This is a genomic window from Acetilactobacillus jinshanensis, from assembly GCF_004359375.1.
In the GTDB taxonomy this organism is placed as follows: Bacteria; Bacillota; Bacilli; order Lactobacillales; family Lactobacillaceae; genus Acetilactobacillus; species Acetilactobacillus jinshanensis.
The window spans coordinates 1557131-1614801 of record NZ_CP034726.1 but is presented as its reverse complement, the minus strand read 5'-3'; the positions used below and the strand labels follow the sequence as shown (position 1 = coordinate 1614801).

The 57671-nt window shown below is 40.9% G+C and carries 49 protein-coding genes, 2 tRNA genes, 3 rRNA genes and 1 other annotated feature (1 of these 55 cut by a window edge); of the genes, 37 read left to right on the top strand and 17 right to left on the bottom strand.

Going from position 1 to position 57671, the window contains the following annotated elements; all coding sequences use genetic code 11:
• The 11 genes from ELX58_RS07775 to ELX58_RS07725 form a co-directional block, all read left to right on the top strand.
• On the top strand, positions 1 to 443 hold the 3' portion of the coding sequence (locus tag ELX58_RS07775) for a YidC/Oxa1 family membrane protein insertase (RefSeq protein ID WP_133442529.1). Its footprint begins 409 nt before the window's first position; the window shows 443 of its 852 coding nt (coding positions 410-852); its start codon lies beyond the left edge, outside the window; the stop codon is at positions 441 to 443.
• A gap of 136 nt (positions 444 to 579) precedes the next feature.
• Positions 580 to 1401, top strand: a complete 822-nt coding sequence (gene jag / locus ELX58_RS07770) for an RNA-binding cell elongation regulator Jag/EloR (protein WP_133442528.1) — start codon at positions 580 to 582, stop codon at positions 1399 to 1401.
• 182 nt (positions 1402 to 1583) lie between these two features.
• The gene (gene mnmE, locus ELX58_RS07765; protein ID WP_133442612.1) at positions 1584 to 2984 is read left to right on the top strand and encodes a tRNA uridine-5-carboxymethylaminomethyl(34) synthesis GTPase MnmE; all 1401 of its coding nucleotides are present in this window, start codon (positions 1584 to 1586) and stop codon (positions 2982 to 2984) included.
• A gap of 45 nt (positions 2985 to 3029) precedes the next feature.
• Positions 3030 to 4994 carry a tRNA uridine-5-carboxymethylaminomethyl(34) synthesis enzyme MnmG gene (gene mnmG, locus ELX58_RS07760; RefSeq protein ID WP_133442527.1) on the top strand — a complete coding sequence of 655 codons (1965 nt, stop codon included), beginning with the start codon at positions 3030 to 3032 and terminating at the stop codon, positions 4992 to 4994.
• A 127-nt stretch (positions 4995 to 5121) separates the two neighbouring features.
• Complete coding sequence (lepB, locus tag ELX58_RS07755) at positions 5122 to 5724, top strand: signal peptidase I (RefSeq protein WP_133442526.1); 603 nt, start codon at positions 5122 to 5124, stop codon at positions 5722 to 5724.
• A 309-nt stretch (positions 5725 to 6033) separates the two neighbouring features.
• Positions 6034 to 6402, top strand: coding sequence for a hypothetical protein (locus ELX58_RS07750; protein ID WP_133442525.1), 369 nt, complete (start codon positions 6034 to 6036; stop codon positions 6400 to 6402).
• A gap of 15 nt (positions 6403 to 6417) precedes the next feature.
• Positions 6418 to 7968 (top strand): glutamate/gamma-aminobutyrate family transporter YjeM, encoded by a 1551-nt coding sequence (yjeM, locus tag ELX58_RS07745; RefSeq protein ID WP_133442524.1) that lies wholly within the window; start codon positions 6418 to 6420, stop codon positions 7966 to 7968.
• Between the two features lie 208 nt (positions 7969 to 8176).
• A complete protein-coding gene (locus ELX58_RS07740; protein WP_236747679.1) occupies positions 8177 to 9508 on the top strand; it encodes a C1 family peptidase in 1332 nt (443 codons plus the stop codon).
• A 17-nt stretch (positions 9509 to 9525) separates the two neighbouring features.
• Entirely contained in the window at positions 9526 to 10839 is a 1314-nt protein-coding gene (locus ELX58_RS07735; protein ID WP_133442522.1) for a C1 family peptidase, read from the top strand.
• Positions 10840 to 10985: 146 nt separating this feature from the next.
• The gene (locus ELX58_RS07730) at positions 10986 to 11324 is read left to right on the top strand and encodes a hypothetical protein (RefSeq protein WP_133442521.1); all 339 of its coding nucleotides are present in this window, start codon (positions 10986 to 10988) and stop codon (positions 11322 to 11324) included.
• A gap of 90 nt (positions 11325 to 11414) precedes the next feature.
• Positions 11415 to 11768, top strand: a complete 354-nt coding sequence (locus ELX58_RS07725; RefSeq protein WP_133442520.1) for a DUF1516 family protein — start codon at positions 11415 to 11417, stop codon at positions 11766 to 11768.
• A gap of 242 nt (positions 11769 to 12010) precedes the next feature.
• Here the strand turns inward: ELX58_RS07725 and ELX58_RS07720 are convergent, their stop codons facing one another.
• Complete coding sequence (locus ELX58_RS07720) at positions 12011 to 12658, bottom strand: hypothetical protein (RefSeq protein WP_133442519.1); 648 nt, start codon at positions 12656 to 12658, stop codon at positions 12011 to 12013.
• Between the two features lie 118 nt (positions 12659 to 12776).
• Between ELX58_RS07720 and cls the strand changes: the two genes are divergently transcribed.
• From cls to ELX58_RS07690, 6 genes are all read left to right on the top strand, one after another.
• Complete coding sequence (gene cls, locus ELX58_RS07715) at positions 12777 to 14231, top strand: cardiolipin synthase (RefSeq protein ID WP_133442518.1); 1455 nt, start codon at positions 12777 to 12779, stop codon at positions 14229 to 14231.
• 47 nt (positions 14232 to 14278) lie between these two features.
• The gene (locus tag ELX58_RS07710) at positions 14279 to 15184 is read left to right on the top strand and encodes a metal ABC transporter solute-binding protein, Zn/Mn family (RefSeq protein WP_236747678.1); all 906 of its coding nucleotides are present in this window, start codon (positions 14279 to 14281) and stop codon (positions 15182 to 15184) included.
• Complete coding sequence (locus ELX58_RS07705; protein WP_133442517.1) at positions 15184 to 15840, top strand: metal ABC transporter ATP-binding protein; 657 nt, start codon at positions 15184 to 15186, stop codon at positions 15838 to 15840. Before ELX58_RS07710 ends, ELX58_RS07705 begins: the two co-directional genes overlap by 1 nt.
• Complete coding sequence (locus ELX58_RS07700) at positions 15840 to 16631, top strand: metal ABC transporter permease (RefSeq protein ID WP_133442516.1); 792 nt, start codon at positions 15840 to 15842, stop codon at positions 16629 to 16631. The genes ELX58_RS07705 and ELX58_RS07700 overlap by 1 nt, the downstream gene beginning before the upstream one ends.
• Positions 16632 to 16685: 54 nt before the next feature.
• Entirely contained in the window at positions 16686 to 17321 is a 636-nt protein-coding gene (locus tag ELX58_RS07695; protein ID WP_133442515.1) for a hypothetical protein, read from the top strand.
• 116 nt (positions 17322 to 17437) lie between these two features.
• Complete coding sequence (locus ELX58_RS07690; protein ID WP_133442514.1) at positions 17438 to 18763, top strand: GH25 family lysozyme; 1326 nt, start codon at positions 17438 to 17440, stop codon at positions 18761 to 18763.
• Between the two features lie 69 nt (positions 18764 to 18832).
• Here ELX58_RS07690 and ELX58_RS07685 read toward each other — a convergent pair whose 3' ends face one another.
• The 5 genes from ELX58_RS07685 to scrK form a co-directional block, all read right to left on the bottom strand.
• Entirely contained in the window at positions 18833 to 19015 is a 183-nt protein-coding gene (locus ELX58_RS07685; protein WP_133442513.1) for a toxin-antitoxin system, toxin component, HicA family protein, read from the bottom strand.
• Positions 19016 to 19108: 93 nt separating this feature from the next.
• Positions 19109 to 20173, bottom strand: coding sequence for a hypothetical protein (locus tag ELX58_RS07680; RefSeq protein ID WP_133442512.1), 1065 nt, complete (start codon positions 20171 to 20173; stop codon positions 19109 to 19111).
• A 509-nt stretch (positions 20174 to 20682) separates the two neighbouring features.
• On the bottom strand, positions 20683 to 21069 hold the full coding sequence (locus ELX58_RS07675) for a VOC family protein (protein WP_418620909.1): 387 nt from the start codon (positions 21067 to 21069) through the stop codon (positions 20683 to 20685).
• A gap of 22 nt (positions 21070 to 21091) precedes the next feature.
• Complete coding sequence (locus tag ELX58_RS07670) at positions 21092 to 22087, bottom strand: zinc-dependent alcohol dehydrogenase family protein (RefSeq protein ID WP_133442510.1); 996 nt, start codon at positions 22085 to 22087, stop codon at positions 21092 to 21094.
• 95 nt (positions 22088 to 22182) lie between these two features.
• On the bottom strand, positions 22183 to 23058 hold the full coding sequence (gene scrK, locus ELX58_RS07665) for a fructokinase ScrK (RefSeq protein ID WP_133442509.1): 876 nt from the start codon (positions 23056 to 23058) through the stop codon (positions 22183 to 22185).
• 315 nt (positions 23059 to 23373) lie between these two features.
• Between scrK and ELX58_RS07660 the strand changes: the two genes are divergently transcribed.
• The 3 genes from ELX58_RS07660 to ELX58_RS07650 all read left to right on the top strand — a co-directional run bounded on the left by ELX58_RS07660 (position 23374) and on the right by ELX58_RS07650 (position 25921).
• Positions 23374 to 23940, top strand: a complete 567-nt coding sequence (locus tag ELX58_RS07660) for an NAD(P)H-binding protein (protein WP_162614683.1) — start codon at positions 23374 to 23376, stop codon at positions 23938 to 23940.
• Between the two features lie 9 nt (positions 23941 to 23949).
• A complete protein-coding gene (locus ELX58_RS07655; protein WP_133442507.1) occupies positions 23950 to 24303 on the top strand; it encodes a hypothetical protein in 354 nt (117 codons plus the stop codon).
• 172 nt (positions 24304 to 24475) lie between these two features.
• A complete protein-coding gene (locus tag ELX58_RS07650; RefSeq protein WP_133442506.1) occupies positions 24476 to 25921 on the top strand; it encodes a sucrose-6-phosphate hydrolase in 1446 nt (481 codons plus the stop codon).
• Positions 25922 to 25994: 73 nt separating this feature from the next.
• Here the strand turns inward: ELX58_RS07650 and ELX58_RS07645 are convergent, their stop codons facing one another.
• Together ELX58_RS07645 and ELX58_RS07640 are read right to left on the bottom strand one after the other, a co-directional pair.
• A complete protein-coding gene (locus tag ELX58_RS07645) occupies positions 25995 to 26186 on the bottom strand; it encodes a hypothetical protein (RefSeq protein WP_133442505.1) in 192 nt (63 codons plus the stop codon).
• Positions 26186 to 26731 (bottom strand): GNAT family N-acetyltransferase, encoded by a 546-nt coding sequence (locus tag ELX58_RS07640; protein WP_133442504.1) that lies wholly within the window; start codon positions 26729 to 26731, stop codon positions 26186 to 26188. Before ELX58_RS07640 ends, ELX58_RS07645 begins: the two co-directional genes overlap by 1 nt.
• 438 nt (positions 26732 to 27169) lie before the next feature.
• Here ELX58_RS07640 and ELX58_RS07635 point away from each other — a divergent pair.
• The 6 genes from ELX58_RS07635 to ELX58_RS07610 all read left to right on the top strand — a co-directional run bounded on the left by ELX58_RS07635 (position 27170) and on the right by ELX58_RS07610 (position 32658).
• Positions 27170 to 28745, top strand: a 16S ribosomal RNA gene (locus ELX58_RS07635).
• An 83-nt stretch (positions 28746 to 28828) separates the two neighbouring features.
• Positions 28829 to 28902, top strand: a tRNA-Ile gene (locus ELX58_RS07630).
• 10 nt (positions 28903 to 28912) lie between these two features.
• Positions 28913 to 28985 (top strand) — tRNA-Ala (locus ELX58_RS07625).
• Between the two features lie 183 nt (positions 28986 to 29168).
• A 23S ribosomal RNA gene (locus ELX58_RS07620) occupies positions 29169 to 32093 on the top strand.
• Positions 32094 to 32162: 69 nt separating this feature from the next.
• A 5S ribosomal RNA gene (gene rrf, locus ELX58_RS07615) occupies positions 32163 to 32279 on the top strand.
• Together the 16S, 23S and 5S rRNA genes with 2 tRNA genes alongside form the textbook arrangement of a ribosomal RNA operon.
• A gap of 88 nt (positions 32280 to 32367) precedes the next feature.
• The gene (locus tag ELX58_RS07610; protein WP_133442503.1) at positions 32368 to 32658 is read left to right on the top strand and encodes a hypothetical protein; all 291 of its coding nucleotides are present in this window, start codon (positions 32368 to 32370) and stop codon (positions 32656 to 32658) included.
• 98 nt (positions 32659 to 32756) lie between these two features.
• Here the strand turns inward: ELX58_RS07610 and ELX58_RS07605 are convergent, their stop codons facing one another.
• From ELX58_RS07605 to ELX58_RS07595, 3 genes are all read right to left on the bottom strand, one after another.
• Positions 32757 to 34289, bottom strand: coding sequence for a multicopper oxidase family protein (locus ELX58_RS07605; RefSeq protein ID WP_133442502.1), 1533 nt, complete (start codon positions 34287 to 34289; stop codon positions 32757 to 32759).
• 269 nt (positions 34290 to 34558) lie between these two features.
• Positions 34559 to 36091 (bottom strand): multicopper oxidase family protein, encoded by a 1533-nt coding sequence (locus ELX58_RS07600; RefSeq protein WP_133442501.1) that lies wholly within the window; start codon positions 36089 to 36091, stop codon positions 34559 to 34561.
• A 142-nt stretch (positions 36092 to 36233) separates the two neighbouring features.
• Positions 36234 to 37571, bottom strand: a complete 1338-nt coding sequence (locus ELX58_RS07595) for an APC family permease (protein WP_133442500.1) — start codon at positions 37569 to 37571, stop codon at positions 36234 to 36236.
• A 591-nt stretch (positions 37572 to 38162) separates the two neighbouring features.
• Here ELX58_RS07595 and ELX58_RS07590 point away from each other — a divergent pair.
• Positions 38163 to 39020 (top strand): SIR2 family protein, encoded by an 858-nt coding sequence (locus ELX58_RS07590; protein WP_133442499.1) that lies wholly within the window; start codon positions 38163 to 38165, stop codon positions 39018 to 39020.
• An 87-nt stretch (positions 39021 to 39107) separates the two neighbouring features.
• Here the strand turns inward: ELX58_RS07590 and gndA (ELX58_RS07585) are convergent, their stop codons facing one another.
• Positions 39108 to 40544, bottom strand: a complete 1437-nt coding sequence (gene gndA, locus ELX58_RS07585) for an NADP-dependent phosphogluconate dehydrogenase (RefSeq protein ID WP_133442498.1) — start codon at positions 40542 to 40544, stop codon at positions 39108 to 39110.
• Between the two features lie 510 nt (positions 40545 to 41054).
• On the opposite strand from gndA (ELX58_RS07585), the gene ELX58_RS07580 reads away from it, so the two are divergent.
• The 4 genes from ELX58_RS07580 to ELX58_RS07565 all read left to right on the top strand — a co-directional run bounded on the left by ELX58_RS07580 (position 41055) and on the right by ELX58_RS07565 (position 45673).
• Positions 41055 to 41342, top strand: coding sequence for a hypothetical protein (locus ELX58_RS07580; RefSeq protein ID WP_133442497.1), 288 nt, complete (start codon positions 41055 to 41057; stop codon positions 41340 to 41342).
• Positions 41343 to 41384: 42 nt separating this feature from the next.
• Positions 41385 to 42689: an aminotransferase class III-fold pyridoxal phosphate-dependent enzyme gene (locus ELX58_RS07575; protein ID WP_133442496.1), complete on the top strand. Its 1305-nt coding sequence runs from the start codon at positions 41385 to 41387 to the stop codon at positions 42687 to 42689.
• A gap of 407 nt (positions 42690 to 43096) precedes the next feature.
• Positions 43097 to 43323: a binding site (T-box leader), on the top strand.
• A gap of 59 nt (positions 43324 to 43382) precedes the next feature.
• A complete protein-coding gene (locus tag ELX58_RS07570) occupies positions 43383 to 44903 on the top strand; it encodes an ABC transporter substrate-binding protein/permease (protein ID WP_133442495.1) in 1521 nt (506 codons plus the stop codon).
• 17 nt (positions 44904 to 44920) lie between these two features.
• On the top strand, positions 44921 to 45673 hold the full coding sequence (locus ELX58_RS07565) for an amino acid ABC transporter ATP-binding protein (RefSeq protein ID WP_162614682.1): 753 nt from the start codon (positions 44921 to 44923) through the stop codon (positions 45671 to 45673).
• Between the two features lie 182 nt (positions 45674 to 45855).
• On the opposite strand, the gene ELX58_RS07560 is transcribed toward ELX58_RS07565, so the two are convergent.
• The 3 genes from ELX58_RS07560 to zwf form a co-directional block, all read right to left on the bottom strand.
• The gene (locus ELX58_RS07560; protein WP_162614681.1) at positions 45856 to 46800 is read right to left on the bottom strand and encodes an SPFH domain-containing protein; all 945 of its coding nucleotides are present in this window, start codon (positions 46798 to 46800) and stop codon (positions 45856 to 45858) included.
• 111 nt (positions 46801 to 46911) lie between these two features.
• Positions 46912 to 48345 (bottom strand): NADP-dependent phosphogluconate dehydrogenase, encoded by a 1434-nt coding sequence (gene gndA, locus ELX58_RS07555; RefSeq protein WP_133442493.1) that lies wholly within the window; start codon positions 48343 to 48345, stop codon positions 46912 to 46914.
• Between the two features lie 99 nt (positions 48346 to 48444).
• A complete protein-coding gene (zwf, locus tag ELX58_RS07550) occupies positions 48445 to 49902 on the bottom strand; it encodes a glucose-6-phosphate dehydrogenase (protein WP_133442492.1) in 1458 nt (485 codons plus the stop codon).
• 273 nt (positions 49903 to 50175) lie between these two features.
• On the opposite strand from zwf, the gene ELX58_RS07545 reads away from it, so the two are divergent.
• Both ELX58_RS07545 and ELX58_RS07540 read left to right on the top strand, forming a co-directional pair.
• Positions 50176 to 51336: an MFS transporter gene (locus ELX58_RS07545; RefSeq protein ID WP_133442491.1), complete on the top strand. Its 1161-nt coding sequence runs from the start codon at positions 50176 to 50178 to the stop codon at positions 51334 to 51336.
• Between the two features lie 5 nt (positions 51337 to 51341).
• A complete protein-coding gene (locus ELX58_RS07540) occupies positions 51342 to 51689 on the top strand; it encodes a hypothetical protein (protein WP_133442490.1) in 348 nt (115 codons plus the stop codon).
• A gap of 71 nt (positions 51690 to 51760) precedes the next feature.
• On the opposite strand, the gene ELX58_RS07535 is transcribed toward ELX58_RS07540, so the two are convergent.
• Complete coding sequence (locus ELX58_RS07535; RefSeq protein ID WP_133442609.1) at positions 51761 to 53146, bottom strand: hemolysin family protein; 1386 nt, start codon at positions 53144 to 53146, stop codon at positions 51761 to 51763.
• A 197-nt stretch (positions 53147 to 53343) separates the two neighbouring features.
• On the opposite strand from ELX58_RS07535, the gene ELX58_RS07530 reads away from it, so the two are divergent.
• The 4 genes from ELX58_RS07530 to ELX58_RS07515 all read left to right on the top strand — a co-directional run bounded on the left by ELX58_RS07530 (position 53344) and on the right by ELX58_RS07515 (position 56665).
• Positions 53344 to 53736: a hypothetical protein gene (locus tag ELX58_RS07530; RefSeq protein ID WP_236747677.1), complete on the top strand. Its 393-nt coding sequence runs from the start codon at positions 53344 to 53346 to the stop codon at positions 53734 to 53736.
• A gap of 412 nt (positions 53737 to 54148) precedes the next feature.
• Entirely contained in the window at positions 54149 to 54577 is a 429-nt protein-coding gene (locus ELX58_RS07525) for an Hsp20/alpha crystallin family protein (RefSeq protein ID WP_133442489.1), read from the top strand.
• Between the two features lie 123 nt (positions 54578 to 54700).
• Complete coding sequence (locus tag ELX58_RS07520) at positions 54701 to 55162, top strand: Hsp20/alpha crystallin family protein (RefSeq protein ID WP_236747676.1); 462 nt, start codon at positions 54701 to 54703, stop codon at positions 55160 to 55162.
• A 195-nt stretch (positions 55163 to 55357) separates the two neighbouring features.
• Positions 55358 to 56665 (top strand): ammonium transporter, encoded by a 1308-nt coding sequence (locus ELX58_RS07515; protein ID WP_133442488.1) that lies wholly within the window; start codon positions 55358 to 55360, stop codon positions 56663 to 56665.
• 98 nt (positions 56666 to 56763) lie between these two features.
• On the opposite strand, the gene ELX58_RS07510 is transcribed toward ELX58_RS07515, so the two are convergent.
• Positions 56764 to 57444, bottom strand: a complete 681-nt coding sequence (locus ELX58_RS07510) for a DUF975 family protein (RefSeq protein WP_162614680.1) — start codon at positions 57442 to 57444, stop codon at positions 56764 to 56766.
• Between the last annotated feature and the right edge of the window lie 227 nt (positions 57445 to 57671).

Sequence of the window (57671 nt, the reverse complement as noted above, 5' to 3'; positions counted from 1 at the left end):
TGGTCCAGTTGCCAATTTTGTGGGCTCTATATCAGTCGATCTGGAGAACTCATATTCTGCGAACCGGTCAATTCCTGTGGCTAAGATTAGGTAGTCGAGATCCATATCTGCTGTTACCAATTCTGGCTGCGGTATTTACGTTCTTTAGTGTCTGGTTATCCACCAAGTCCCAGATGCAGATGAACGGGATGAGCAAGATGATGATGATTGGGATGCCAATCTTCATTTTCTTCGCTGCATTAAACATCCCGTCAGCATTGTCACTATACTGGGTGGTAACCAACGCATTCAGTGCCGTTCAGATCTTAATCTTCCAGAACCCATGGAAGATCAGAAAAGAACGTTCTGTTCGTCAGCGAAAGCACAAGGCTCACGAACGTAAGATTAGAAAAGCAATTCGTCGAGCTACCCGCAGTAAGCATAATCACAAAAACAGACATTAAATTTAATTAATAATTACTTTAAAGCACCAGTTAAAATTAATTGGTGCTTTTTTGTTTGCCAGGGAAACTTATTTTCGCGATAAAGTGTGATATTATAGGACTCGTTAGCTTCATTTGAAAAGGAGTATTGAATTTAATGTCAGTATTTACCGGAAAGACCGTTGAAAATGCCGTTCAGGCCGGTTTAAAACAGCTCAATCTAAAGCGTTCAGCTGCGAAGATCAATGTAATTCAAAAGGGCCGTCATGGTTTCCTTGGCATTGGTCGTCGGGACGCTAAGGTTGACGTTAGCCGGAAACCTGAACCGAAATCTAAACCTCGTCGAACTCCAAAATCGTTTGGCAGTTCGCAAGCTAGTTCGAGTTATCGTCGTCCGTCAAGTCATCGTGCTTCAAATTCTGAATCTCAACCACAAACTAGTTTCACGATTAAACAGCGGAAACCCGCTGCCGTAAGTAACGTTCATGATCACAACAATGATAATGAAATGAGCCGAAGTCAGCGTAATCGTGAAGCCATTAAGAAATTAGAAGGCTATCTAGGCCGAGTAATTCGTTTGTTAGGCATCAACGCCACGATGAAAGCCGAATACAAGACCCGTAAACGAGTTAAGATCGACTTCAAGACCGATAAGGAAGGCTTATTGATTGGTAAGCACGGCTTGACCATCAATGCTTTGCAAGCATTGAGTGAAGTCTACTTAAACCGCTTGGGTATCTACCACGTTTACGTTGAATTGGATACCGCTAATTATCGTCAGCGCCGAATGGACATCTTGGGTCGGTTAGCTGAAAAGACCGCTCGAGAAGCCGTTGCTACTGGTAAACCAGTTTACTTAGATCCGATGCCGAGCTTTGAACGGAAAAAGATCCATAAGACTTTAGAAGACAGTGATCACGTTATGACGTACTCTGCCGGTCGTGAACCTTACCGTGCCGTTGTGGTGGCCCCTAAGTAATCTTAATTTGTCAAATTGACAAACCAATTTAATCAATCTACAGTATAAATAGTTAAATTGAATTGAAATTTATTTAAATATAGATGAAGTAGTGAAAGTGCTTTATCCGCGTTCCGTAATTAGTCCGTGGTAAAGTGCTTTTTCTTTTTAAAGGAGTGATTTATGTGGCTAAACAGAAAAAGATGCAGCCTTTAACCACCCAGGATTTTGACACCATTGCCGCAATTTCGACCCCGCCTGGTGAAGGTGGTATCTCGATCGTTCGAATCAGTGGTAAGGATGCCTTCAAGATCATTGATAAGATTTACCGTGGCAAGAATTTGGACAAAGTTCCAACCGATACCATTAATTATGGACACATCGTTGACCCTCAGCAGCATAACGAAGAAGTCGACGAAGTCATGGTGTCTATTATGCGTTCACCTAAGACCTACACCCGTGAAGACATCGTGGAAATTAATTGTCATGGTGGCTTACTGGTTACAAACCGTATCTTACAGATCGTATTAAGTAACGGTGCTCGAATGGCTAAGCCCGGTGAATTCACCGAACGGGCTTTCCTAAACGGCCGAATTGATTTATCGCAGTCCGAAGCCGTCATGGATATCATTGAAGCTAAGACTAACCAATCCAATAAAGCCGCCCAGAACCAGTTGAACGGTAAGCTGTCCAGAATGGTCAAGAACCTTCGTCACCAGATCTTAAAGACGTTAGCCAACGTCGAAGTTAACATTGACTATCCGGAATATGACGAAGCCGAAGTCATGACCACCAAGATCATTAAGAAACGGGCACTAGCGGTTCGCAAATCCATTCGATACTTATTGGACACCGCTAAGACCGGAACGATCCTACGTAATGGCTTGGCAACCGCGATTGTTGGTCGACCGAACGTTGGTAAATCCAGTATTTTGAACCGATTGTTACACCAGAAGAAAGCGATTGTTACTAACATCCCAGGGACGACCCGTGATTCGTTAGAAGAATACGTTAATGTGCGCGGAGTTCCGCTAAAGTTAATCGATACTGCCGGAATTCGTAACGCTAAAAACCAGATCGAACGAATCGGGGTTAAGCGTTCTGAAAAGGCTATTAAGCAGGCTGATTTAGTCCTGTTAGTATTAAACGCTAGTGAAGCTTTGACGGCTGAAGATAAAAAGTTACTTAAGATGACTTCTAAATCAAAACGAATCGTGATTTTGAACAAGACTGATTTACCAACCAAGATTGAAGTCGATTCCATCAAGAAAGTTGTTGGCAAAGACAATGTGATCTCGACGGCCGCCATTAAGCTGAACGGAACCGACGCTTTGGAAAAGAAGATCGCTAACCTGTTCTTTAAGCAGGGAATCCAAAGTACCCAAAACGACGTCATGGTAACTAATGCCCGTCAAGTTAGCTTACTCCGTAAAGCTAACGGTGCTTTGAATGATGTCTTAAAGGGTGTCAAAGCCGGGATGCCCGTTGATTTAGTTCAGATTGATTTGAAACGATGCTGGACGTTCCTCGGTGAAATCACCGGTGATACCTATAATGGTGAATTATTAGATCAATTGTTCAGCCAATTCTGTGTTGGTAAATAATTTTGTTTCACATGAAACAATCGAGTAAATGGAGGCAAAACGTTAATGGATGAAAAAGATAATCGAGCCATAATTCGGCCCATTAAGAAGTTATATGACGCCGGGAACTACGACGTTATCGTTGTCGGTGCTGGTCATGCCGGCTGTGAAGCCGCATTAGCTGCTGCCCGAATGGGTAACAAAACTATTTTATTGACCATTAATTTAGACATGGTCGCATTCATGCCTTGTAATCCGTCAGTCGGTGGTCCTGCCAAAGGGGTTGTCGTTCGTGAAGTCGATGCCCTTGGTGGTGAAATGGGTCGTAATATTGATAAGACCTACGTTCAGATGCGGATGTTAAACACCGGTAAAGGACCTGCCGTTCGTGCATTACGAGCTCAAGCCGATAAGCATGCTTATCACATGCAGATGAAGAAGACCATTGAACGAACCAAGAACCTAACGTTACGTCAGGCAATCGTTGATGACATCATCGTTAAAGACGGTGTATGTAGAGGTGTTATTACTAACACCGGTGCTAAATACGGTGCCAAAGCCGTGGTTATCTGTGCCGGAACCGCCGCCCGTGGCCAAATTATCATTGGTGAATTACAGTACTCTTCAGGTCCCAACAATTCGTTACCTTCAATTAAGTTATTTGAAAACTTAAAGCACAAGTACCACTTCAAGCTGAAGCGCTTTAAGACCGGTACCCCACCGCGAGTTGTTAAAAACAGTATCGACTTCGATCAGATGAAGGAACAGCCTGGTGATCCAGTCCCGCATCACTTCAGCTTTATGACACCTGACAGTGATTACATTCCGGTCAAGGATCAGTTATCTTGCTGGTTGACTTACACTAATCCAAAGACTCACGCCATCATCCGAAAGAACTTGGATCGTGCCCCAATGTACAATGGGATTATTCAGGGTGTCGGTCCTCGTTACTGTCCGTCAATTGAAGATAAAGTGGTTCGTTTTGCTGACAAGACCCATCACCAGATCTTCTTGGAACCTGAAGGCCGTGACACCGACGAATACTACGTTGATGAATTATCGACTTCGATGCCAGAAGAAATCCAGCAGCAGATGCTTCACTCGATTAAAGGTTTACACCACGCTCAGATGATGCGTCCTGGTTACGCCATTGAATACGATGTCGTTGATCCATACCAGTTGAAACTGAATTTTGAAACCAAGAAGATTTCTGGATTATTTACTGCCGGTCAGACCAACGGAACGTCAGGTTACGAAGAAGCCGCTGGTCAAGGAATCTATGCTGGAATCAACGCTGGTTTGCATGCTGAAGGTCGTCCGCCGATGATCTTAAAGCGTGATCAGGCTTACATTGGTGTCCTAGTTGATGATTTGGTCACTAAGGGTACCAACGAACCTTACCGATTATTGACCAGCCGTGCCGAATATCGTCTATTACTCCGTCACGATAATGCTGACTTACGTTTAACTGGCATTGGCCATAAGGTTGGCTTAATTTCTGATGCCCGTTACCAGAAGATGCTTGATAAGAAACACGCTATTGAAGGCGAAATTAAACGTCTGAACAACACCCGTGTTAAACCAGGTCCGGAAGTCAACAAGTTCGTTGAAGAACATGGAGACAACGCTTTGAAGGATGGTGTTAAGGCATCGATCTTCTTACGTCGCCCATATGTAACGTATAACGCATTGTTGCACTTCATTCCGGATCCACCGAAACCACTTGGTCGTCACGTCATCGAAGAAGTCGAAATTGAGACCAAGTACGCCGGTTACATTGCTAAAGAAAAACAGAGTGTTGAACGTTTACACCGCTTAGAAGCTAAAAAGATTCCTAAGGACATTGATTACGATGCCATTAGTGAAATTGCGACTGAAGCTCGTCAGAAATTAGAAAAGATCCAGCCGGAAAGTATCGCTCAGGCTACCCGAATCAGTGGTGTTAACCCGTCCGATATTGCTGTCTTAACGGTCTACGTAGAAGAATATAAGAAACGTCAGGCTGCTAAGAAGCAGAAGAAACAAAAGTAAACTAAAATTTAACTAATTGATTGAAGAGGATCCCATCAGTTCGGGATCCTCTTTTATTTTTACGTGAATTATATCTAAAAGGTGTAAAATGTAGTTAATCATGCTGAAATACAAGGAGATTCAATAGATGAAATTCATTAAAGAATATATCGTACCCATTTTGATTGCCATCGTTCTGTACTTAGTAATCGAAATGTTTGTCTTTACGATGGTTCGAGTCGATGGTGATTCGATGCAACCGAACCTGGAAAATAATGAACGAGTAATGGTCTGGCGCATGGCCCACGTTCATCATTTGAGTGTCATCGTCTTTAACGCCCATGGTGAAGATCCACAGGCAACCGCTAAGAAAGATTATTACGTCAAGCGTGTTATCGGAATGCCTGGTGACACCGTGTCATATAAGAGTGGTCATATTTATGTTAACGGTAAAGCAATTCACCAGGGATTTATCGATCATTTACAACGTAACGACGGCACTGGAATCACCGGTTATCAAAACAACGGTGGCTGGAACTTAAAACAGTTATCAGCTCACTGGCCAAAGGATCATGATTCAATCAAGGTCCCTGCCGGTCATTACTTCGTATTAGGTGATCACCGTAGTATCTCTAACGACAGTCGTTACTGGGGCTTCGTTCCTAAGAACAAGGTCTTGGGTGTTGTTAAGACGTTAGCTTGGGGTACTACTAATAAGGATCGTCATAATATTAACGCCCTTAGTTATTAATTAAGTTCACCTGATGCGAAACAATTGATGATAATTAAAATCAAACTAATTTTAATATCTTGACAGAGAATTAAGCGATTGCTTATACTATTACTTGATGGATTAGAGGGAAACATTTATGCATGTCGTAAATTTGAAAGTTCACGAAAATTAGACAACGATCTGATATCTTATGAATAACTAAAATTTATGATCTGTGTAAACGTCGAACCTTAAAATTTGAAGTCAAGAGCGGAGCCGCACGGGTCGTTATCCGCGCGGCTTTTTTAACTTTTGGGTGAAAATGCAAATGATGGAGATGAATGATAGATGGCTAAGTTACACCATAAGTTGCAGTACTTAACTGAATATTTGAATAAGGATTTGCAACTCGCAAATTCAAAAACAAATGACCCACAACATGCGGTTGATCTAGCTACAGCTACGATCGGCGTTACTTTGGGCAATATGTCAAAAGCTATTAAGTTGCGTCCGGTAGTTGCTGCAAGTCAGCATACTTATCAGAATCAGCAGCATCCTTATAATTTAAAGGCTGCTGATTTAGTCAGTCGTCATAAAATTATTGACAAGGCTGACTATCTGACAATGAAAGCTCATTTAGACCAGTTATCTGATGATCAAGACGCTGCTAAACAGAAGTTGCCGCTTCCACGAAAAAAGTTTTTAGGGATCTTTTAAAGGGGAATTTGACATATGAATAACGAAAAAAGTGAAAAGAAAATTTCCTGGTTTGGTCTGGTCCTAATTGTTATTTCAACCGAATTCGGTTTTAGTAACATTGTTACCGGCTATAACCAAATGAGTTACGCCAGTATTATCTGGTATATTTTAACTGCCGCTATCTTCCTGTTCCCGTTAGCAATGATCTTCGGTGAATATAGTGGATCATTAAAGGAAGACCATGGTGGGTTTTACAGTTGGCTATTGAATTCCGTTGGTGAAAAATGGGCCTTCATCGGAACGTTTATCTGGATTGGTCTATGGATGATCAACTTACTTCAAAATGCGTCTGGATTTGGTGTTAACCTTTCCGGATTACTCTTTGGTAAGGATACGTCTGAATCATGGACGTTAGGGCCTTTTGATAGTAACGAAGTTGAAGCTTTAATGGGGATCGTTATCATTATCTTGACGACCTACTTTGCTACTAAAGGGTTCCATAAGGTTGCCTTGGTTTCCTACATCGGTGGGATCCTGTCAATGGCAATGATTGGAATCTTTGTAATTGCGTCCGTGATTATCTGGGCCAAGAATGGTTTTGCACCAAAACAGCCAATTCACGGCGTGTCTTCGTTTATTAAGTCACCGAATCCGCAATTCCAGTCACCGATCGCCATTATTTCGTTCATCGTATACGCTATGTTCGCATATGGTGGTATGGAATCCTCAAGTGGTTTCTTAGATAAATTAAAGCACCCGCGTAAGGACTATCCAAAAGCTATGATGTGGGTCGCCGGAATTATGTCATCATTCTATGTCTTAGGGATGCTACTTTGTGGTTTCGGTACTAACTGGAAACAAGTTATGGGAACTCCTGGCATTACCCTTTATAACAATGGATTCATCATGTTCAGTTATTTAGGTGATGCTGGAGCTAAAGCCTTAGGCGTTTCACCAGCTGTTAGTGCCATGGTCGGTCGTTTCTTAGTCCGTGTCTTGGCATTAGGTTCCCTGATTCCATTGATCAGTCTTTTGACCGTTTTGATTTACTCACCAGTCAAAGGTTTGATCGCCGGTTCTTCAAAGGACTTGTGGCCAAAGAAGGTCGCTCAGTTCAACAAGCATGACATGCCAGCTGGCGCCATGTGGATTGAATGTGGAATCATTGTCGTTGCCTTAGCCTTAGTATCATTAACTGGTAAGAATGGTCAACAGTTCTACCAGATTATCGTTGATATGGGTAACGTTGGTTCGATCGTTCCATACTTCTTCGTTGCCATCGCATTCGTTTACTTCAAGAAGCGTACGGATCTTGATCGCCCGATTGTCTTCTTCCACACGATGAAATCAGTATACACAGTGGTTGCCATTTTACTAATTTCCATGTCCATTGCCGTAATCTTTAATGTGATTACACCACTGATGCAGGGCCAGATTTCAACCGCTTTCTGGACGGTTGCAGGTCCAATTCTGTTCGCTATCATCTCAATTCTGATGTACCATTACGGAATTCGTCATCGTGCTAAACGAATGATTGCGGATAACGAAGCTTATTACGCAAATGAACATAAAGGAATAAATTAATTGGATTTCTAAAATTTTAATTCATGCTGAAAAAGCATCTTATGAACATGATCAGATGTGTTCATGAGGTGCTTTTTGGCAATTTGATTCATGTTAAACTTTTAACATATTGGATCTACATCCTAACCATTGCCGATCCTGTTGAACGTTCTTAGGATTAGCAGTGGATTAACTGATTACTTAAAACTTCTGAATGGAGGTTATGCTTATGCACAAGATAACGAAAAAAGAGTTAGAACAAATGAACGATAACTTGAAACGGCAACCTGAAGCCGGCGTAGTTTCACGAGCCGTTCAAGAAAACGGGATTAATAACGTTGCCCGAAATCCCAAAGTTCGTGCTCATTTAAACCGGGTTTTCTCGGTCGATCTAGACACCAAAACGATCACCAATCAGAAACATGCTGGTCTCTGCTGGATGTTCGCAACTTTAAACTTCTTACGTCATTACTTCAGCAAGAAGTATCACGTCAAGGACTTTGAACTTTCCAGTAACTACTTATTCTTCTGGGATAAAATTGAACGAGCTAACGTCTTCTATGATCACGTTATCGAGACGGCTAAGAAATCAACTTATGATCGTGCCCTTGATGGCTACCTACGCTACCCAGATGACGATGGTGGTGAATGGGACATGGCCGTTTCGTTAATTGAAAAGTATGGCTTAATGCCGGCCAGTGCTTTTCCACGAACTAGTGTCGCCAATAACACCGACGACTTCGCAATGGTCTTAGGTCTGAAGTTACGTCGGGATGCCGTAATCCTTCGTCACTTGGTTCAAAAGGGCAAGACTGCTGAATTAAAGTCCACCAAGACTAAGATGATGGATCAGGTCTACCGCATGGTTTCCGAATCATTAGGTGTGCCACCCGAAAAGTTTGATCTTGAATACCGTGATGACAAGAAGCGTAAGAATAATAAAGATAAGGACGCTAATTACCATTTGGTAAAGGGCTTAACCCCGTTAGACTTCTATCACAAGTACTTTAAGGGCGTTCATTTAGATGATTACGTTCCCGTTGGTAATTATCCTGACAAGAAGATGAACCAGCTTTACCGCCAGAAGAGCGGCGATAACGTCGAAGGTGGAAAAGATATTCACTTCCTTAACTTACCGATGAGCGCCTTAAAGAAAGCCGCCATCAAACAGATGAAAGACGGCTGGGGCGTCTGGTTTGGTAACGACGTCATGCAGCAGGAAGCCACCAAGAAAGGTTACTTGGATGACCAGTTATACCAGCGTGGTAAGTTATTCAACGTGGACCTTGATATGACCAAGCGTGAACGTTTCGTTTATAAAGACGCCATGGATTCACACGCCATGACCTTAACCGGTGTTGACCTGGTCGACGGCAAACCGAAGACCTGGAAAGTTGAAAACAGCTGGGGTTCCAAAGTCGGTGAAAGTGGTTACTTCGTTATGAATGATGGCTGGATGAACAAGTACGTTTACGAAGTCATCGTTAACAAGAAGTACCTGACCAAAGATCAGCAAAAGATGTTACACATGAAGCCAATCGAATTAAAGCCTTGGGAATAAAATAAGAGGTGCTAATAATGAGTGAATTGAATAAAAAGGATATCGAACAGTTAAAAGCTAGCTATCAAAAGCAGCCTGAACGTGATGTTATCGCCAGAGCAATTCAAGATAACGGTATTAACAACGTTGCCCGTGATCCAAAGGCTAAGACCCGCATGCAGCCAGTATTTAACGTCGAAGTTAAAACTGGTAAGGTCTCAAACCAGAAAATGAGTGGCCGTTGCTGGATGTTTGCCCTATTAAACGTCTTAAAGCAGCACGTTGCTAAGAAGATCGGTGTTAAAGATTTCCAGTTATCACAGAACTACTTATTCTTCTGGGATAAGATTGAAAAGGCTAATATGTTCTACGATCACATGATCGCATTAGCTGGCCGTTCAACCAAGGACCGAACCGTTAACTATTACTTAGGCATGCCCGATGACGATGGTGGTCAATGGGACATGGCCGTTGCCTTAGTTCAGAAGTACGGTGTCGTTCCGCAATCAGTATTTCCTGAAACTAAAGTCACCAATAACACCATGGATTTTGACATGGTCTTAGGCTTAAAGTTACGTCGGGATGCTATGCAGTTACGTCGCTTGGTTAAAGGTGGCGCTACCGATAAAGAAATCCTGGACGCTCGTAAAAAGATGTTAAGTGAAGTTTACCGGATGACGGCCGTTTCATGTGGAGTTCCACCGAAGAAGTTCGATTTTGAATACCGTGATGATAAGAAGAAGTATCATTTAGACAAGGGTTTAACACCGAAGAAATTCTACAAGAAGTATGCTGACATTGACCTTGATGACTTCGTCGTAGCCACTAATTCACCTGATAAGAAGATGGGTGAAAAGTACAGTCAGCCTAGCCAGGATAACGTTGTCGGTGGTAAAAAGATTGAATACCTTAACATGCCGATGAAGTACTTAAAGCAAGCTGCCATTAAGCAGTTAAAAGCTGGTGAACCGGTATGGTTCGGTAACGATGTCGTTCAGCAGAGTAACCGTAAATCCGGTTACTTAGACAGCGACCTTTACCGTCGTGGTCAGTTGTTCAATGTTGACTTAGACATGAGCAAAGCTGATCGTTTAGCCTATCATGAAGCTTGTGTTTCCCACGCCATGACGTTAACTGGAGTTGATTTGGTTGATGGCAAACCAAAGCGCTGGAAAGTCCAGAACAGCTGGGGCACCAAGAACGGCTTCAAAGGTTACTTTGTCATGAGTGACGACTGGATGAACAAGTACGTTTACGAAATGGTCGTTCGTAAAGAATACTTACCAAAGGCTCAGCGAGCAATCGACAAGAAAGCGCCAATTGCTTTGAAGCCTTGGGATTCATTAGAATAAGATTAATTAATCAAATTGATTGAAAGTCATCGGGAATTGAATTCTCGATGGCTTTTTGTTTTCACCATCAAATTACTGAAAAGCGACGAACTAGGGCGTGAATGGTATAATAAAAGTGTCTAAATCATTAGATGAGAGGCAATTTGATGCTATTAACTTACATAATCTTAGTCGTTGCCAGCTTTATTTTTGCAATGCTCGACATGCTGAAAGCGTCCCGCTTTCGAGGCTATGCCATTCCGTCGCGAGCTTGCTATGATTTATCGTTAGTCGTTTTGATTATTATCGCAATGCGAGCCTGGTATGGTTCGTCATTTTTGACGATCGTTATGATCGTGGTCGCACTCTTTATGATTGGTTTATTGGAAACCGGCTTCCGTAATAAACTCCAGAATCGATTAACCGGCCGTTTCATTACCGTGATTAGCGTAACGTTCGTGATCGATCTACTGCTGAGTAGCGTGTTAACGTGCTTTTATATGTAATGTTTCACGTGAAACAGCCCATGATTGTGAATAAATTAGTAAAGATAGTATAATTAATGCGGAAGCACATAAAAGGAAGGCTGCAAAAATATGTTTACATGGTTACACATCATTTTGGTTGTCGCTTTACTAGTCTTCTTGTTCTTAGACTTGAGACGCAAAGGCGGCTACCGTCCATATGTCTTCGCCATTCGAACCATTTATATCCTATTCATTTTAGATGGCTTATGGCTTTATCCATTAGCTTGGATGCGGACACCATTATTGGCTTACTTTAAAGTAATTGCCTCAATTTTGGTTATCTGCTTCCTTGAATACTTGGTCGTTCAGCGATTTAAGAACCAGCTCAGCAAGCTTGATATCTGGCTCGGAGTTATCTTACTTTTAGCTCTGATCATCTTAGGTCTTGCTACTGCCCAGTGGGGTCCTTGGGTCAACTTATAAATCAAGTTAGATTAAAAACGACGGCCAAGTTAAGTCGTCGTTTTTATTATCCCGATAGAAAGGCGATTGCTAGTGCATAATCCGAAATTAATGCATTGGGGCTCGATTGCCCTGATTATTCTGCTGTTCATGATTCTAGGGATGCTGATTTACCTAGGCCGCGGTAGTTTAAAGTTTTTCTTCTAAATAAAGTTAATAAAAAGGCTACGTTTTCACGTAGCCTTTTTGAGTTGTTCTAAAGATTATTTTCGTTTGATAATTGCTGCCGGGATTTGATTTGGAATGTCGTGTTTCGGTAACACGAAGACTCGACCACCAAAGCCGATTGTTGTGATCGCTAAATCGTTCAAAATCTTTTTGATTTTAAACGGGACATCCCGGTTAATTAGTAACGTATCGATTAATCCAGCGGGTGCAATTTTGACGATTTGGGTTAGATCATGGCTGGTTAATTTGCGGTGATTTGCCAAGCGATAATGAGTCCGAATGTTCTTAATGGCATTCTTGTACATTAACCTGGAGCCGTGAAGATGCTTGAACTGAGTTTCCATAATTAACGGGATGATCCACATGGTGTCATTGACGATGCTGGTGGGGTGAACGATGTAGTTGAGCCGAAAGACCCGTAAGATCGTAGGTCCCAAGTAGATGGCAAAGCCCTTCAAAGTTCGGTGACGAATAAAACGTGGGAATTTTAAATGGTTAAGCTTGGCTTGGTAAGGCCGCCAGCTTTGCTTTGGATCTTGTTGTGCTAAATTTCGTCTGGCGTTAATGACCAACTGCTCAAATTCAGCGTTATTGACTCCAGAATAGGGGACAAAGATTGAGATAAAGGGCCCCGGTTCAGACTCCAGCGTCAACATGTCTTTTAGTTGTGTACTAGTTGCCATGGACAGCACCTCACTAATCGATTAATCAGCATTAATTGTATCACTGAAATGATCTTTGGAATTAGTGACGTGATATAATGAATTCTAAATCATCGTACTTGAATGAGGGCGTAACGTTATTAATTGGTACTTACTGCTTAAATTTATCATTATTATTAACGCCGGTTTCGCGATTATTACGGTCTTCCGTAGTAAACGTGACATTGCTGCGACCTGGGCGTGGCTACTAGTTTTAATGTTCCTGCCGGTCTTTGGTTTTATGATTTACGCGTTCGTGGGCCGAAAGCTGCCAGAAAGACAGCTATTTCGCCTGCAGACCCGTAGCGCCATCAAGCTAGATAAATTATTAACCCGTCAAACGCACTACTTAAATAACGCCAGAAAAGTTGAGGCCGATGACGTCACCTATAAAGACCGAAGTTTAGTTCGAATTTTCCGGAACGCTGACATGTCCTTTTTGTCACGAAAGAATAAGGTTCAGATCTATACCGACGGCTTTAAATTGTTTAATCAGATCGCTGATGATATTGCCAGTGCTAAGAGTAGTATAAACATTGAATTTTATACCTTTTATAACGATCATTTAGGTCGTGAAATTCGTAATCTTCTAACGAAAAAGGCTAAGCAGGGCCTTCAGGTCAGAGTTATTTACGATAGCTTAGGTTCAATCGGCACCCACAAGAGTTTCTTTAAACCGCTACTTGACGCGGGTGGCTTAGCAATGCCATATCTACATACACATTCCGCGATCTTTGACGTTCGATTGAACTTCAGAGATCACCGTAAGATCGTGGTTATCGACGGTAAAATCGGTTACGTTGGTGGCTTTAACATTGGTGACCAGTACTTAGGACTCAACAAGAAGTATGGCTACTGGCGTGATACCCATCTTCGTATTATGGGCTCCGGAGTTTATAGCCTTCAGGCTCAATTTATCTTGGACTGGAACGTTACTGATTCTCATCACCAGATTAATAACATCACCCGCAAGGTCGATTATTTCCCGCTGAATGATGTTGAAGGTGGGACTAATATGCAGATTGTATCGAGTGGGCCCGATAGTGATAAACAGCAGATCAAGTACGGCTACATTAAAATGATCCAGATGGCTCGGAACCGGTGCTGGATTCAAACTCCATACTTGATTCCTGATGATAGCGTTATGGATGCTTTACGGATGGCTGTAATGTCCGGAGTCGACGTCCGGATTATGTTACCGTGTAAACCTGATCACCCGTTCGTTTATCGTGCTACCCAGTACTATGCTAACTGGTTAGCCCACGAAGGTGTGAAAATCTATTATTACCAGGCGGGCTTTTTGCATGCCAAGACCGTTGTAATTGACGACGGCTTATCATCAGTCGGTTCCGCTAATTTTGATATTCGAAGTTTCAAACTAAACTTTGAAATTAACGCGTTCCTTTATGATAAGAAGATTAACCGACAATTGACCGACATTTACGTTAACGATATTCGCCGTTGTCAACGACAGACACCAAAGATGTTTGAAAAGCAATCCTATTGGTTAGTCTTAAAGCAACGGGCAAGTCGATTGTTGTCACCGATCTTGTAAATTAGTTATAATGGTTTCATTACTTGAATTTAAGAGGTTAGTAATCTTTGAAATTATTTAAAAAGTTAGGGTGCAGTTTACTCTTAGTTATGACTGCACTTTTATTTTTATCCGGCTGTAGTACTGAGCGTCCGAGCCGAGCTAATGGTATTAACGTCGTTTCTTCGGTCAATTTTTACGGGACGACCGCTAAAGCGGTCTTAGGCCATTACGGTCACGTAACGTCACTCATTAAGAATTCCAGTATTGACCCGCATGATTTTACTCCAACCGTCCGTGATGCGGAAAGGGTGTCACAAGCTGATTTTGTGATCAGCAACGGGCTTAATTATGATAACTGGATGAATAGTCTATCCCAGGATGCTCCGCACGCTAAACGAATTAAAGTTGGTCAGACTTTGCTTCATCAACCGTTAAAGAGCAATCCGCATGTCTGGTACCGTCTTAATACCATGCCTGAATTGGCTAATTATTTGGCCAAGCAATTTAGTAAGAAGGATCCAGCACACCGAAAGTTCTTCTACCGAAACGCCCATCATTATGATCATTCTTTAGCAATTCTTAAAACGCAGATTAACTGGTTAAAACACCATCGCCAGAAATCACGGGTCGACGTCAGTGAACCGGTCTTTGATTATGAATTGCGTGAAATTGGTTACCAGATTAACGATCCGAGCTACGCCAAAGCCGTGGAACACGGAACCGATCCGTCCCCAGAAGCCATTCGTAGCGTCCAGAACGATATTAAACACCGTCGAATTGCCTTCTTTGTTGAAAATACACAGGCTAGTGACGCAATCGTTAATAACCTAGTTAAGTTGGCACATCGTCATCACGTTCCGGTCATGAAGATTACCGAAACGATGCCGAACGGGATGAATTATCGTTCTTGGATGATGAAACAGAACTATCGACTCGAAATGATTCAAGCTCGTGAAAAGGAGAGTAACTAATGAAACCGATATTAATCGTTAATCATTTGAATGTAAAAGTAGGAGACCGAACTCTGATCCGTGATCTGTCATTTAAGATTATCCCCGGGACGTTAACTTGTATCACCGGGGGTAACGGTGTTGGTAAAACGACCCTGATGAAGACGTTATTACGGAATTATTCCCGGACCGGAAAACACGTTCGGTTTACGGTCCCACGACACAAGGTTCAATACATTCCCCAATTTCGGAATATCGATACTGAATTTCCGTTAACGGTTAAAGATTTTGTGAGTTTGAGTCTTCAAGATACCTGGTTACCATGGTTAACCCGTCGTGAACATAAGGCCTTAAAGCAAACTTTACAATTAACCCACTTAACTAAGCTGGCTAACGAACCACTAGGCGAAGCTTCCGGTGGTGAACAGCAACGGGCCTTTTTGGCACAAGCATTAGTAACTTTCCCTAAACTACTGATTATGGATGAAACCACCGCAAGTTTAGACATCAACGCTAAGGTGGCTTTATTGAAATTAGTTCACGATATTGTAAAGCAACGTCACGTTGCTGTCATGTTCATCACCCATGATCCAACATTGGTAAAACGGTTTGGTAACTATAAGTTACGCATTAAAAATCAGCACGGCAGTTTCGAAAAGATCGGGGGAAGAAACTAATGTTTACCTATCCATTTATGCGATACGCTTTTATCGCCAGTTTCTTTATCGCTATTTTATGTGGTGTTATGGGTGTCTTTGTCATCGCCCGAAGCACCGAATTCTTTGCGCATACGTTATCTGAAATCGGGTTCTCCGGTGCCGCCTTTGGGCTATTTGCCGGAATTTCGCCGATTGCTGGAATGCTGATCTTTACGATCTTTAGTTCATTGCTAATTGGTACGGTCGGTAATAAGGTTAGCCGTCGTGAATCATCAATCAGTGTCTTCTCGGGATTCTTCATTGGTCTTGGGATCCTATTCCTGGCGCTTGCGAATACCCAGGCGAGTTATGCTACCAACATTTTATTTGGGAGTATTGTCGGGATTAATTACAAAAACGTAAAAACGCTGGTAATTTTAAGCATTTTAATAATTGTGGCTCTATTTTTCATCTACCGAAAATTGAAATATAATTCATTTGATAGTATTGGAGCTAGTTTTAACGTTAGTTGGAACACATGGATTTCAATTGTGTTTTTAATCCTGTTAGCTTGTACCGTTAGTGTTACCGCCCAGATCGTAGGTTCACTTTTAATTTTCGTGTTACTAACGATTCCAGCATCCGCGGCTCATTACTTTGTTCATACGGTCCGCGGGATGGCGTTATTAACGTTTGCATTTGCATTATTTGGTGCTTGGGTTGGCCTTTACCTCAGTTATTTAACCAACTGGCCCGTAAGTGCCTTTATCGCGACTATTGAAAGTGCCATTTATTTATTGGCATTAGGTTGGAACCGAATTAAAGAATAACCATTGAATATGATTAAGAATTTTAGTATTTTTTACATTGAGGAGGATTTTTAAATGAAATTCTACAAAAAAGTATTACCGTTATTAGCTTTAACCGGAATCGTCCTAGCTGGTTGTGGAGCTCAACAGCATCACGCCAGTCATCAGTCATCTGAACAGACTGCAAGTCGATCAATGACGCATAAGGACCAGGTTAAGCACGAATTAAAGAATAATGAACACGGGGCCAAACAGCAAAGTTACGGCTCCCAGAATCAGGCTAAACAAAGTATTCAGCACAAAGTTAATCAGCAACCAGCGGCTCAAGCTACTAATAGTTCTGCTAGTACCAACAGCAGTTCAAGCAGTTCTGCTAGTCAGGAACCAGGTGCCGTTGACTTAGGCCACGGCATTACTGGTCATCAAGATCGTGGTGCTGGTCAGACCTACGTAAGCTTTAAGATGGGTCGCTGGCAGGTTGTCGTTCATGGTAACGACGTCAACGAAAAAGCTAGTACTGCCGTTCAGAAGGCTAAGCAGTTAGTTGGTTACTTCCAGGATCACACTTTACCAATTCCAAGCAGTCAGGGCATCGTTCAGTTGGACGCTCCTGACAACTCCATTCATATTTCTTGGGATCAAAATAAGAAGGTCAACACTTTGAATGGTGATCCAAGTAATACTTTACAAAAAGCCGTATCCTTGAAATAAACTTTTAAAATAAGTTACTTCATTGTAAATATGATGTAACTTAAAATGATTAGAATATTAAACGATGAGAATAAAAAGTCTGATTAGATTTTTAATTAGAGAAGGAATTTAATTACATGGTTAAAGATAAGCCACTTAAAGTTATTTTATCAACGGTTGCATTGGCTCTAGGACTTGTTTTGTCTTTGGCCATAGGGGGATTTAGTTCTGCTCGACCGGCTAATGCGGCTAATGCCTATGATATTTCATCATATCAAGGTTACGTAAACGATAATCAAGCTAGTCGATTGAAGAACGAAGTTAACTTCATGATCTTAAAAGCCGAAAACGGTGGGCTATATCAAGATCAACAATTTGATCACAACGCCTATGAAATGCAAAAGAATAACATTCCATACGGGGCCTATGATTATAGTACCTACGCTAATCCAGCTCAGGCTCAGGAAGAAGCTCAGGCTTTATATCAACGAGCTCCACAAGCTGATTTCTACGTTAACGATTCAGAAGAAAACGATGCTGGTGATCAATATAATGATTCGACCCAGGCTTGGGCGAACGAAATTCATCAGGTAACTAGAAAGCCAGCTATTTTATACAGTGGAACGTATTTTATGAATACTCACACGACTCCACAAACTAGAAATGCTTATGATGGTTTATGGGTTGCACAATACGGTGCTGAACCTAATCCGGCATATCATTATGACCTATGGCAATACACTGATCAGCATTACAGTCCTGCTTTAGGAGAAAGCGTTGATGCTTCAGTATTCCCAGATGGTAACGATAAACCAATGAGTTTCTGGACTGGTAATGGTCAGAGTAGTGATGATCATGCTCAACCGATTCATGTAACCAAGGTCACTAAACCCGTTAAACCTGTTAAGCCTATTAAACCTGTCGTTAAGCCAATCGTTCGTCGTCACCGTCGTCATTACACGCATAAGGTTCGTAAGTCTGCATCCGTTAAGATTAATACCGTTAACAAGAAGAATAATAAGAAAAGTAATCATAACGCCAGAAATATGAATACTCGTCGTAATCGTCAGGTCCGTCAAGCTCGTCAAAAGGAAGCATGGCAAACTGCCGTTAGAAAGCACCGTCGTCAGGCGAGTAAACTCTACCGTAAAACCAAGAAGAACGTACAAGCTCATAAACATTCGGTAAAGATTATTTACAATCCGCATTATTATCGTTCTAAACGGATTGATTATTTAAAGGTAATTGGCCAGAACGGAATTAATTTATACACCATGAACGGTAAGTATTTTGATCATGTTGACCCAGGTACGGTTTTGACCGTCTACCGCTTCATGACAGTTTATCATCCTAGCACTGGCTACATGACTAAATCCGTTGGAATTCATTATGGCCACCGTGATCTCTTTACTTCACGTAAAGATTTAGTTCAATGGTATAAATATCAAAACCAAAATAATTAATTAAATAACGATAAAATTAAAAGCCGAGCTGATTAATTTCAGCTCGGCTTTTAATTTACCCTGAATAAACTATTTCAAATTACATTTATTGATTACCTTTTTAGCAACCACATCGTTAATAACGCGATAGTGCGGGATTTCAACCTTATCGTGCTGGTCATTCATCCAGACGTCACGGTTACCACCGTGGCGGCGTCGATCGAAATACCAGCCGTTTTTCTTTAATAATTTAGATAATTGATGTGCTTTCAAGATTGTCACCTCGTTGGTATGATTAGATTTCCAAAAGAAAAGTCCTGAATTGATGAACCCAGGACTTTTCATCAACATGAATGATTAAAAAGATTAGTGATTGATAATAATCTTTTTAATGTCATCAATGTTGTTGATATCAATATCAGATTTGATGATGTTGATGTTTTTGATGATATCTTTGGAGATACCCTTATTAATGATGATGTTATGGATGTAATCTAACATCTGATTCATCATGATGATGATGCGGTCAGAAATCTTGTTAATGATGTAGTTAATGTCGTTCAAGTTGGCGCTGATAATATCAACTTCATCATCAATGTGAATTCCATTAATGTTCTTAATGATTGGGTTGATGATCTGGATATCGTTGTTCATGGAGATGATGCTGTTGCTGATGATGGACTTAATGTTCTTGATTGAGCTCTTCATAGCGGCAATGCTGTCTTTGATGCTGCTTATGATGTTGATGTTATTAATGATCTTCTTGGAAGCGTGAATGTCATTAATAATGTCAATATCAGAACGGATCATCTTAATGTCACTGATGATCATGTCGATCATATTGATCCGAGTGTAATCAATGCTTGAGGAAATGTGATCGATGTTAGCGATCATCTTGATGCCATAACCACCAATGTTACGGGCAATAATAATGTTTTCGATATCCTTGATAATGCGAATATCAACAATGGCACGGATAATCTTGATGTTCTTGGCACCAATCTTATTTTCAATATCTTTAATATTATTCTTATCAATGTCTTTGATGTTGATATTCTTGATGATATCAATATTCTTGATGTCACGGATAATGTCATCGATGTTGATGATGTCAATATCTTTAATGGCGTTAATGATCATCTTGATATCCTTAATGCCGATGATGTGTTCGATGTTCTTAATATCATCAATACTAATGATATTTTCAATCTTATTGATATCTTTAATATCGATATTGTCAGCGTTAGAAATAATGTTCTTGATTATCTTAATGTTTCTAATCGCACTAATCGCTTTAATCGCAATCGCATTTGAATCACTGATCCGGCTCTTGATTGAGTTGATATTAGAATTGATGATATTGATCTTCTTGGTAATGATGTCCATGGTGTTGATCATCTTAGGCATCTTAATTGCATTAATCTTTGACATAGATAAGTACCTTTCTACAAATTAAGATGAAATAAATTAAGCAACAACTGGTTGAAAATTATAAAGGTATGAAAAAATCTATGAAAAAATCCCCACGGTTATCTGTGACAACCGTGAGGGTATAACCTATGTTAAATTAAGATGTCTAGATATTATATCCACACAGTTATCACAAGGATTCCCGTGTGGATTTGATAAGTCATTAAACGCCTAAATTAGTTACTATATCCGCACGAGACAGTTCAGTTGTAAGGACAAAAACCTGCTGCCTAATCGCTACGAATACGTTATAAACTAATTTAAACATCTGAATGACCTTCTTTCGTAATTTTCAATTCTCATAATAGTCGCTTTTATATAAATGTCAATCATTTAGGGTGAATATTTCCGATAAAGTTTATATATCTATAGATATAAGTTCATAGATAGACATTAGTTACTAAAAATAAGGAAACAAAAAGCCGTGTTCTTAAATAAGAACGCGGCTTTTAATTATGATGATTTACGGATTAAAGAATCTGGCAAAATTCGATGGCTTCATGATTAGGGCCCTGAATCTTGAAGAAGTGAATTCCGTGCTTCCAGTAAGCAGGGATGGATTCAACATGGTCATCTAATAAGTGATAGCCATCTTTCTTGGCTTCAGCAAAAGCCTTGTCAGCATCGGTACAGTTAACGGCAAAGTGGTTAATTGCGCCGTCCTTGTTAGCACAAGGATCGCCTTCCCAGGTTTCGATCATTAAGGTATTGTACTTCATGAAAGCACAACGGTTACCCTGGTTATTGAATAAACCGGCAACTTTGAAACCTAAGGATTTGTAAAATTTAATGGTCTGGTCCAAGTCATTGGCAGGAATACCAATGTGTTGAACACCAGTAAAGTACTTACTTAACATGATATAACCTTCTTAGTACCGATTAGGCATCGATCTTAACGACACACTTACCAGTGTATTTACCACTTAATGCATCAGCAACTTGGTCTAACTTAAGAACGTTCTTAACGATAGGAGCGACCTTAACTTTACCAGTTGAGAGTAATGCTAAGGAATCAACGAATGCGTTAGGGTTGATGAATGAACCTTTAACGGTTAATTCTTTCTGGTAAACCTTGTAAGTATTCATTGAGAAGTGCTGGTTAGGCTTACCAACACCAAACATTAAGACTTGAGCACCCTTAACAGTGGAGTCAACAGCAGCTTCTTGGGTCTGTGGTAAACCAACGGCATCAACAGTAATGTCATACTTAGCAGGGATCTTTTCCTTCTTAGCGTTGATAACAGCGTCAACACCAGTGGCTTTCTTTTCTTCGGCTAACTTGTCATCATGACGGCCAACTAAAGTAACGGAGTTAACACCGTAAGCCTTTAAGATCTGGCAGAAAAGTAAACCTTCGAAACCATCACCAATAACTAATGCGTTTTGGTATGGAGAAGTGTGTAATAACTTAACACCGTGTAATGCACAGGATACAGGTTCAGTCGTAGCGGCATCCTTTAACGGAACGTTAGCTGGAACCTTGTAAACGTTGGTAGCTGGAGCGGTGAATGCTTGTTCTAAGCCACCGTTACGGGTAACACCAACGGCAGAAAGGTTGTCACACATTTCAGGAATGCCAATGTGACAGTAACGGCACTTGCCACAGTAACAGTTAGGGTCGACAGTAACACGGTCACCCTTCTTGAAACCTTTGACGTTCTTACCAGTGGATTCAACAACACCGGAAACTTCATGGCCTAATACGATCGGTGGAACGGCCGGAGCTGAACCCGGAAGTCCGTTGTATAATGCGTTATCAGTACCACAGATACCAGCATATTTGGCATCAATTAAAACTTCATTATCTTTTGGTGTTGGCTTTTGAATATCTTCGATTTCGAAGTGCTTGACACCTTTTAAGACTAATGCCTTCATGAGATTACCCCTTTGAAAAAATAAATATAAATTAATATTAGGATGGGATCGTAAACGGGAAGATTTACGATCTCAAATTAATATTTAAAGATTAATTATTTCCGTGACTCTTCTAGAGCCAGAGCGAAATTACCGACGGTTGCAGAACCGTTGTTTTCGACAGCCGGCATTCGAATGTAGTTACGGAGATTACCTACGTCGACGTAGCCATTCAACAGAATCTTGAACTGATGACGGACCTTTCTTAAGAACGGTTCGCTCACGACACCGCCACCGAAGACGATCACTTCGGGACGAAGTGCTAAAGTCGTCTGAATTGCAGCTTGAGCAACGTAGTAGGCCATAATATCCCAGACGTGATTAGACAATGGGACATCGGGACCTTTTTTACCGAGGCGAGCTTCAAAGGTAGGTCCCGCAACGAGACCTTCTAAACAGTCCCCATGATAAGGACAGATCCCTTTGAAGTTTAAGTCGTCAGGATGACGTTTAACACGAACGTGGCCCATTTCAGGATGACCGAGATCACCCAGAAATTTACCATTGACGACTTCGCCAACCCCGACACCAGTACCAATGGTGTAATAAGCTAAACACTTAACGGGGTGATGGAAAAGTCCGGCCATGATGTACTCACCATAAGCGGACCCGTTGACGTCAGTCGTCCAATAGATTGGAAATTTGAAGTACTTTTTCATAATCCCCAAGAAATTCACGTTAGACCAACCCTTTTTAGGGGTGTCCGTGATGTAGCCATATTTAGGTGAATTATGTCGTAGTTCGATTGGTCCAAACGATGCAATACTCATGGCCTGTAGACCTCTGAATTTTTTAAAGTATTTGATCGTCCGGCCTAACGTTTCTTTAGGTGTTGTGGTGGGAAATTTAGTGCTGTCTAAAATCTGGTAATCTTCGTTACCAACGGCACAAACAAATTTAGTTCCACCAGCTTCAACGCTTCCTAATAACATAAACGAAACTCCTTACACAACATTAAAACGCTGTAAGCGTTTCACCATTGAATATATTAACCTGTTTGGCGACATATTCAACCTCGATAATAATTTTATCTTAACATAAATTAGAACGTGGATTGAGCTCTTTAAAGATATTGATCAAAATAAAGCGACGTTCACATTCCATTTCTATTCTAATACATTTATGTCTATATATTAGTGATTTCCGGTAAAATAGACATGCGGAACATAAATAATTTAGAAACCTTAAAGCAGGCTCTAATTTTTGATAAAATATACCTAATCATAGATAACGGAGGGACGTAGATTGTGACTAACGTTTTAATTTTAGATCAGCATAGTGCGGTCGCTGATTTAGTGGCCCAGAAACTAAAGAAGATCCCTAATATTAAGGTAACCCGATTAACGGGAATTGATTTTAAACGAGCAAAAAGTTACGTCCCTGTCCTCCGACATCAAAATATAATTGCTTCGTTTCTGGGGCCGATGGATGTCGATTTGGATTTTGAAGCCTTGTTCGACGCCGTTAGTTTAGTTGTGCCACCCATCCATCAGTTCTTAATGATGTCACATGCTGGAATTGATGATGAAGTAACCGGACCCGCGATTTTTCCAGACGTTAAAAACGTTCCTGAATATTTAAATGAACAACGATATGCGGTCAAAGTTGTAGACGAAAGTGAAATTCCGTATACCATCTTACGTCCGGTTACGATTACAAAGCAGCCAGCAATAACTGAGCCCAGAATAATAGAAGAGGGCCAATCGGTTAATAATGGTACCGTTTCTTATCAAAATGTGGCCCAAATCGCGGTTGATGTGATTGTTGGACGCCGTTATCTAAATCAATCTGTTGCAATTATCGATCAAAAATGAGGTGAAAATATGATCAAAATAACTCCACAACAACTAGAACAAGTTAAGCACCAATTAAATGATGCTCAGATGCAATCTCATTTCGTAATTTTTGAGACTTATGATCCGAGTACCGGTGAAACCTTAAGAATGATTACCGATTATAAAAGCTACTTACGGATCAAAAAGCAACGTGGTAAAGAAGAACCCATGCGAATCGTACGTGATATCGTGCCCGTAAGTGATAATTTAGCAATGTGGGCAATTAGCGAAAATGAAGCTGCCCAGATGCGAAATTCAAAAGACGTATCCAATATCTTAGATGAAATCGATTATTACATTAATAAGGTATTAAAGGATAATAAGCTACCGGCAAATAAATAACTAAGGGAACTCGTTCGTGCATCTATCTCGGAACGGGTTCTTTTTGTTATCAATGCAAGTAACTAGATGTGTAATTGTTTCACGTGAAACATAATGTTGTTATTCATTACCATTGAGTAACCTTGAATGAATTGTGGTAGAATAATGACACATTGATTAGAGGGGTGCAATCATGGACAAAAATTACTGGACAACCGATCGGCTAAATCGTGGTTACCACGAATGGCCTAAACAGCGCCTGACTGACTTAAAGGCTAAGGTTGCCCGCTCCAAGTGGCGTCTGGGCTATCATGTTCAGACTCGAACTGGGCTCCTGAATGATCCAAATGGATTTTCATATTTTAATCATCAGTGGCATTTATTTTACCAGGCCTTTCCATTTGGAGCCGTTCATGGCTTAAAGAGCTGGACCCATCTGGTGTCGGATGATCTAGTTAATTGGAAAAACGTCCATAAGCCCATGATCCCAGATCGATCCAATGATCGTAACGGCTGTTATTCGGGTTCAGCAATTCCCGTCGGTGATCGATTATTCCTAATGTATACGGGTAATATCTGGGATAAACATCATCATCGTCAGGCTAAACAAGACGGTGCTTGGATGGATAAGGACAACGACATTACCAAGCTCCAGCGACCTTTAATAAACCAACCCCCATTAGAAGTTACCGGTAATTTCCGTGATCCGCAGATCATTAAGCACGGTTTATATTACTACGCTATCTTAGGTGCTCAGACAGAGGGTAACCGGGGTGAGATCGTCGTTTACCGTTCTCAATCCGTTGACCATGGCTGGAACCTGTTTAAGACGATGGATATCGGTAATGATAATTTAGGTTACATGGTTGAATGTCCGAATTTAGTTTTTATCCATAATCACCCGGTAATTATCTTCTGTCCGCAGGGAATCGATCGGAAGCGTTTGAATTATCAAAATCGATATCCGAACGCATATATTGCTGGTGATAGTATGAACTGGAATCAGATGAAGATCATTAACCCCACCAAGATCCGGTTGATGGACTACGGCTTTGATTTTTACGCCACTAGATCGTTTAACGCTCCTGACGGCAGAGCGTTATCCATCAGCTGGGTTGGGATGCCCGGCGTTGAGTACGCTACAGATTCAGAAGGCTGGTCCGGTGCACTGACGTTAGTCCGGGAACTCGATCTAAAGGACGGTCAGTTAATTCAGCGACCGGCTCGAGAAAATCGCAAGTTATTCGTCCATGATTTAAAGGCCGTTAACGGGATGGAAATCCCTAAACAATGCTACATTAAATGGGTCCCTAATATTGATCGGCTTAGTCAGATGGCAATTACCGCTGAAACTAGCCATTTGTACTTTTCAATTGATCAAAAGGGTCATCGTTTATCGATTCATCGTCAGAACTTGAGCGGGAATGAGGAAATTCGTCAGGTTCGGATTAATAAGGATGTCATCCATAGTTGTGCCCTTTATTTTGATAACTCAGAATTCGAGGTATATATAAACGGTGGCGTTCGGACGATGACCGGTCGCTTCTTTAGAAATGGTCATGTCCTTAATTTAAATTGGACCGATTGTAATAGCGTTACTGTGAAGCAATTAAAGCCAATTAATATTAACAATGATTAAAAATCAAATAATGAAAAAGAAAACCGCTGAGTAATAAATAACTCAGCGGTTTTTGTGTATATTGATAAGGATTTTACGGTAATTTAACGGTAATGAATAAAATGATTGCCATAATGATGATGACGGCAAGTAAACTTAAACTAAATTTAGTTATCCATTGACGGGTAATGTGATGGAGATAGATAAACGTAGCGATTAATGCTAGTAAACCAATCGTATACATAATTATTAATTTAATCTGAACCGCGAAATCGGCAGAAATCATTACTTTTCACCTTCGATGATTAATTGGTAGGCATAACGGGATGTGTTTGCCTGTTTGCCACCTTCTAACGTGTGAATAATACCACGTTTTACGAAGCCGTTTTTAGTAATAATGTGTTGCATACCTTTATTATCTGGATGGGTATCGATTCGGATGTCGTGATAACCCTTGTCGATTGCTAGGGTGATAAGATTACTCATTAGCATTTGAGAGAGACCCTGGCCACGGAAATTGGGTGAAATGGCAACCCGATGAATCGTCATGTATGGTGCCCTTGTACCGTTGATCCATGACCCGTTTTGAATTTTTAGGTAACTCTTATCTGGTCCCGGGATTAAGCTAGCAATTCCCGCCACTCGATGATTGACCGTTAAAACGTAGCAGGCTTTGCCATTGATATCATGTTTAATGCTTTGGGGATTAGGATAATTATTTTGCCACTGATTAATATGCTGTGATTTTAAATATTGCTTTGCAAAATTAACGATGTTGAGAATTGCTGGAGCATCTTTCACTTGAGCAGGTCGAACATAGATTAAACTCATTAGTAATCATCCTTTACGTATGGGATTAAATGTATTCTACAGAACCAAAAAGTAGATTTCAAACGTAATTTTTTAAATTAATTTGAATTTAGTGTTGATTAATGATGGTCACCTGGTATAATAACAATTGTCGCGTGAGAATGAACATGTTAATGATTTGTAAAGTTAGTTTAAAAAGTTTTTAAATTAATTTTAAAAATAACTTAACATTATGTCTCATCTGTGATATATTAATAATTGTCATGTGAGCGAGAGCTCATGTGGCTAGCAATTGTAGGTCTTTGAAAACTGAACAAGATTTTGACATCACAAGTGCAAGTGGTCTTGTTATTTTATAATGAGATTTTTAACTTTACGTGCGTTTTTAATAAATTCGTTCGTACAACTAAACTAGTAATTTAATCTTAAGAGCTTGTAATTAAGTTCTTATGTTATTTTTAACATGAGAGTTTGATCCTGGCTCAGGATGAACGCTGGCGGTGTGCCTAATACATGCAAGTCGCGCGCACTCCCGTAGATGATTTTGATGCTCTGCATCAAATGATTCTACATTCGAGTGAGCGGCGGATGGGTGAGTAACACGTGGGTAACCTGCCCTTGAGTCTGGGATAGCATCTGGAAACGGATGATAATACCGGATAACAACTGAAACCACATGGTTTCAGTTTGAAAGGCGCGTTTGCGTCGCTCTTGGAGGGACCCGCGGTCCATTAGTTAGTTGGTAAGATAAAGGCCTACCAAGACGATGATGGATAGCCGAACTGAGAGGTTAATCGGCCACATTGGAACTGAGACACGGTCCAGACTCCTACGGGAGGCAGCAGTAGGGAATCTTTCACAATGGGCGAAAGCCTGATGAAGCAACACCGCGTGAATGAAGAAGGGTTTCGGCTCGTAAAATTCTGTTGCTAGAGAAGAACGTACCAAGTAGGAAATGGCTTGGTAGTGACGGTATCTGGTTAGAAAGTCACGGCTAACTACGTGCCAGCAGCCGCGGTAATACGTAGGTGGCAAGCGTTATCCGGATTTATTGGGCGTAAAGCGAGCGCAGGCGGTTGTTTAAGTCCGATGTGAAAGCCTTCGGCTTAACCGAAGAAGTGCATTGGAAACTGAGCGACTTGAGTACAGAAGAGGACAGTAGAACACCATGTGTAGCGGTGAAATGCGTAGATATATGGTAGAATACCAGTGGCGAAAGCGGCTGTCTGGTCTGTCACTGACGCTGAGGCTCGAAAGCATGGGTAGCAAACAGGATTAGATACCCTGGTAGTCCATGCTGTAAACGTTGAGTGCTAGGTGTTAGAGGATTTCCGTCCTTTAGTGCCGAAGTTAACACATTAAGCACTCCGCCTGGGGAGTACGACCGCAAGGTTGAAACTCAAAGGAATTGACGGGGACCCGCACAAGTGGTGGAGCATGTGGTTTAATTCGATGCTACGCGAAGAACCTTACCAGGCCTTGACATACTTCTGTTAGGCTAAGAGATTAGCTGTTCCCTTCGGGGACAGATCTACAGGTGGTGCATGGTCGTCGTCAGCTCGTGTCGTGAGATGTTGGGTCAAGTCCCGCAACGAGCACAACCCTTGTGACTAGTTGCCAGCATTCAGTTGGGCACTCTAGTCAGACTGCCGGTGATAAACCGGAGGAAGGTGAGGATGACGTCTGATCATCATGCCCCTTATGGCCTGGGCTACACACGTGCTACAATGGACAGTACAATGGGTTGCGAAACCGCGAGGTCAAGCTAATCCCATAAAGCTGTTCTCAGTTCGGACTGCAGTCTGCAACTCGACTGCACGAAGCTGGAATCACTAGTAATCGTGGATCAGCATGCCACGGTGAATACGTTCCCGGGTCTTGTACATACCGCCCGTCACACCATGAGAGTCCGTAACACCCAAAGATAGTGCGGCAACCTCTTTTGAGGAGCCAGCTATCTAAGGTGGGACGAATGATTAGGGTGAAGTCGTAACAAGGTAGCCGTAGGAGAACCTGCGGCTGGATCACCTCCTTTCTAAGGATTTACATTCAATCGGAAACTTGTACAGATATCGAAATCTTGTTTAGTTTTGAGAGGCCTACAGGCCTTGCCCGTATGGGTCTGTAGCTCAGTTGGTTAGAGCGCACCCCTGATAAGGGTGAGGTCGACAGTTCGAGTCTGTCCAGACCCATTGCTGTTATGGGGTATTAGCTCAGCAGGGAGAGCACCTGCTTTGCAAGCAGGAGGTCAGCGGTTCGATTCCGCTATACTCCATTGAGCCCGTGAGGGCTCATACATTAGAACTTGGTTCTTTGAAAACTGGATAATATTTATATTTCCTATTGAAATTATTATTTATTTTAAATTTTAATTTCAACCGAGAACACCGCGTTATTTTTGAATTCTAAAATTATTCAAAATGACCAAAACCGTTGTCACGCAAGTGACAAACATTTAGGTTAAGTTATTATGAGCGTATGGTGGATGCCTTGGCACTAGGAGCCGAAGAAGGACGGAACAAACACCGATATGCCTCGGGGAGCTGTAAGTAAGCTTTGATCCGGGGATTTCCGAATGGGGAAACCCAATCACCTCAGTCGGTGATTACTCGCCAGTGAATTGATTAGCTGGCGAGGGGAAAACGCTGTGAACTGAAACATCTAAGTAGCAGCAGGAACAGAAAGAAATTTCGATTCCCTAAGTAGCGGCGAGCGAACGGGGAAGAGCCCAAACCATGGAGCTTGCTTCATGGGGTTGTAGGACTGAACATTTGAGTTACCAAAAGCATTAATAGTCAAAAGATTTGGAAAGATCTGCCAGAGAGGGCGAACGCCCCGTAGGCGAAATTGATGCTTCTCAGTTCAGGATCCTGAGTACGACGGAACACGTGTAACTCCGTCGGAAGCCGGGAGAACCATCTCCCAAGGCTAAATACCACCTAGTGACCGATAGTGAACCAGTACCGTGAGGGAAAGGTGAAAAGCACCCCGGAAGGGGAGTGAAACAGTTCTTGAAACCATATGCTTACAAGCAGTTAGAGCCCGTTAACGGGTGATAGCGTGCCTCTTGCAGAATGAACCGGCGAGTTACAGTTGCATGCGAGGTTAAGGCGAAAAGCCGGAGCCGCAGCGAAAGCGAGTCTCAATCAGGCGTTGAGTATGTTGCCGTAGACCCGAAACCAAGTGAGCTATCCATGTCCAGGATGAAAGTTCGGTAATACGGACCGGAGGTCCGAACCAGTGTAAGTTGAAAATTGCTTGGACGAGATGTGGATAGCGGTGAAATTCCAAACAAACTTGGAGATAGCTGGTTCTCTCCGAAATAACCTTAGGGCTAGCCTCGGATGAAGAATCATGGAGGTAGAGCGACTGTTAGAATGAAGGACTCGTCTTGAGCTACTGATTTCTGATAAACTCCAAATGCCATTGATTTAAATATCCGGGAGTCAGACTGTGAGTAATAAGATCCATGGTCGAAAGGGAAACAGCCCAGACCACCGATTAAGGTCCCTAAATATGTGCTGAGTGGAAAAGGAAGTGAAATTGCATAGACAGCTAGGATGTTGGCTCAGAAGCAGCCATCATTTAAAGAGTGCGTAATAGCTCACTAGCCGAGTGGTTTTGCGCCGAAAATTTACCGGGGCTAAGCACATTACCGAAATCGTGGACACGCACCGTCAGGTGCGCGTGATAGGAGAGCGTTCTAAGGGCACTGAAGCAGGACCGTGAGGACCTGTGGAGCGCTTAGAAGTGAGAATGCCGGTATGAGTAACGAGAAACTAGTGAGAATCTAGTTCACCGGATGACTAAGGTTTCCTGGGGAAGGTTCGTCCGCCCAGGGTTAGTCGGGACCTAAGCCGAGGCCGAAAGGCATAGGCGATGGATAACAGGTTGAGATTCCTGTACCGGTTAATTGCGTTTTAAGCGAAGGAAAGACACAGAAGGCTAAGTAATGCATGCCGCTGGTTGTGCATGTTCAAGCTGCGAGCCAGGGAATGAGTCAAATGCTTGTTCCCGTTCACGTGAGCAGTGACGAGGACTGAAGTTTAGTAAGGAAGTTACTGACGTCACGCTGTCAAGAAAAGTTTCTAGCTAGTGATTAACCGCCCGTACCGCAAACCGACACAGGTAGTCAGGATGAGAATTCTAAAGTGAGCGAGTGAACCTTCGTTAAGGAATTCGGCAAAATTGCCCCGTAACTTCGGAAGAAGGGGCGCTGCACGTCAGTGCAGCCGCAGTGACAAAGCTCAGGCGACTGTTTACTAAAAACACAGGTTTATGCGAAATCGTAAGATGAAGTATATGGGCTGACGCCTGCCCGGTGCTGGAAGGTTAAATGGATGAGTCAGCTTCGGCGAAGCTCTGAAATGAAGCCCCAGTAAACGGCGGCCGTAACTATAACGGTCCTAAGGTAGCGAAATTCCTTGTCGGGTAAATTCCGACCCGCACGAAAGGCGTAACGATCTGAGCACTGTCTCAACGAAGGACTCGGTGAAATTGAAGTACCTGTGAAGAAGCAGGTTTCCCGCGACAGGACGGAAAGACCCCGTGGAGCTTTACTGTAGCTTGACATTGGGTGTTCATATGACTTGTACAGAATAGGTAGGAGCCGTGGAAACCGGAACGCTAGTTTCGGTGGAGGCGTCTTTGGGATACTACCCCTGTTGTACGAACACTCTAACCCATGCCACTGATCGTGGCAGGAGACAGTGTCAGGTTGGCAGTTTGACTGGGGCGGTCGCCTCCTAAAGAGTAGCGGAGGCGCTCAAAGGTTCCCTCAGAATGGTTGGAAATCATTCATCGAGTGTAAAGGCACAAGGGAGCTTGACTGTGAGACCAACGGGTCGAGCAGGGACGAAAGTCGGACTTAGTGATCCGGTGGTTCCGAATGGAAGGGCCATCGCTCAACGGATAAAAGCTACCCCGGGGATAACAGGCTTATCTTCCCCAAGAGTTCATATCGACGGGAAGGTTTGGCACCTCGATGTCGGCTCATCGCATCCTGGAGCTGTAGTTGGTTCCAAGGGTTGGGCTGTTCGCCCATCAAAGCGGTACGCGAGCTGGGTTTAGAACGTCGTGAGACAGTTCGGTCCCTATCCGTCGCGGGCGTAGGAAATCTGAGAGGAGCCGTCTTTAGTACGAGAGGACCGAGATGGACATACCGCTGGTGTATCAGTTGTCCCGCCAGGGGCACTGCTGAGTAGCTATGTATGGATGAGAGAAACGCTGAAAGCATCTAAGTGTGAAACCCACCTCAAGATGAGATTTCCCATTCCCTTCGGGGAAGTAAGACCACTCATAGATGATGAGTTCGATAGGCTGGACGTGGAAGCGCCGCGAGGCGTGAAGCCGACCAGTACTAATCGGTCGAGGACTTAACCCAAAAAGGTATCCTCGGAGAAGTATGAATATTAGCCAGTTTTGAGAGAACGAAGTTCTCTTGAAAATATAGTGTGGTGGCGATAGCCGGAAGGATACACCTGTTCCCATGCCGAACACAGAAGTTAAGCTTCCGCGCGCCGAAAGTAGTTGAGGGATCGCCCTCTGCGAGGATAGGTTGTTGCCACGCGAACAAACATGAAAGAAAAGGTCTTCGATTGATTTCGAAGGCCTTTTTGTTTATTATAAATGGGAAACTATGACCAAAGGACATTATTATGAGTAAAGACTCGATCGCATTAATTCATTTTAATAATTTAATTAATGACTTGATTACCGTTATTGGTGACGATACTAACGATGGTGTCTCCATGTCGATGTTTAATCAGTTCATGGAAGATTTTATTAACATTATTAATGATAATCCAAACGTTAGTGACCAATTTGGTAAGCAATTTAAAGCCTTCGTTAATCATTTAAATACCGAAGTTGACAGCATTGATAAACAAAGACGAGCACTGTCACAATTAGTTTTATTTAACGGTAAATACATGAGTAATAATCAATAGACTAGAATTTACATAATATTTAAAGTATAAAAAGATCGTTCAGAAATTACTTTCTGAGCGGTCTTTTTAGTTTCTAATTAATGTTAAGATAATATGATTTACATCTTCATACCCATCTTACGGTATGAATACATGCCACCCATCTTAACTTGACTAGGTTTAATGCCTTTTTCTTTAGCAACGTGATCAGTCAAAGTCTTCATATCCATTAAGTGGAACTTTTGGTTTGGATTCTTTGGGTCAGTAACCTTGATTTGAGCCATCATACCGCCATCTTCATGTTCGATGATGTGGCAATGATACATAAATACACCAGGACAGGTGAACCAAACCTTTAATTTAACGGTTTCGCCAGGACTGACGCCGATGGTATCTTTGAAGCCATGTTCATTTGGATAAGGTGCATGCCCATTACGAGAAACAACCAGGAATTGGCAACCGTGCATGTGATACGGATGAATCATACCGCTGCAGTATTTATTAGAATTAGAAACGACCCAATATTCAACCTGGCCGATCGTTTGTTTGGAGTCAATGCGTTGCATATTGAATTTCTTACCGTTAATTTCAACTTTTTCATCGGTCCCGCTCATAACGATCTTATGAACGTAAGGATTATTAATCTTTGGATTTGGTAACTTAACTAAAGTATGCGGTAATTTACTGTTATCAGGAGTCATCTGGTGAATTCTAAAGGTGACGATCGGCGTCTTATCACAATATAATTTAACGACGTCACCAGGCTTATATTGACCGAAATCAACCACGATTTCGTCTCGTTCGGCACAGGTGATCATGATTTTAGTCATGTGGACCGGATGCGGTAAGAAGCTTCCGTCACCTGCAATCTGGGTAAATGGTAAGTCGTCTGAGAAATGCAGGCGCCATTCACGACGGTTAGCACCGTTTAAGATTCGGAAACGAATTTTCTGGGCTGTTACGTCAAAATATGGATTGAGGGTCCCATTGATCATTGGTGTTGGACCCTGAACTCCATCGGGATCGTAATCTTTCATGTAATGCCACTGGTTATCCTTATGGAATTTACGGTCTTGTAAAATTAACGGGATATCATTGACGCCGTATTTCTTTGGGATCGGTAGGTGTTCAGCGTTCTTATCTAAGATGACGATGAGACAAGCTAAACCTTTCCAGACCTGTTCACCAGTCGATGGACATGGATGAGCATGGAGCCAACAGGTTGATGCTGGTTGGTCACATTTGAAACTGACGGTCTTAGTTTGGCCAGGATACCACGGAGTATGACAGCCACCGTCGACGTCACCAGGAACGTTTAAACCATGTAAATGATACGTGGTTAGGATTGGCAGCTTATTAGTATAGGTTAGGTGAATGGTTTTGCCACGCTTAAAAACGATCGTCTTGCCTAATAAACTCTGGTTATAGCCCCAGGTCTTGGTTTTAGCACCTGGTAACAATTGGGTTTCACCAGGTTCAGAAATGATGTGGTAGTACATGTCAGTCTTGGTTTCTTTAGTGGGTCTTAAGAATTCCGGGATGCCCAATTTTTGCGGTTTAACGTTGGGTACCTGTAACGGTACAAAACTATCGTCTTGGTCGTCCCAGTCTTTCGTATCAGTATAGAAATAATGCGTATATAGTTTTGACATAATATCCCTCTTTACTTATGAACTCTACTTAATAGTACACCGACTAATCCGCAATCGGTACAAATTTGAAAGCCCTTACATACAGGAGGGAATCGGTAATCGTTAAAATAAACATGATTGGTAATCAACTTATTTAATGCTGGAAAGGAACTAAGCGGTAACTTTAGATGCAATAAATTTTGGATAACAACACATCACAAAGATACAAAAAAAATCGTTCAGAAATTATTTTCTGAACGATTTTAAATCTTAATATCTTAATGGATTAATTACATCTTCATACCCATCTTACGGTACGAATGCATGCCACCCATTTCGACTTGACTCGGTTTGATGCCCTTTTCTTTGGCAATGTGATCAGTCAGGGTCTTCATGTCCATTAAGTGATACTTCTTATTAGGATTCTTTGGGTCGATAACTTTGATCTGTGCCATCATGCCACCATCTTCATGTTCGATAATGTGGCAATGGTACATAAAGACTCCTGGACAGTTGAACCAAACTTTCAAACGAACGGTTTCACCAGGGTTAACACCTAAGGTATCTTTTAAACCGTGTTCGTTCGGGTAAGGTGCATGACCGTCACGAGAAATGATGCGGAATTGACAACCGTGCATGTGGTACGGATGAATCATACCATGGCCACAACTGTTGGAATTGGTAACGTCCCAATATTCGACCTGGCCAATGGTCTGCTTAGAATCAATCCGCTGCATGTTGAACTTCTTACCGTTGATGTCGACCATTTCATCGGTACCGCCCATCACGATCTTATGAACGTAAGGGTTGTTGACCTTTGGATCAGGTAACTTAACCAAGGTATCGGGTAACTTGCTGTTATCCGGCGTCATCTTGTGGATTCTGAAGGTGACGATCGGTGTCTTGTCACAGTATAACTTAATGACGTCACCGGGCTTGTATTTACCAAAATCAACGATGATTTCTGCACGTTCAGCACAGGTTAACATTAATTTATTCATATGAACGGGGTGCGGTAAGAAACTACCGTCACCAGCAACCTGAATGAATGGTAAGTCATCACTGAAGTGTAAACGCCATTCACGACGGTTAGCACCGTCTAATAGACGGAAGCGAACTTTCTGAGTAGTGACGTCAAAGTATGGGTTAAGAGTACCGTCAATCATCGGTGTAGGTCCCTGAACTCCATCAGGATTGTAGTCCTTCATATAATGCCACTGGTTATCCTTATGAAATTTACGGTCTTGCAAGATTAACGGAACGTCGTTGACGCCGTACTTCTTAGGTAACGGTAATTTTTCGGCGTTCTTATCCAAGATGACAATGGCACAAGCTAAACCTTTCCAGACTTGCTGAGCGGTGGATGGACACGGATGAGCATGCATCCAGCAGGTCGAAGCTGGTTGGTTACACTTGAAGCTAACGGTCTTGGTTTCACCAGGATACCACGGGGTATGGCAGCCACCATCGACTTCACCAGGAACGTTTAAGCCATGTAGATGGTACGTAGTCAAAACGGGTAACTTGTTGGTGAAGGTCAAATGAATGGTCTTACCACGCTTAAAGATCAGAGTTTTACCTAATAAGCTCTGGTTATAGCCCCAGGTCTTGGTCTTAACACCAGGTAATAATTGAGTTTCGCCAGGTTCGGAAGTGATGTGATAATACATATCAGTCTTGGTTTCCTTGGTTGGTTTCAAAGGTTCTGGAATTCTCAATTTTTGCGGTTTAACGTCCGGTACCTGTAACGGTACGTATCCGCCGTCATTTTTGTCATAATCCTTCTTATCAGTAAAGAAGTAGTCTGTATATAATTTTGACATGAAATCCCTCTTTGATAATGAATTCAATTTCATGGTACACCAATTTATAATGATTATAAATTAGCAAAAGTGGAAACAAAAAGGCCTAGACATGGTTACACGATGCCTAGACCAATCGTTTGATATTAATATGAAAGCCATTTTACTGATTGTTAGCTCTAGTGTGATGAACACTCATGGCATAACCAATGATTGCCCATAATAATACGAAGTATGGGATGAGATTAAGCGGGAATTTTGGAATTGGGTAAACGTTAGATAACAGAACCAGAATTAAAACGATAAAGCCTAAAATCGGTGATAATGCACGTTTAAAGGTGGTTTCATGAGTTGTGATCGATAGGCGTAAGGTTGCGACACATGACAGCATGTATACGATAATCATGCTTAAGGCACCAATCGTCATGTAGTAGAGATAAGTATTGTTAACACCTAACGGTAAGGTGGAGCCTAGATAAAGGATTACGCCTAAAATACCTAAAGCGTTAATTGAATGACAGGGTGCGTCATGCTGAAAGCTAAACTCCCCTAAACGGGATGGTAAGTAATGATGTTCACCTAAAGCGTATACCATATATGAAGTTGCATTCATCATTCCAATTACGGCACCGAATGCACTTAGGAAAATCGCAAAGTCGATTAAAGTGGCCATACCAGGGTTCATGAAATGAGCGGCCAAGGTATTTAACGGAGCTGGTGAACTAGCCAATGCTTTCATGCCACTGGCGTCAGTCCCGAAGCCAATTACGATGGCGTAACTGACGAAGACGAAGATCACGGCGCCACCGATAACGGTGGACATTAAGGCAATCGGGATCGACCGCTTTGGGTTCTTGGTCCGGGTCGCAACCGTACAGGCGACTTCAAAACCGATGAAGCAGAGGACCGTGTAAACGGCACCCTGACCGATCCCGGAGAATTTGGTGCGCGGAATGAACGGCTGGATATTAGTTCCAGTGGGTCCACCTTTAATGATGATGATGAAACTAAGGATCAGAAGAATTGCTAAGGCAATGAATTCGGTAAATAACGGCAAGTTAGATGTTAACCGAATGCCATGATCCAGAATAAACCAGGTTAACAGAAGAATAATGAAACCAATCCAGATGGGGGATGCTTTAATCCCGAAGTTCTTTAAAACTAAACTGGCGTAAGTTCCTGATAAGCCTGACATACCAATGGTAAAGACTCCATAACACAGGGTGATTAACCAACCTGAGATAAAACCCCAGTGTTCATTTAAAACGGTTCGATTATATGCATAAACTGAACCATCGGCTGAAATTCGTTTTGACATTTCATAAAAGCCGACCGCAACTAATAGCATCGCAATTGCAGCAATTAAAAACGAAATCGGTAGATTCATGCCTGCAAATTTAGCACTAGGTCCAGTATTACCGGCCATTGATCCGGTTGGAGCCATACTCGCTAGTGATAAGGCAAACGCTTCTAAAGCGTTAATCTTATGACCTTTACCCATAAAGCAACATTCCTTTCATACTAATTAATGCATTAAAAAATCCCCACAGCGAATAACTGTGAGGATCATATATCTAATTAAGTTTCGATTAATGGTAATCCACACAGTTATTCATAATTAAGACTGCGTGGACTTAGTTTTTACAATGCTAAAGAACCGCAGTCATCTTAGTCCAAGACCGAGACGACTACGACGACTTGTTCAGTTATGTTAAATTCTGAATTAGTTCTCAATAACATTATAAAGACTTCTCTCCTAATTACATATTCTATTATATTAACTTATGAGAAAACATCAAGAATATAAAAGCATAAATGTTTCGATTTATAAAGAATATTTAATAAGACCAATAATAAATGAAAATTATCCATATATTGATACCTTTGGAGCAAACGCTAAGCATACCATACCTTAAATTATCGATTTGTTAAGAAGCATTTAGCTAAGTGGATCACTAAGTGGGACCACATTATTGGTTAAAAATTAGTTATCACCGTTTTCACTAAAGGAGTAAGATGGTAAATAACCATCTTACTCCTTTTAGGTGGCTTTAAAGATGTTTATATGTTGTTAAAAAAGGCGGAATAACAATTGAATAAACAGATTCTAGATTACTTAAAACGAGCTTATCAGCAGTCACGATTAGTTTTCTTTGTGGGGGCCGGGATTTCTAAAAATTCAAATCTGCCCACCTGGGATGAATTGATCCATTTAATGGCAAAGAAAATCGGCGTTAAATCTTCCGTGTTAACTCGGAATGACTACCTTAAGATTCCAGAACTCTTTTGGGAAACGCAACCGAAGCAATATTTAAATTTTGTTAAAGATCATTTCCCAGTGAACGCTAAAACTAACCCGCTTGATGATTTAATTGTTCGTTTACAGCCAGACCACATTATTACCACTAATTATGACAATTTACTTGAGCAGTCTTTACGTCAGACGGGATTGAACCGTCACTATATTGTGACCTATGATGACCGGTCGTTCTTACGAAAATGTGGATATGGTAAACACTATTTAATGAAAATTCATGGTGACGTCAATCATCTAAACGACATCGTTTTGCGAGAATCGGATTATCTAAACTATCGATATACTCACGTCGTAATGTCAGATTTTATCAAGTCCTTATTGATGACGCATGTCTTTCTGTTTATCGGCTACTCCCTTCACGACCTCAATCTAAATTCTATTATTAATTGGATTAACAACATTAAGCGCCGACTGGGTTTGTTTCATAAGCATGAAATTAAGGACGTCCTTTTATATAATCCGAGTCCGCACGATATTTATTCTTATGAACAAGAAAAAGCCTACTTTAGTCATAAAAATATCGCACTGATCAACATTCAGCAGTTATCTGATTCCAATCCGAATCCGTTTAATTCGCCGATTGGAAACCGGGTCTTTCATTTTTTACGAATGTTTCAGGATCCATTTCAATAATATATTTAACGGTAATATTAAGACTAAAAAAAGACGTTCGCAAAACGAACGTCTTTTAATATTATAAGATTTAATTTTTAATTTAAATTACTTGTCGCTGTTTTCCAAGTCGGATAAGTGTAAACGAGTACCTTGACGGTGAATATCGTTTCTGAAGAATACACCATGGTCACCGAAGGTATCACGCATCATCTGGATACATGCCGCGTTAGGGCTCAATGGAGTACGGTATTCATCAAAGTAAGATACGGCAGAGCTGAAGCAAGGAATGGCAACACCGTTACGCATAGCTAATGCAGAGATCTTACGAGCGGCATCCTGGTACTTGTTGGCAACGCCAGCGAAGTATGGATCTAACAGTAAGTTAGGTAACTTAGGGTTCTTCTTGAATGCCTGTTCGATTGGCTGTAAAAGCTTAGCACGGATGATACAACCGGCTTCCCAGTCAACGGCGATCTGGTCGAAGTGGTAGTTCCAGTTGTAGTACTTAGATGCGAAGCGTAACTGTTCGAAACCTTGGGCGTAACTGATAACTTTACCGAAGTATAATGCTTTACGGCAGTTTTCAACAACGTCAGCGGTTGGCTTAACCATTTCATCTTTAGAAGGTCCGTTTAAGACTTTCTTAGCAGCGGCACGTTCTTCTTTTAACATGGAAACGAAACGTGCGTAAACAGCTTCGGTAATGATGGACTGAGGAACACCTAAGTTTAAGGCATCTTCAGAACTCCACTTACCAGTACCTTTGTTTTCGGCTTCATCTAAGATGATGTCGATAACAGGAGTACCTTTCTTATCTTTCTTAGCTAATAAGTTAGCAAAGATATCGATTAAGTAGCTGTCTAATTCACCTTTGTTCCACTTCTTGAAGATAGCGGCGATCTTGTCGACGTCTAAGCCACATAAGTGACGTAAGATGGTGTAAGTTTCACCGATTAATTCTTCATCAGCGTATTCGATACCATTATGAACCATCTTTACATAGTGACCAGCACCATTAGGTCCACAATAGATTTCAGTTGGACGGCCATCTGGAGTCTTAGCAGCGATCTTGTCTAAGATTGGCTTGATGTTCTTGTAAGCGGAGTACTGACCACCAGGCATTAAGGCAGGACCGAATCGAGCACCAGAGGTACCACCGGAAACACCCATACCGATAAAGTTAATACCGGACTTATCTAATTTCTTGTTACGAGCGATGGTATCTTTGAATGGAGTATTACCACCATCAATTAAGGTATCACCTTTGTCTAATAACGGAATTAAGTTGTTAATAACGATGTCAGTTGGTTTACCAGCTTTGATCATCATAACGATATTACGAGGCTTTTTAATAGTCTTAACTAAGTCCTGTAAAGAATAAGTGGCAATTAAGTTCTTGCCGGCGTTCTTCTGAACAAAGCGCTTAGTCTTAGAACCAGTACGGTTCCATACAGCAACGGTATAACCGCGGCTTTCAATGTTTAAAGCCAAGTTACTGCCCATTGGGGCAACACCAATGACTCCAATATTTGCTTGCTTCATTGTTAATGAGCTCCCTTCATTACTTTCTACACTTAATCATAGCACGATTGAAACGCTTTCTTAACCATTCAAGCCCATATTTTAAGGGACTTGCCAATAAAATTTTGGTAATCATTATGGCAATTTTGGATTGAAATAGACAGTAAATTATACTTATAAAAGAAACTATTATAATAATATAAATTAATTAGTTAATAAATTTGACAATGGTAAACGAAATCAGTATATTTATCTACGTAAATAAATTGAGGAGGAAAATTATGATGTTAATTATTAAGGATATTAATAATCAATCTCGACGCATGGACCTACGACGACGCACAAGTCGTCATTAAAAAGTCCGTACGTTAAATGAACTCCTTAATTCGAACTCGTGCGGTTATATTGATTGAGCCGCATGAGCTCCGCCTGTTCTTGTAATCGAAATGTGAATCACTGAAAATCAGGAAAGCCCTGTGACTTTTAAATAAGTTGCAGGGCTTTTTGTCGTCTTAAGGAAGAAAAATCAGAATGCTAAACGATAAGTTAATTCAAAAAGTAATGATCGTTGCGATCACATTAATTAGTGTTAGTATCATCGTGATTGGTTCAACGGGAGACAGCGCTAATGCCTCAACCGTTAGTCATTATGCCAATTCCGTGATCTTAATGGATAAACCCCCGTATAAATTTATTCATGTGAAAAAGTCATGGCTATCAATAAATAAATACTTAGCTAAAGAAATGGTTACTAAATTAGGGATTAACCACGTGAAACGTCAAATTCATGATTTGGTATCTCACGGTTTGCGTCTTTAAACGAGATTTAAGTTATTTAGTTAGGATTGGAAGGTAATAGCTATGGATAAGAATCAAGTTTTATTAAATCAGATGCATAAATATTTTTCGAGGGCCGCGACCAATCAAAATCGGGATGTCGTAATTAGTTCCGGAAAGGGATCATACGTTTATGACGCTAACGGTAAACAGTACATTGATTTGTTATCCAGCGCCACTACGGCTAACGTTGGGCATTGTAATCCCCATGTCGTTCACGCAATTCAAAAGCAGGCCGCTAAATTATTGGACTATACTCCCGTATATTTCGCTAACACCACCGAAGTTAATTTAATGCCAAAGTTATTAAAGACGATACCGATGCACGGTCCATTAGAACTTAGCTGGGGAACTTCCGGCTCTGAATCGGATGATTCAATTATTAAGTTTGCCAGAGGTTATACCCGTCGGCCATATGTGATTAGTTATGATGGCTCATGTCACGGATCTGACTACGGTGGTGCATCTGCGACCGGTGAAGTTGACCAAGTTAGAAATATCGGTCCGTTATTACCAGGGATCATTAAGGTTCCTTACCCGGCACCGTGGTTAAAACTAAAGGGTGAAACGGAAGATCAATTTGTCGACCGGCTCTTTAATGAGTTTTTAATGCCGTTTGAAAACTATGTTCCGGCTGACGAAACGGCCGTTATTATGGTCGAACCCATTCAAGGTGACGGTGGAATCATTAAAGCTCCCGAAAAGTATCTGCAGAAGGTTTATCATTTTGCTCATCAGCACGGAATTTTATTTGCAGTTGACGAGATCAATCAAGGCTTAGGCCGGTCTGGGACATGGTGGTCCATTCAGCATTTCCATAACATCGAGCCCGACATATTAGTTACCGGAAAAGCCTTGGCATCGGGATTACCATTGAGTGCCACGATTGGTAAGAAAGCAATCATGGAATCACTGGTCTTTCCTGAAGACGCGTTTACAACGGCTGGGAATCCGGTTGTTGCAGCGGCATGTTCCGCAACTTTAGATGTAATTCAGCAAGAACATCTGGTCACCAGAAGTAAAAAGATGGGTCCGTTCGCTAAAAAGTTCTTTGATGAAGAAGCATCAAAATATCCATTTATTGGTGACGTTCGGATGTACGGCTTAAACGGTGGGATCGATGTCGTAAAACCGGGGACCAAGAAGTTTGATCCAAAATTAGCCGAAAAGATCTGTGACCTGTTAGTTAAAAACGGCGTAATTATGACCACCACTAACTTTAGTGTTCTTCGTTTCCAGCCACCGTTAGTAATCAAGAAATCGACGTTATCCAAGGCGTTCATAATTATTGATCATGTCTTTAAAGAAATTAATCAGCATTATATTTAATCAAAGTTTCTATAACATAAGCAATTAGAGGACCATTTATGAATTTGTTTAATAAAAACTGAAATTAATTTGTAAAATATCTTGCAATCCGAAATTTAGGTGCTATTATTAAAAATGTACTTAATCGATAAGTTAATTAATTAAGTTAGTTTTATATCTGAAAGGAAGTTTCAAAAATGCTAATCGTTAACTTACACATGAATAACCTAAACGTTCGACGATTTTACGCCCGACGAATTCTTCGAGTTCGCCGATCCAACATCCGTGTAAGTGATTAGTATTTTTAAAACTTGCACGGTAATCTGTTAAACCGTGCAGGTTGAGCTTCTGTATTTGCTCGAAATTAATTCTGCAATTAATTAGGCCTCACGGTAAAATCCGTGAGGCTTTTTGCTTCTAAATTGAATATCAAAACGTTGATCAGGAAGGTTAGTTAAACTATCTTCACAGAAAGACCGGGTTCATGAGAACCGGTTAGATGATTTAATTAATTCGAGCCTGAGAGTTACTTCCCGAAAAAGTAGGGAAGATCGGTTAATCCGTTATCTTGTAAGTTTGTAACAACTTTATGAGCTAGAGTATGCGAATGCTCTAGAAAATGAGGTGGCACCGCGTTTACACCGACGTCCTCTTGGATCATCAAGATCCAAGGGGATTTTTTATTTCACTAAATAAAGAAAGGAAAAAGATAGCATGTCTCAATCAAAACATTGGTTAAAGAAGGCCATTATCTTAGCTATGACCTTCATCCTAACGATTGGAATGACGTTAGGAATGTTACTACCGTTAAACGCTAACGCTTCGAGCGCAACTGATAATTCGTTGAATGAAGTTAAGAAAAAGGGCGTCTTGGTAATGGGGACGTCGCCTGATTATCCACCGTATGAATTTCAAAAGAGTCATCATGGTCAGTCCAAAGATTACGGTGCTGATATTCAATTAGGTAAACAAATCGCCAAAAAGTTACACGTAAAATTAAAGATTAAGAACATGTCATTTAACTCTCTGTTAACGGCATTGAATACTCATAAGGTTGACATGATAATTGCCGCTTTAAGTTACACCCCACAGAGAGCTAAGAACGTTAACTTCAGTAAGAGTTATGCCGATGCTTACATTAACTTCGTTGTTAACAAGCAGGACGCAAAGAAGTACCATTCTTACAAGAACTTAGCTAATCAGTCCATTGGTGCCCAGTTAGGTACTACTCAATACACGATGGCTAAGAAGCAAATTAAGAACGTTCATCTAAAAGGGATGGATTCAACTAACGATTTAGTCATTGGTTTAAAGTCCGGCAGATTTAAGGCCGTTCCAATGGAAAAGCCTGCTGCTGATGCTTACATTAAGAACACCACTGGTTTAGCTGAAGTCCCTAGTCATTTCAAAGGCCAGACTGGTCAGAACGCCACTAGATGTATTGCATTCCACAAGGGTGCCAATTCATTAACTAATGCTGCTAACAAGGTAATTGAACAAGATAATCATAATCATACCTACACCAACAAGTTCGTTGCTGCTGCTGGTAAAAAGATGGGTACCGCTAAGAATAACAAGAGTCAATTTTCACTTTGGAACTACAAAGACTACTTCATTAAAGGTCTTGAATTAACGATCGTAATTAGTGTTGCTAGTGTCATCATGGGCCTAATCCTTGGTGTAATCTTCGCATTGATGCGGTTATCTCATAACTGGTTCTTACACACGATTGCCGTTATTTACATTGAATTCATCAGAGGAACACCTGAATTAGTTCAGATCATGTTTGTATACTTTGGTTTAGGTGAAATCGTTAAGTTACCTGCATTAACTTCTGGAATTATTGCCATTGGTGTTAACTCCGGTGCGTACGTTGCCGAAATCATCAGAAGTGGTATTAATTCCGTTGATAAAGGTCAGATGGAAGCAGCTTTATCATTAGGCTTATCTAAAGCTAAAGGCATGAAGAACATTGTTTTACCACAAGCCTTTAAGAACATTTGGCCGGCACTTGGTAACGAATTCGTTACCTTATTGAAAGATAGCTCATTGGTATCCACGATTGGTGTCGCTGAATTAATGTACGAAATGAAGATCGTTCAGGCCGATACTTATGAAGGTGTTCTACCGATCTTTATCATCATGATTATTTACTTCATCATGACTAGCATTATTCTTGCTATCATGCATTACTACGAAAAGAAGTTTAACCACAAGGGTACCGCTAAAGCTTAAATCAAGGAGACGTTAGTATGGATAAGATATCGACAAAACCAATTATTAAAATTCAAAATTTATCGAAATCATTTGGCAAGCACCAAGTTTTTAAAAACATTAATTTAACCGTTAATAATGGTCAGGTGGTCTGCTTGTTAGGACCCTCTGGAGTTGGTAAAAGTACATTGATCCGTTGCATTAACATGTTGGGCAAACCAACGTCGGGTTCCATTTATTTCGATGGTGAAGACTTAACTAAATGTGATGCTCATCAGTTAACTAAATTACGTTCCAAAATTGGGATGACGTTCCAGAATTTCAACCTATTTAAGAATAAGACCATCTTACAGAACATTATTCTGGCACCTATCAAGGTTAACCACGTTGATAAAGATAAGGCCATTCAACAGGCTCACAAATTATTAAAGATGGTTAACTTAGACCAAAAGGCGAATGTCTATCCGGATTCACTATCCGGTGGGCAAGCCCAAAGAGTAGCCATCGTTCGTTCATTAGCAATGCACCCAAAAGTCATGCTCTTTGATGAACCAACTTCAGCATTAGACCCTGAAATGGTTGGTGAAGTCTTGGACGTTATGAAGATGTTAGCTAAAAAAGGAATGACGATGATCGTTGTTACTCATGAAATGGGCTTCGCCAAGAACGTTGCTGACGAGATCTGGTTCATGGACAAAGGTGGTATTAAAGAGCAGGGCAAACCAAAAGACTTCTTTAGCCATCCGAAGACGCCGGAAGCTCAGAAGTTCTTGAGCAAGGTCCTTAAATAAGCTGTCAACTCATTTATTGTCCATCATTTATATAAATTGGGTTCTGAAACCTGGTGCTTAGTTTTCTGATCTAACATTCTATTTCCTCAAGACCCAGGCGAGGCCCAATCAACTGAAATAAAAAAGCATCTCTAAATGAAATCATCATTTAGGGATGTTTTTTTACGGTTAATTAGATTGCGTTACTTATTATCGTTAGCTTCGCCTTTATCCCATATTTTCTGCATGGCGGCCATCTTTGGTAGGTCACCGAAATCATTGGAGTGACCGTTGGCGAAGACCATATTACCGGATTCAGCTAATTGCTTATATGCGTTGATGGATAAGTAATTAAAATAGGCCTTTTCTAATTTTGGATCGTTACCAACTTCGGATAAGACCTTTTGCATAACTTTAACGCTGTACTGTTGAGCGTCAGCGTTAGCTTGAATGGCGTACTTCTGGGCGTCGGCGTTCTTTTTAGTGGCTGTAGCTTTGGCTTGGGCAGTGTTAACGGTAGCTTCATTTTGAGCCTTATTGACGGAAGAAATCTTAGCGGCGTCACCATCGGCTTCGTTTTTCTTGGAAACTTTGTCTAACTGAGACTGCTTTTGTTCGTCCATGTGCTTTTGCATTTCTTCCGAAGCCTGGAGTTTTTCGATGTTGACCTGATCAACATGGAGTCCATACATGTAAGTGGCAGAGGCAATTCGACGCTGAAGTTCGACCTGAATTCGTTCGTTAGAGTCTAAGGCGTCGTTTAAAGTCATGCCACCGATGATATCACGAAGCATGCTCTGAACCTTTTGATTCATACTTTCAACGGAATTTTGGTTACCCCAGAGATAGTCGTAGGGATTAGTAACGTGATAGGTTAACGAAGCTTGAATGTAAGCTAGGGCCTGATCACTGGTGGTAATCGTCATGGGATGATTACCGCTTAGGTAAACGTTACCTTGAGCTAAATTGACCGGAATGATCTTTTCAACAAACGGAATCTTAAAATGTAGGCCTGGTTCGCAGGGATGGTTGCGGTTGATACATTTACCCCAGATGGTGATCATACCCGCGTGATTCTGTGGGACGATCTGAAAACTTAAGTAACCTAGAATTAAGATCACTATAATTAAAATAATGGTTAATATCATGATAACCATGCTCCTTAATATGTAATTTTGTAATGTAATATCATTAATAATTAAAAGCCAGATTACGGATTTTCGTAACCTGGCTTTTTTCGTTCAGATTATATTTTTAAATTATTCTTCTTTATACCACGTGTAGTGGAAGGTTCCCGGACGATCAATTCGATGGTAGGTATGTGCACCGAAGTAGTCACGTTGAGCCTGTAATAGATTAGCTGGTAAGACTTTAGCTCGGAACGAATCGTAATAGGAAACGGCCGCTGACAAACAGGGAACCGGGATTCCATCAAGCGTTGCTAAAGCTACGATTTTACGGGCTGATTTTTGATACTTTTTAGCGATACCGGCAAAGTATGAGTCCATTAATAAATTCTGAAGATTGGGTTTCTTAGCAAACGCATCGGTAATTTTCTGGAGGAATTTAGCGCGGATGATGCATCCGGCACGCCAAATCTGAGCTAATTTGCCGTATTTCAAGTGCCACTTATAGGTCTTAGAAGCCATTTCCAGTTGAACAAAGCCCTGGGCATAGCTCATGATCTTACCAAAGTATAAAGCCTGACAAGCTTCTTCCACGACGTCTTTATCAGGCTTAACTTGATCTTTTTTCTCGGGGCCTGGTAAGACCTGCGCAGCATGCATCCGTTGGTTCTTCATCATTGAGATAAAACGAGCGAAGACCGATTCGGTAATTAATGACTGAGGTGCACCAATTGCCATTGCGTCTTCAGAACTCCAGCGGCCGGTACCTTTATTTTCACCTTCGTCCAGGATCATATCGACGATCGGGACTGATTGATCGGAACTCAAGTCATCTTTCCGGCTTAAGATGTCGGCCGTAATCTTGATCAGGTAACTATCAAGTTCACCCTGATTCCATTTAGCGAAGATCTTTGACAATTGATCGACGTTAAAGCCAACAATATTACGAAGTAAGTTGTAGGTTTCATCAATCAACTCTTCGTCGCCGTATTCGATACCATTGTGAATCATTTTAACGTAGTGACCAGCTCCGTTTGGCCCAACATAGGTGACGCAGGGTGTACCATCGTGAGCCTTAGCGGCAATCTTAGTCAAGATTGGCTTAACCATTTCGTAGGCTTTTTCTTGACCACCTGGCATTAGGGATGGACCGTGTAAAGCACCTTGCTCACCACCGGATACTCCCATACCAAGGAAGTAAATCCCGTCTTTTGTTAAGTTGGCGCTGCGGCGGATCGTATCATGGAAGTTGGCGTTGCCACCATCAATGATGACGTCGCCCTTATCCAAAAGCGAAGCCAATTGATTAAGAATGTTATCAACAGGTTTCCCGGCTTTGATCATAATAATAATTTTACGGGGAGCTTTTAACGAATTAACAAAGTCAGTTAATTTGAAACTTGGGACTAAATTTTTGTCCTCATGATTTTCAACAAATGATTTGGTTTTAGCACTAGTTCGATTAAAAACGCTGACGGTATAACCATGACTCTCGATATTAAGGGCTAGGTTCTTACCCATGACGGCCATGCCGATGACACCGATGTCGGCTTGATTACCAGGCATATCGATCTTCCTTTAAATAAAAAATTAAAGTAACAAAAAAGCCGAACTAATAAGTAGTTCGGTTTTGATTATATCATATTCGAATGTTTTGCTTACGATTTAGTTTTCGGGATAGATCCAGTGACGACCGTCACGTTTAAGTAATTCGTCAGCAGCTTTTGGACCCATGGTGCCAGGCGTGTAGTTAGGGAAGTCTGGTTTCTTAGAGTCCCAGTACTTACGAATTGGATCAACGAACTTCCAATCATGAGCGATTTCCGGCCAGCCGGCGAAGTTAGATAGGTCACCAGCTAAAGCATCGTTGATTAAACGTTCGTATGGTTGTGGAGTCTTAGCGATATCTTCTTTGGATTCCATGTCATTCATGGAAGCGGTAGTTAATTTGAAGCCGTTACCGATCTGCTTACGGTTGAATGATAACTTGAATCCAGATCCAGGTTCGATGTGAATGGTCAAAACAACTGGTTTAACGTCGTTACCGTCACCAAAGATGTTCTTGGCAGGCTTGAAGACAATGTCAACACGGGTTTCTTTCTTGCCCATCATCTTACCAGTGCGGACATAGAACGGAACGCCTTGCCAACGAGGGGTCTGAACGTTAACTTTACCAGCGACGTAGGTTTCAGTTGCTGAATCGTTCGGAACACCAGGTTCTTCACGATATTCATGCTGAGAACCTTTAGCACCATACTGACCACGAACGAAGTTCTTGGCAACGCCTTTAGCGTCATAAACTTCAACACTGTTTAAAGCCTTGGCTTTAGCAGCATGAATGTCAGTATCATTAAAGGTCTTTGGTGGTTCCATAGCGATTACACCCAAGACTTGCATGATATGGTTTTGGACCATGTCACGTAAAGCACCGGTGCCATCGTAGTAACCGGCACGTTTTTCAACACCTAAGCCTTCAGCTAAGGTAATCTGAACGTTGTCGATGTAGTTATGGTTCCAAACGTTTTCGAATAATGGGTTAGCGAAGCGTAAAGCATAGATGTTCTGAACTAATTCCTTGCCCAAGTAATGATCGATTCGGAAGATCTGATCCTTATCAAAGGTTGCGGCTAAGGAATCGTTTAACTTCTTAGCTGATGGATAGTCATGACCGAATGGCTTTTCGATGATTAAACGGTTAAAGCCGTTATCAGATAAAACATGCTGTTCACGTAAGTTCTTAGATACGGTTCCGAAGAATCGTGGTGCTAATGCAATGTAGTAAATGCGGTTGCCGTTTAATTGATACTTTTTGTCTAATTTATCAGCTAATTTACTTAATACGACATAATGAGCAGGATTAGTAACATCATGGGATTGGTAGTAAAAATGGCTAACGAAGTTTTTAACTTGAGTATCGTTATCAGCTAAACTCTTTACAGAATTAGCAACGATTTCACGTAACTTGTCATGAGTCCACTTATGACGACCAGTTCCAATTAATGCAAAATGTTTGCGTAGGCTACCTTTTTTATAAAGGTTAAAAATAGCCGGATATAACTTTCGGTGAGCTAAATCACCAGTTGCACCGAAAAGCATAATTAGAGCTCTTTTTTCAGTTGCCAACGTCTTCACGCTCCTTTTTAAAATTTTAAATTCTAATTTCTAGAGATGCGGCTCCATTCATCATGAAAGCGTATTCTTTAACTATGGTTATTGTATAACATTGATCCACGGAAAAAAAGCGCTTACTTTATCTAAATTCAGGCCTTGTTTGCCCAAATCCAACCGCTAATAGTAAAAAAAGAGCAATTTAAATATTATAATAAAATTAATTGGCTCTTTCGGAAGGGGACGTTCGCAATTTTCAAACGTAAATCGATCGGTTTATCAACGTTAATGACTTATTCCATAATCTTAAACGCCGGAACATCATGTGTCTGGCCGTTGGTCACACTGTATATGCATAATTATTTGCATCAGACATTAACCATGTCGGGACTTGTGTTATTAGGTATGTCTATTTTTATGATCATCGGTAATTATCTCGGTGGTTATCTATTTGATAATGCGTCACCGTATAAGACATCAATTATCTTTATGACGATTTCAACAATTTCGGTGATTGCGTTAATCTTCTTCCACGGTTGGCCCACATTTGCATTTTTGCTGATGCCGTTTGACCTAGGTAACGGTGCTAACCTAACGCTGACTAATTCGTATGCTACTGCAATTGTTGAAAAGAGCAGCCGCTACATCTTTAATATTATGTACATCGGATTGAACCTAGGGATTGTCATCGGTAGTGCAATGGCTGGTTTCTTGTTAAAGGGTGGCGTTGCCTTTCTGTTCACTGTTACCAGTGTTTTCTACGTTGCCGCGTTATTAATGACAATTCTCCAGTTTAACGTTGATTTATCGAAGTACCAGCGAGTCTCTGGTGCTCAGCCTAAGCATCAAGTCATTCATTACGGTAACCATCACGGCTTATTAATCTCAATTTGTTTGATGGTCTTCTGTATCTACATGACTTACGCAATCTGGGATAGTGTTATGTCCGTCCACATGACTAGTTTAGGGATTTCGTTTATTGACTATAGTTGGGTCTGGGTCATTAACGGAATCTTGATTGTCCTTGGTCAGGATTACGTTAACCGGCTCTTTGGTAGATTAAAGATTTCTGTGCAGGTAGCGATTGGTGTCGCTATCTTTGCGGTTTCATATTTTGGCTTGATCCCAGCCCGTCATTACCTTGCGTTTGTGATCTCAATGATTGTGTTAACAATTGGTGAAATGATAAGCTTGCCGGATATTCCCGCCTGGATCGATAACTTCGCCCGACTTAACGAAAAGGGTCGTTATCAAGCGTACTTTAACGTGTCGATGACGGCAGGCCGAGCCGTTGGTCCGTTATTTGATGGGATTGTAGTGGAAAGCATTAGTTACGGTTTCCTGTTTGGTTTCTCAGGAATTTTAGTCTTATTATCTTTGTTATTAGTTATGATTGAAGTTATTCGAACCTATCGAAGACGTCAGCATCTCGCTAAAGCTAGGGAATGATTTAGATGGATAGAGCTCAAATTCGGCAGATGCATTTGAAGCAGAATCGCGTTCAGAAGCGCTTTAAGGACTTGGTCCGTAAGAAGACCTTTGTTTATCATGGTTCTAATCCTAAGGCCCGTTTACAAGCTAAACTTTATTTCTTAAGGCAATTAAAGCAACAGCTTAAATCAGCGTTCTGTTTTAATGATTATCAGGCGGAATTCATTAAAAACGAAGCCATGAACCGCGTTTTACGTCATAGTCCCGAACGGATCCTGGTCGCTGAAGATACCACCAAAGCTGAGAAATTGGTTAAAGCGAGCTTTGTTCTGGGTCACCATTATTTCCGCTTTATTATGACGATGCTATAAATTGAATTTAGACAAAAAGAAAACTCATCCAAATATTATTTGGATGAGTTTTTAATTTACTTAAATCTAATTTAACTTAATTCATTAGCGGACTGGGAACCTTGCTTAGACGGTTTCTTTTCCTGTTTAGCAATGGCCGCTTTCTTCTTATCTTCAAGATCTTTCTTAGCTCGTTCGTGAACGGGTGTAACTTCAAACCATTTAACGAATGAGTTAACGACCTTCGTGATCTTGAATTTAAAGCCACCAAGGTTAATTACCGAGCCATCATGAATTTCAGGATACTTAGCAATAAAGTAACCTGACAAAGTAACGGCATCGGACTTGTTAAAATCTGGGATTTCGTTGTTGAAGAAACGTTCGAAATCGTAGATGTTGATCTTACCATTGATCTGGTAAGTACCTTGTGGTTGTTTGAAGATAAATTCATTCATGGATGGATCAACTTCGTCACGAATGGTACCAAAGAGTTCATCATAGATATCTTTATCAGTGATGATCCCACTGGTACCACCGTATTCATTAACAACGACAACCAAAGGTGTATGCTTCTTGACCATTTCTTTCAGAACCTGGGTAATCGGTGTCGTTTCGGCAGTCGTTATTACATGACGTAATAACTTAGTGACCTTAACGTCTGGGTTAACCTGGTGCTGACGAATTAAATCATAGTTGTATACGTAACCAATGATCTGATCCTTGTTGTTATTCTTAACAACTGGTAAACGGCTGAACTTCTTGGTTAAGTAAACATTAATGGCGTCCTGGTCAGTATCATCATCATTGATAACAACTAACTGGGTTCGGTCGACCATGATGTCTTTAGCGACCTTAGTGTTGAACTTAAAGGCACGGACCATGTAAGTATAGTCGTTACGGTCTAACATGCCGTTCTTAACGGCGTTTCTGGAAACGTCCAGGATTTCACCCTGTGACAGGGATTCATCGGTCTGATCAGCCATCTTGATACCAAAGAGCTTAACCGTTTGTTCAGCAGACACGTTGATCAACCAAACTAATGGGAAGAAGATCTTATGGCAGTAATGCAATGGCGTACATACAACACCTAGCATGAACCGAGATTTAGCAGTACTTAAGTTCTTCGGTGTAACTTCAGTCAATACAACTTCTAAGTAAGTCAATACGACTAGACCAATGATGGCACTGGCCGATTCGACGGTTCCGTTGTTCATATGCCAGAGCGGAAGGCCGAACAGATATTCTAATCCTTCATCGACCAGTTTTTCACCAACCCAGCCCATTAGAATACCGCCTAGCGATACTCCGACTTGAGTAGTGGATAGGTAATCATTTAAATGCGTGACCATGTAAATTTCACGCTTTAATTTAACTGGAACTTTTTTACCGTTGACTTTATCCTTATTAGCCGATTCCTTTAGTTCACTCTCACGGGTTTGGACTAATGCAAATTCACAGGCGACGAAAAAGCCGGCCATGAAGAAGGAAAGTACAGTAACAACAATTTCCCAAAATAGCAAAATTGCTTACCTTCTTTTGTTTAAAACTTTAAGTCATATGTATCTTTACTTATATTATATCGCGCGTACACGACATTGGAAACATGTCCATTTGATAGCTATTAATAAGAATGATAAACTTAAAAGGTACATCTCATAATATAGGAGGAATTGACATGGCTGAAAAAGACGATAGTCAAGCATCGGACCAAGAACAACCGAAGCGAGACGAAGACGATAATCGTACCTTAGAAGAAATTCGTGAATCTAAAATTAAGTACTCTGATGATGACCTTAAAAAAGCAATTGATTTAATCAAGAAGCGGGGTTACATCACCAAGTTAGACTTTAAGAAGATGGATGATACCGTTTGGGCCGATGGCTTCTACAAAGCAATGGACTCAAAGATCCAGGAAGATGATAGCTATAACCCATACTTATACATCGAACTCTTCGACTTTAAAGGCGGAGACATTGATGCCATCATCTTCGATATGGATAAGGTTAAGACCCGTGACGATGCCTTGAAGACATTGGCCAAGACGTTACACGAAACCATTATTCGTTAATTTATTAAAAAATTAAATTTTTAATTCTTAAAACACGCGATAGCTTCAGCTTTTAGCGTGTTTTTTATTTAAATTAATTAGCACTATTTTGAATTAGTGCTAAAAATCCCTTGCATTTTTAATTTAAGGGTCTAATATAATAATTGCAATGTGAGTTAGCACTCTTGAATGATAGTGCTAAAAAGTTGCGTTGCAAATTAAGAGTGATTATCATAAGAATTGGTAAGTGAGATGGAGCAATTCAAAACAAGTTGCTCTGCTCATGTTTTTATTTGAAATTCTATTAGCACTTAAAATTTTGAGTGCTAAATATTTTGAGTCTCTAGATGTGAAGTTTAAAATAATAATTGAATTGAACTTGGGTATCGATTAATTAAGTTTGATATCAATTGATTAGAAAGAGGTTTTCATTATGGCAAATGAATTAAGAAACATGTTTGATGATGACGAAGATCCAATGAACGATTTCTTTGGTAACTTTGGTCGTAGTTTATTCGACTCAGTTGCCAGTCACAACCAGATGAAAACAGATGTCGTTGAACACAAGGATGATTATCAAGTAACTTCCGAATTACCAGGCTTTAAGAAAGATGATATCCATATGGATTACCGTGACAATACCTTACGGATCCACGCTACTCACAACATTAGTAAAGCCGCTAAGAATGACAAGGGCAGAGTATTAAGAAAAGAACGTTCCAACAGTGACGTTGCCCGTGCATTCTACTTACCAAACGTTGACTTAAGCAAAGTTAGCGCAACCTATGATGGTGGTCTGTTAAAGGTAACCTTACCAAAGGTTGAAAAAGATGACAGCAGCCACCAAATCAACATCAAGTAATCGTAGATTAAATTGAATTAAAATCTGAAGGCTGGTTAATTACCGGTCTTCTTTTACAGAATCAAATTAGCACTAATTAAAAAGAGTGCTAAAGTTAACCGCTTTGATAAAGGAGACATTAATATGAGTGAAGAATTAAGTAACGTATTTAATGATGACCCAATGACTAACTTTGACGATGACTTCGATTTAGGCTCAATGAATGACTTCTTTGGTGATCTTGACAAGAGCTTCTTCAATGCCATGCCAAAGATGAACCCAATGAAGACTGACGTTACTGAAAACAAGAAGAACTATCAGGTAACCGCCGAATTACCGGGTTTCAAGAAGAACCAGATCCACATGGACTACCGTCACAACACTTTACGGATTCATGCCGTTCATAACGTATCCCGTAACGTTAAGAACAATAAGGGCAAGGTTCTCCGTAGCGAACGCTCAATGAGCAACGTTAACCGTGCGTTCTACTTGCCAAACGTCAAATTTAATAAGATTTCCGCTAGTTATGACGGCGGCTTATTGAAAGTTACTTTACCAAAGGCCGCTAAAAAGATTGATAATTCCCACCGCATCAGCATTAAATAAGCTTAATCTACCCAAATGAGATTACCGGCCGACGAACCGTCGGTCTTTTTTATTGCCATCATATGTTATAAAACCTTACATAAAGTTAAATTATTTTCATAAATTTGAATAAAAACATTTAACATGGCGTTCATAGTGTTATACTTTCTTACATGTAAAGAGGAAATCTGAACATGTATAAAAGGACTGACAAACGTGAATGCTGCAAACACATTTTTTGTAATTATGTCAGCAATTCTGGTGCTGTTTATGACACCAGGGCTGGCCTTTTTCTATGGTGGTTTAGTATCTAAGAAAAACGTTGTCAATACTACGTTTTCTGTATTTATTATTACTGGGATTGCGATCTTACTGTGGATTGCCTTTGGCTATAATTTATCATTCGTAGGTGATTTCCACGGAATCATTGGCAGTTTCCATCATTTATTCTTACATGGCGTCAACCTTAAAGCGTTAATGCCACAAACTCATATTCCGACTGGAGCTTACATGATGTTTGAAATGATGTTTGCTGTAATTACACCAGCACTGTTCGTTGGTGCCGTTGTTGGCCGGATGCGTTTCCGTTTTCTACTATTATTTATCGTTTTATGGTCTATCTTGGTATATTACCCAATGGCCCACATGGTATGGAGCCCCACTGGTTTCTTAGCTAAGTTAGGTGTTCTAGACTTTGCTGGTGGGACCGTTGTTCACATCAATGCCGGAGTTACTGCATTTGTCCTGGCAGTATTCCTGGGCCGTCGTTTGAACTATAAGCATAAGATCATTCATTATAATTTGATCTGGGTCGTATTAGGTGCCACCATTCTATGGATTGGCTGGTACGGCTTTAACGCCGGTTCAGCATTAGCCGTTAATAACGTTGCTATGCAAGCTGCATTAACGACAACTGTTTCAACCGGGACTGCTATGATGACCTGGATGGCCCTTGACCGGATTTTCCATGGTAATCCAACATTAGCCGGTGTTAGTACTGGTACCCTGTGTGGTCTAGTTGGAATTACTCCAGCCGCTGGTTACGTTACCGTCTGGGGCTCGTTCTGGATTGGCTTAATCTCGACATTATTCAGCTACTTCTTTGTTAATTACATTAAAGGTCGCATTAAGTTAGATGATACTTTAGATGCCTTCGGCTGCCACGGTGTTAGTGGAATTGTCGGAAGTATCTTAACTGGAGTATTTGCAACCAGCAGTATCAACAGCGTCGTAAAACATAACGGTCTGTTCTATGGTGGTGGTATGCATCAATTCTTACTTCAGCTTGGTGTTACCGCCTTTACGATTATCTTTGTCGTAATCATGGATATTATCATTATTAAAGTCTTAGAACTCTTCGTTCCAATCAGAGTATCCAAGTACATGGAAAAGATTGGTATGGATCCGTTAGAAAACAGTGAATCTGCTGACTACCTAGTTAACACGATTGACCCAACCTTCATTAAGGTCGCTCGTCAGCGTCAGCAGGCTCGTAAGGCTCATCAAAATAGTCAACACAAATAATTTTTCATAACAAATCCTTCATAATTACTTTAAAATTGCTGCAAAAAGCGGCGTGAGTTGTAAATAACTCACGCCGCTTTTTGTTTCACGTGAAACATTTACTTGTTATCAGGATCAGTAATTAATTTCTGATAGAAGTTAGCTAACGTTAAACGATAGTAGGGCTGGACCCAGAAATCAGCTATCGAGAAGGTCAAAACTGAGATGATAAACCAGCCTAGGAAACTTAACTGGATTACGAATAGTTCCCACTTATGACCGTTCATTAAATGGCGACTCTTAGTGATGGCGTCCCAATATTTCATGCGATGGCCGGAATCAACGGCATCCTTATAGATATAAATCGCCTGAGAGTAGGCTAGTTGCTTAATGATCCCTGGAAAAATAAGGAGCAGGGACCAGAAGAATTGCCACATTATTCGTAAGAAACCGATGATAAGTGCTCCCATAAAGTAATTACCATTATGGAAAATCGTGGTCGACTGCTCGATTCCGTGCTCACATGACCGTTTGCCTCTGACTAAGTCTAAGCAGACCAAAGCAACGCTGGTGATTAACAGGTAACCGATAATATCAATAAGGGTTGATACTGAATCACTGCCCATCCAGACACTAAATGATGTATTAGAATACATGACACGTTTGAAAACGATATTCCCATTAATACTACTTAAAAACGCAAGGATGAATGATGGGAAAATTAAAGCCGCAAAGAACCCAAAATTCGGATTTAACATGTTTCTCGCGTGCTGTTTTAACTGACGACGAGTTGAATTCATAAAATCATACCTTTCAATTTCGTAAATTGGGTTTAGTATACAAAGCATTATGTAATTTGACAAATATGCAGATAAAAATATATTTGCATTTTTTTGATTTAATGATATTATTAAAAGTGAATTAAGAAACGATAACTTACAAGTAAGTTTCGTTTAATAGATTTAATGATTGGAAGTTTTAATAATGTTCATCGTTCACCGAATTAACTTATTAATTGATGACGACG

Excerpts from the sequence above, each read along its gene's own strand:
- ELX58_RS07725 (WP_133442520.1), top strand. The coding sequence starts at position 11,415 with ATGTTTACATGGTTACACATCATTTTGGTTGTCGCTTTACTAGTCTTC.
- ELX58_RS07730 (WP_133442521.1), top strand. The coding sequence starts at position 10,986 with ATGCTATTAACTTACATAATCTTAGTCGTTGCCAGCTTTATTTTTGCA.
- mnmE (WP_133442612.1), top strand. The coding sequence starts at position 1,584 with ATGCAGCCTTTAACCACCCAGGATTTTGACACCATTGCCGCAATTTCG.
- ELX58_RS07735 (WP_133442522.1), top strand. The coding sequence starts at position 9,526 with ATGAGTGAATTGAATAAAAAGGATATCGAACAGTTAAAAGCTAGCTAT.
- ELX58_RS07595 (WP_133442500.1), bottom strand. The coding sequence starts at position 37,571 with ATGGGTAAAGGTCATAAGATTAACGCTTTAGAAGCGTTTGCCTTATCA.
- ELX58_RS07750 (WP_133442525.1), top strand. The coding sequence starts at position 6,034 with ATGGCTAAGTTACACCATAAGTTGCAGTACTTAACTGAATATTTGAAT.
- ELX58_RS07640 (WP_133442504.1), bottom strand. The coding sequence starts at position 26,731 with ATGAGTTTAATCTATGTTCGACCTGCTCAAGTGAAAGATGCTCCAGCA.
- ELX58_RS07650 (WP_133442506.1), top strand. The coding sequence starts at position 24,476 with ATGGACAAAAATTACTGGACAACCGATCGGCTAAATCGTGGTTACCAC.
- scrK (WP_133442509.1), bottom strand. The coding sequence starts at position 23,058 with ATGTTATTAGGAAGCGTTGAAGCTGGTGGAACTAAATTTGTTTGTGCC.
- ELX58_RS07570 (WP_133442495.1), top strand. The coding sequence starts at position 43,383 with ATGTCTCAATCAAAACATTGGTTAAAGAAGGCCATTATCTTAGCTATG.
- ELX58_RS07575 (WP_133442496.1), top strand. The coding sequence starts at position 41,385 with ATGGATAAGAATCAAGTTTTATTAAATCAGATGCATAAATATTTTTCG.
- mnmG (WP_133442527.1), top strand. The coding sequence starts at position 3,030 with ATGGATGAAAAAGATAATCGAGCCATAATTCGGCCCATTAAGAAGTTA.
- ELX58_RS07700 (WP_133442516.1), top strand. The coding sequence starts at position 15,840 with ATGTTTACCTATCCATTTATGCGATACGCTTTTATCGCCAGTTTCTTT.
- ELX58_RS07645 (WP_133442505.1), bottom strand. The coding sequence starts at position 26,186 with ATGATTTCTGCCGATTTCGCGGTTCAGATTAAATTAATAATTATGTAT.
- ELX58_RS07610 (WP_133442503.1), top strand. The coding sequence starts at position 32,368 with ATGAGTAAAGACTCGATCGCATTAATTCATTTTAATAATTTAATTAAT.
- ELX58_RS07520 (WP_236747676.1), top strand. The coding sequence starts at position 54,701 with ATGAGTGAAGAATTAAGTAACGTATTTAATGATGACCCAATGACTAAC.
- ELX58_RS07655 (WP_133442507.1), top strand. The coding sequence starts at position 23,950 with ATGATCAAAATAACTCCACAACAACTAGAACAAGTTAAGCACCAATTA.
- ELX58_RS07680 (WP_133442512.1), bottom strand. The coding sequence starts at position 20,173 with ATGTCAAAGATTAATGCAATTAAGATGCCTAAGATGATCAACACCATG.
- ELX58_RS07600 (WP_133442501.1), bottom strand. The coding sequence starts at position 36,091 with ATGTCAAAATTATATACAGACTACTTCTTTACTGATAAGAAGGATTAT.
- yjeM (WP_133442524.1), top strand. The coding sequence starts at position 6,418 with ATGAATAACGAAAAAAGTGAAAAGAAAATTTCCTGGTTTGGTCTGGTC.
- ELX58_RS07510 (WP_162614680.1), bottom strand. The coding sequence starts at position 57,444 with ATGAATTCAACTCGTCGTCAGTTAAAACAGCACGCGAGAAACATGTTA.
- ELX58_RS07720 (WP_133442519.1), bottom strand. The coding sequence starts at position 12,658 with ATGGCAACTAGTACACAACTAAAAGACATGTTGACGCTGGAGTCTGAA.
- ELX58_RS07695 (WP_133442515.1), top strand. The coding sequence starts at position 16,686 with ATGAAATTCTACAAAAAAGTATTACCGTTATTAGCTTTAACCGGAATC.
- ELX58_RS07580 (WP_133442497.1), top strand. The coding sequence starts at position 41,055 with ATGCTAAACGATAAGTTAATTCAAAAAGTAATGATCGTTGCGATCACA.
- gndA (WP_133442493.1), bottom strand. The coding sequence starts at position 48,345 with ATGCCTGGTAATCAAGCCGACATCGGTGTCATCGGCATGGCCGTCATG.
- ELX58_RS07525 (WP_133442489.1), top strand. The coding sequence starts at position 54,149 with ATGGCAAATGAATTAAGAAACATGTTTGATGATGACGAAGATCCAATG.
- lepB (WP_133442526.1), top strand. The coding sequence starts at position 5,122 with ATGAAATTCATTAAAGAATATATCGTACCCATTTTGATTGCCATCGTT.
- ELX58_RS07690 (WP_133442514.1), top strand. The coding sequence starts at position 17,438 with ATGGTTAAAGATAAGCCACTTAAAGTTATTTTATCAACGGTTGCATTG.
- ELX58_RS07670 (WP_133442510.1), bottom strand. The coding sequence starts at position 22,087 with ATGAAGGCATTAGTCTTAAAAGGTGTCAAGCACTTCGAAATCGAAGAT.
- jag (WP_133442528.1), top strand. The coding sequence starts at position 580 with ATGTCAGTATTTACCGGAAAGACCGTTGAAAATGCCGTTCAGGCCGGT.
- ELX58_RS07535 (WP_133442609.1), bottom strand. The coding sequence starts at position 53,146 with ATGGCCGGCTTTTTCGTCGCCTGTGAATTTGCATTAGTCCAAACCCGT.
- ELX58_RS07675 (WP_418620909.1), bottom strand. The coding sequence starts at position 21,069 with ATGTTAAGTAAGTACTTTACTGGTGTTCAACACATTGGTATTCCTGCC.
- ELX58_RS07540 (WP_133442490.1), top strand. The coding sequence starts at position 51,342 with ATGGATAGAGCTCAAATTCGGCAGATGCATTTGAAGCAGAATCGCGTT.
- ELX58_RS07705 (WP_133442517.1), top strand. The coding sequence starts at position 15,184 with ATGAAACCGATATTAATCGTTAATCATTTGAATGTAAAAGTAGGAGAC.
- ELX58_RS07545 (WP_133442491.1), top strand. The coding sequence starts at position 50,176 with ATGACTTATTCCATAATCTTAAACGCCGGAACATCATGTGTCTGGCCG.
- ELX58_RS07560 (WP_162614681.1), bottom strand. The coding sequence starts at position 46,800 with ATGATATTAACCATTATTTTAATTATAGTGATCTTAATTCTAGGTTAC.
- ELX58_RS07740 (WP_236747679.1), top strand. The coding sequence starts at position 8,177 with ATGCACAAGATAACGAAAAAAGAGTTAGAACAAATGAACGATAACTTG.
- gndA (WP_133442498.1), bottom strand. The coding sequence starts at position 40,544 with ATGAAGCAAGCAAATATTGGAGTCATTGGTGTTGCCCCAATGGGCAGT.
- ELX58_RS07605 (WP_133442502.1), bottom strand. The coding sequence starts at position 34,289 with ATGTCAAAACTATATACGCATTATTTCTATACTGATACGAAAGACTGG.
- ELX58_RS07530 (WP_236747677.1), top strand. The coding sequence starts at position 53,344 with ATGGCTGAAAAAGACGATAGTCAAGCATCGGACCAAGAACAACCGAAG.
- ELX58_RS07565 (WP_162614682.1), top strand. The coding sequence starts at position 44,921 with ATGGATAAGATATCGACAAAACCAATTATTAAAATTCAAAATTTATCG.